The sequence below is a fragment of the Enterobacter sp. Acro-832 genome, from assembly GCF_011752745.1.
GTDB lineage: Bacteria > Pseudomonadota > Gammaproteobacteria > Enterobacterales > Enterobacteriaceae > Enterobacter > Enterobacter quasiroggenkampii.
In genome coordinates this window covers 230,687-288,357 of sequence record NZ_VWWX01000002.1, presented here as the reverse complement: position 1 = coordinate 288,357, position 57,671 = coordinate 230,687, and the positions used below count along the sequence as shown (strand labels likewise).

Sequence of the window (57,671 nt, the reverse complement as noted above, 5' to 3'; positions counted from 1 at the left end):
CTGCCGTGTGCTACTCCCTGAACACCTTTCTGGCGCTTCAGGAGAAACCCGAGTGCCGGGTGATCCTCTGCGGCGGTGAGTTTCACGCCAGCAACGCGATCTTTAAGCCGCTCAACCTGCAGGACACGCTCAGCAATCTCTGCCCGGATATCGCGTTTTATTCCGCCGCCGGCGTTAATGTGCGCCAGGGCGCGACCTGCTTTAATCTGGAAGAGCTGCCGGTAAAGCACTGGGCGTTAAGCGCCGCGCAGTACCATGTGCTGGTGGTCGATCACAGCAAGTTTGGTAAGGTACGTTCGGCAAGAATGGGCGAGCTGGCGCAGTTCGATGCCATCGTCAGCGATTGCCGCCCGGACGACGAGATTGTGGCCCACGCGAAGGCACAGCAGGTGAAGTTGATGTATTGAGGTTATGCCGGGTCGGCCTACAACGGCTCGAACGTAGGCCGGGTAAGCGCAGCGCCACCCGGCAAAAAACTTAGCTAAACCAGCTGCCAAACCACCCGTGGAATTTCATCATCACGAAATCCCACATCCGGCTGAAGAAGCCGCCCTCTTCCACCGCTTCCATCACAATCAGCGGACGCTGTTCAATCGATTTACCGTTAAGCTGGAAATCAATCGTCCCGACCACCTGGCCCTTTTTCAGCGGAGCCGTAAGCTGCGGGTCAGTCAGGGTGTAGCTAGCCTTCAGGTTTTTCAGCTGGCCGCGCGGAATGGTCACCGAGCCCGCCTCACCCGCGCCCAGGTTCACTTCGCTCTTGTCACCAAACCAGACGCGCTGGCTGACGAACGTGGCATCCGGTTTAATCGGCGTCACGGTTTCATAGAAGCGGAAGCCCCAGGTCAGCAGTTTTTCGGATTCATTAAAGCGAATGCGGTCGGTTTTGGTGCCCAGCACCACCGAAATCAGGCGCATGTCGCCCTGGGTCGCGGAAGCCACCAGGTTGTAGCCAGCGCCCGCCGTGGTGCCGGTTTTCATCCCGTCCACATTGACGTTGCTGCTCCACAGCAGGCGGTTGCGGTTCGGCTGGCGGATTTTGTTGAAGGTAAACTCTTTCTCTTTGTGGATCGCGTATTCATCCGGCACGTCGTGGATCAGCGCTTTCCCCAGCAGCGCCATGTCGCGCGCGGTGCTGAACTGGCCCGGCGCATCCAGACCGTGAACGGTTTTAAAGGTTGTATTGGTCAGGCCCAGCTTTTGCGCGTAGCCATTCATCAGGCCGATAAATGAATCCTGGCTGCCGGCAACGTAGTCGGCCAGCGCGATGCACGCATCATTTCCCGACTGAATAATCACCCCTTTATTCAGATCGGAAACAGAAACCTGATCGCCAGGCTTCAGGAACATCACGGAAGAACCCCGCAGCGCCGGGTTGCCGGTCGCCCACGCGTCCTTCCCGATGGTCACCATATCGTCCAGTTTGATCTTGCCCGCTTTCAGCGCCTGGCCCACCACATAGCTGGTCATGATTTTGGTCAGGCTTGCCGGATCGAGTTTCTCATCCGCATTCCCTTCCGCCAGCACTTTACCGCTGGCGTAGTCCATCAGGATCCAGGCGCGCGCATCCACTGGCGGCGCTTCGGGCGCAGCCTGTTCAGCTGCGTAGAGCGTTGGTGCAAACAGGAAAAGAAGCGCAGAGCCTGCCGCCAGGCTGCGCAGAGAAGTCATTTTACGCGTCATAAATGCCACCCGAGTGTCCATTCAAAAATTACGTCACATCACCGTGTCGCAAGAAGCGATGAGTAATAGCGCACTAAAACCGTTAAAGAAACCCAACGAGGGTAAAGTTATTAAAGTTTATGCAATAACATTCAGATACGCTTTGATTAAGACGATTTTTTTGTCTTCTGTTGCGTAATTGTTAGGTTTATCTCACCATGGCGAAAGGCTGACTCGGATTCACATCTCATCGGGAGTAAATATGATTACGCTGTGGGGCAGAAATAATTCGACCAACGTTAAGAAAGTGCTCTGGACGCTGGAAGAGCTGGATTTACCGTTCAATCAAATCATGGCTGGCATGGCGTTCGGCGTGAACAAAGAGGCCGACTATCTGGCCATGAACCCGAACGGCCTGGTGCCGCTGCTGCGCGATGATGAAACAGACGCGATGCTTTGGGAGTCCAACACCATTGTCCGTTACCTCGCCGCCCAGTACGGTCAGGGACGCCTGTGGGTTGAAAACCCGGCCCGGCGCGCCCAGGGCGAAAAGTGGATGGACTGGGCAAACCAGACGCTGTCCCCAACCCACCGCGTGATCCTGATGGGGCTTATCCGCACGCCGGAAGCCGAACGCGATTATCCTGCGATTCACGCCGCGCAGGATGCCTGCGAAAATCTGTTTGCGATGATGGATGACGAGCTGGCGAAGCACGCCTGGTTCTCCGGCGAGGCGTTCGGCACAGGCGATATCGCCGTGGCGCCCTTCGTCTGGAACCTGACCAACATGGGTCTGAAGTGGACGCCGCGCCCTCACCTTGAGCGCTGGCTTAAACAGCTGAGCGATCGCCCGGCTTACCGTAACGTCGTGATGATCCCGGTCACCTGATTACGCGCCGGACGGGCTGACTTTCAACAGCTGCCCGTCCGTCTCGTCGGTCAGGACATACAGATACCCATCCGGCCCCACCCGCACGTCGCGAATACGCTGGTCCCGGTCGCCCAGAATGCGCCCGTCCTCCGTCACCTTGTTTCCCTCCACGCTCAGCACGATAACGTCCTTCTCCTTCAGCGCGCCGATAAACAGCTTGTTTTTCCACTGCGGGAAGACGTCGCTGTTGTAAAACGCCATGCCGCTCACCGCGGGTGAGACTTTCCAGACGAACAGCGGCTTCTCGGTGCCCTCAACGTGCTCGCCTTTGGCTTCCGGGATTTTCAGGCCGCTGTAGTTAATGCCGTGCGTGGCCAGCGGCCAGCCGTAGTTCTTACCTTTCTCCGGAATGTTGATCTCATCCCCGCCGCGCGGGCCATGCTCGTTCAGCCACAGCGTGTCGCTCCAGGGGTTCATCGCCATCCCCTGCGGGTTGCGAATGCCGTAAGACCAGATTTCGGGTCGCGCACCGGGGGTATTCACGAAGGGGTTATCCGACGGGACTTTCCCGTCTTCGGTGAGGCGCACCACTTTGCCCTGCAATTTATCCAGATCCTGCGCCGTCGGACGCTGATTGTTCTCGCCGAGTCCAATAAAGAGAGAGCCTTTGCCGTCGAATACCAGCCGCCCGCCAAAATGGTTACCGGTTGAAAGTTTCGGCATCTGACGGAACGCCACCTGGAATCCTTCGATGCGGGAATAGTCGTCGCTCAGACGGCCATAGCCCACCGCCGTTCCGGCTTTGCCGTCATGCCCGGCCTCGGCGTAGCTCAGCCAGACGCGGCGCGACTTCTCAAAATCTGGCGCCAATACCACATCCAGCAATCCTCCCTGACCGTTTGCCCAGACCTTCGGTACGCCGACAATCGGATCGGAGAGCCCTTTTCCGGCCTGCCAGCGTTTGAGCTGACCGCCCTTCAGGGTCACCAGCAGCCCGTCATTATCCGGCAGGAACGCCAGGGACCAGGGGTGATCGAGTCTGTTTTGCAGCACCTCGACCTTCACTGCCTCTGGCGCAGCAAGAAGTGAAAACGAAATAAATAAAGCAGGCAGGGAAAGCAGCGAGGATCGAGGCATAACGCGCTCCTTTATCGGCATATGGCATAAAGATTAGCCATTGCGTCCGGGCGCGTTACCACTTTTACAAAAGCTTAAGCAGAAGGGGGAGTTGCCTCCCCCGGGATCAGTGCTGTTCGAGCTGTTTGTGCTCGTTCAGACACATGATGCATAGAGAGAGCGTTGTCAGGCAGTTTTCAAGCTTCTCCGCGTTTACGGCGATAAAGTTCGGGCAGTCGTGGCGTCCGTTCATCAGACACACCCCTGCGATGGAGAGCACTTCGGTGGCGCGGCGCAGCGCGATTTCTTCGCTTTCGCCGCCGTTCGCCTTCAAGGTCGGTGCTTTTTCACGCATGAAATTACACAGTTCAAACAGGTTATCACGCAGATGTTCGCTTTCGCTGACTGACATATACCCTTTTGCCTTCCTCAACTGCAGGTACGCGGCCAGGTCGATTCGGGCGTTGATCAGCTTGTTCAGCAGATCGCGTTTTAGTCTGTCAACGGTCATGCTCTTTCCTCCTCTGTCAGCCATGGTGCATAGTCAGGATAAGTACATTTTTTGTACAGTTTAATGCCTGGGATCAATTTTTATTAACTGATTAACATTATTTACAATGTTACAACCTCGGCCCGACGCATCCGCCTTGCAAAGAGTGTATAAATCCCCCGCGATACGCTGTAAAATCCCGCCCTGATAACTCCATAATTGATGAATTTTTAACCTATGAGCAATGTTACGCACCAGCCGAAAATCGGCTTCGTCTCCCTGGGCTGCCCGAAAAACCTGGTGGATTCAGAACGCATCCTGACCGAACTGCGCACCGAGGGCTATGACGTGGTGCCAAGCTACGACAACGCCGATATGGTGATTGTTAACACCTGCGGGTTTATCGACAGCGCGGTCCAGGAGTCACTGGAAGCCATCGGTGAAGCGCTGACCGAAAACGGCAAAGTGATCGTGACCGGCTGTCTGGGCGCGAAAGAAGACCAGATCCGCGAAGTGCACCCGAAGGTGCTTGAGATCACCGGCCCGCACAGCTACGAGCAGGTGCTGCAACATGTTCATCACTACGTGCCAAAACCCAAACACAACCCGTTCCTGAGCCTGGTGCCAGAACAGGGCGTGAAGCTGACGCCGCGCCACTACGCATACCTGAAGATTTCCGAAGGCTGTAACCATCGCTGTACCTTCTGCATCATCCCGTCCATGCGTGGCGATCTGGTGAGCCGTCCAATCGGCGAAGTGCTGGCAGAAGCTAAGCGCTTGGCTGACGCGGGCGTGAAGGAGCTGCTGGTCATCTCCCAGGACACTTCAGCTTATGGCGTGGACGTTAAGCACCGCTCCGGTTTCCACAACGGCGAGCCGGTGAAAACCAGCATGGTCGGCCTGTGCGAGCAGCTGTCTAAACTCGGTATCTGGACGCGTCTGCACTACGTTTACCCATACCCGCACGTTGACGACGTCATCCCGCTGATGGCGGAAGGCAAGATTCTGCCTTACCTGGACATCCCGCTGCAGCACGCGAGCCCGCGTATCCTGAAGCTGATGAAGCGCCCTGGCTCCGTTGACCGCCAGCTGGCACGCATCAAGCAGTGGCGTGAGATCTGCCCGGACCTGACCCTGCGCTCCACCTTTATCGTCGGCTTCCCGGGTGAAACCGAAGAAGACTTCCAGATGCTGCTCGACTTCCTGAAAGAAGCGCGTCTGGACCGCGTAGGCTGCTTCAAGTACAGCCCGGTGGAAGGCGCAACCGCCAACGAGCTGGCGGACCAGGTGCCGGAAGAGGTGAAAGAGGAGCGCTGGAACCGCTTCATGCAGCTGCAGCAGCAGATCTCTGCCGAGCGTCTGCAGGAGAAAGTGGGCCGCGAAATCATGGTTATCATCGACGAAGTGGACGAAGAAGGCGCGATTGGCCGCAGCATGGCGGACGCCCCTGAAATCGACGGTGCGGTGTACCTGAATGGCGAAACCAACGTTAAGCCAGGTGATATTATTCGCGTGAAGGTTGAAAACGCCGACGAGTATGACCTGTGGGGTAGCCGGGTTTAATCGCCCCACTCCGCTTTTGTAGGCCGGGTAAGGCGTAGCCGCCACCCGGCACATTTCACTGCACTACCCCTTTATCCTCGGATCCAGCGCGTCGCGCAGCCCATCACCTAACAGGTTAAACGCCAGCACGGTCAGGAAAATCGCCAGGCTCGGGAAAATCGCCACGTGCGGCGCAATCACCATATCGGCCCTCGCCTCGTTCAGCATCGCGCCCCACTCCGGCGTCGGAGGCTGTGCTCCTAACCCCAGAAACGACAGGCTGGCCGCCGAGATAATCGACACGCCGATACGCATGGTGAAATAGACCACGATGGACGACACCGTCCCCGGCAGAATATGGCTGAAGAGGATGGTCGCATCGCTGGCCCCCATACTGCGGGCCGACTCGATAAAGGTCTGCTGTTTCAACACCAGCGTGTTGCCGCGCACCAGGCGTGCAAAGGCCGGAATCGAAAACACCGCCACCGCAATGATGACATTCGCCATGCCGCTGCCCATGATCGCCACCACGGCAATCGCCAGCAGAATGCCGGGGAAGGCAAACAGCACGTCGCAGATGCGCATGATGATGCGGTCCCACCAGCCTTCGTAATACCCGGCAACCAGCCCCAGCACAATCCCGATGGCCGCGCCGATCAGCACCGCGAACACCCCGGCGGCGAGCGAGATCTGCGCCCCTACCAGTACCCGGCTAAAGATATCCCGCCCGAGGGAATCCACGCCGAACCAGTGGAGCATCGAGGGCCCGTCGTTCAGGCGGTCGTAGTCAAAATAATTTTCCGCATCAAACGGCGCCACCCACGGCGCCACGATCGCCACCACAATCAGCAGCAGCACGAACAGCCCCGCCGTCATCGCGACCGGCTGACGGCGGAAACGCCGCCAGAATTCAGACCACGGGGTGCGGATGTGATCCGGTTTTAGCCCCGGCATGGCGTTTAAAACGGCCTGACGTCGCCAGTTCAACAATCGCATCTTACTTATACCTGATGGCCGGGTTAATGGCGGCGTAGAGCACGTCCACCACTAAGTTGATAAGAATAAACTCCAGCGAGAAAAGCAGCACTTCCGCCTGGATCACCGGGTAGTCGCGCATCTCGACGGAATCGACCAGCAGACGTCCCAGCCCCGGCCAGTTGAAGACCTTTTCCACCACGATAGAGCCGCCCAGCAGGAAGCCAAACTGAAGCCCCATCATCGTCACGACCGGGATCATCGCATTGCGGAACCCGTGCTTGAGGATGACCCACTTCTCGCTGACCCCTTTCGCCCGCGCGGTGCGAATATAATCTTCGCTCAGCACGTCAACGAACGAGGCGCGGGTAAAGCGGGCCATCACCGCCGACACGGCAGCCCCCAGCGTCATCGAGGGCAGAATGTAATGCTTCCAGGTATCGGCCCCGACGGTGGGCAGCCAGCCCAGCTCAACGGAGAAGATCTGCATCAGCAGCATCCCCAGCGCGAACGCCGGGAAGGAGATGCCGGTCACCGCCAGCGCCATGCCGAGCTTGTCCGGCCAGCGGTTACGCCAGACGGACGCCACAATCCCGGCGCCAAGTCCGAACACCACGGCCCAGCTCATGCTGGCTATCGTTAACCAGAACGTGGGCATAAAGCGGGTGGCGATCTCCTCCGACACCGGACGACGCGACACCATCGAGATACCAAAGTCACCCTGCAGAACGTTGCCAATATAGTGCAGAAACTGCATATACAGAGGCTGGTCAAGACCCAGCTGTTTACGCACCAGCTCAATGACCGTGGCATCCGCTTCGGGCCCGGCAACCAGACGCGCCGGATCCCCCGGCAGCATATGGACAAACAAAAACACCAGCACTGCCACAATCAACAGCGTCGGGATAAGCCCCAGCAGGCGTTTACAAACATAGTTCAGCATGGGCGTTATTTTAAATCCGCATCGTCAAAGCTAAAGCCCGTATCCGGCATGATGTAGAACCCGGTCAACGCTTTGTTATGGGCTGACACCAGTTTCTCCACCACCAGCGGCACCCACGGCGACTCTTTCCAGATGATGTCCTGCGCGTCCTTGTAGAGGCGTGCTTTCTCCTCCGGTTTGGTGGTTTTCAGCGCATCGGCAAGGTCTTTGTCCACCTGCGGGTTGCTGTAGAACGCGGTATTGAACAGGGTTGGCGGCCAGTTCTGCGAGGCAAACAGCGGCGAGAGCGCCCAGTCGGCTTCACCGGTCGAGGCCGACCAGCCGGTGTAGAACATCCGCACGCCGCTCTCTTTCTGCCCTTTCCCCTCAACCTCGGCCGCACGCTGCCCGGCATCCATCGCGGTCACCTGCGCCTTGATACCCACCTGCGCCAGCTGCTGCTGGGTGAACTGCAGCACCTTCTGGGCGGTACTGTGATTATGCGACGACCACAGCGTGGTGCTAAAGCCGTTCGGATAGCCCGCCTCTTTCAGCAGCTCGCGCGCTTTAGCCGGATCGTACGGCCACGGCTGATAGCTTTGCGCATACGCGATAGCCGGCGGCAGCACGCCGGTGGCCGGGGTGGCATAGCCCGCAAAAGCGACCTTCACCAGCGCCTGACGGTTAATGGCATAGTTAATGGCTTCGCGCACCTTCGGGTTATCGAACGGCTTTTGCGTGACGTTCATGCTGATGTAGCGCTGCATGATCGACGGGCTGGCGACCAGCTCCAGCTTGCTGTTTTTCTCCAGAATGGCGGCCTGCTCATACGGCACAGGGAAGGCAAACTGCGCCTCGCCGGTTTGCAGCATCGCCGCACGGGTGTTGTTATCCACTACCGGACGCCAGGTGATGGTGTCCAGCTTCGGCAGCCCTTTTTGCCAGTATCCCGCGTATTTTTTCACCTTCACAAAATCGGTCTGATTCCAGGTGACCAGCTCGTACGGACCGGTACCGACCGGGTGGAAGCCAATCTCCTTGCCGTATTTCTTCAGCGCGGCAGGGGATATCATCGCCGTCGCCGGATGCGCCAGAATATTGATAAACGCGGAGAACGGCTCTTTCAGGGTAATTTTTACCGTCGCCGGGTCGACCACCTCAGTTTTGGCGATGTTTTTATAGAGGTTATAACGCTTGAGGCTGTTTTCAGGATTGCTGGCGCGATCGAGGTTAACCTTCACCGCGTCTGCATTAAAGTCGGTACCGTCCTGGAACTTCACCCCGGTTTTGAGCTTAATGGTGTACACCAGCCCGTCATCCGAAACGGTGTACCCCTCCGCCAGCACGTTTTTAAGCTTCATCTCTTTATCCAGGCCAAACAGGCCCTGGTAGAACGATTTCGCCACCGCCTGGGAGAGCGTGTCGTTAGCGTCATACGGATCCAGCGTGGTGAAGTTAGAGCCGACAGCGACCACCACATCTTTGGCAGCGAACGCGGGGGCAGCGGCCAGGGCTGCCGTCACGCTCGCGGCTAACAACCATCTACGCGCTACAAATGTAACCATTGTGTTCTCCTGCCTGTTGAAAGTTATAACCGCGAAAAAGCATTGTCCTGACGCGGGGGAGCCACGAAATGACCCGGCCCGACCTCACGCAACGCCACGCGCTCTACGGCCTCGCCGCGTTTACGAATATTGCTCGGCATTTCATCCTGCAGCAGCACGCGCTGGCCGTGACGATGCGCCGGGTCGGCGACCGGGACCGCCGCGATGAGCTTGCGGGTATACGGATGCTGTGGGTTCTCGAACACCGCTCTTCGCGGACCGATTTCCACAATTTGCCCCATAAACATCACCGCCACGCGATGGCTGATGCGCTCAACCACCGCCATGTCGTGCGAGATAAACAGGAAGGCGATCCCCATATCCCGCTGTAAATCCAGCAGCAAATTGATGATTTGCGCCCGGATAGAGACATCCAGCGCCGAGACGGATTCATCCGCAATCACCACTTTCGGGTTCAGCGCCAGCGCGCGGGCGATGCAGATACGCTGCCGCTGCCCGCCGGAAAACTCGTGCGGATAACGCCAGGCGTGTTCCGGCTTCAGGCCAACGCGCTCCAGCAGCCAGGCGACGCGACGCTGCGCCGCCTCGCCGTCGAGCAGGTTATGCACCCGCAGCGGCTCCATGATCGAATACCCCACCGTATGGCGCGGATCGAGGGAGGCATACGGATCCTGGAAAATAAACTGAATATCCCGCCGCACCGCCTGCAGCCTGCTGTCCGGAAGGGTATCAATGCGCTCGCCGTTAAAGGTAATGCTGCCCTCCTGAGAGGCCACCAGACGGAGCAACGCGCGCCCGGTCGTGGATTTACCGCAGCCGGACTCCCCCACCAGCGCCAGCGTTTCGCCCGGCCAGAGATCGAAGCTGACGTTTTCCACCGCGTGCACTTCGCGCTTCACCCGGTTCAGTACACCGCTGCGCAGCGGAAACCGGGTGACCAGATTGCGCACTTCCAGAATGGGCTTGCCCGGCACCACGGTGTCCTGCTCGCGTTCCTCCTCCTGCGGCTCAGACGCCGCCAGGGAAATCAGCGGAAAACGACGCGGCAGATCGCTGCCGTTCATCGCCCCAAGACGCGGAACCGCCGCCAGCAGCGCTTTGGTGTAGGGATGCACGGGCGCGTGAAAAATCTGCTCAACCGTGCCGGTTTCTACCGCGCTGCCCTTGTGCATCACCAGTACCCGATCGGCGATATCGGCGACCACACCCATATCGTGGGTGATAAAGATCACCCCCATCTCCATCTCCTGCTGCAGCACGTTGATGAGCTGCAGGATCTGCGCCTGAATCGTCACGTCCAGCGCCGTCGTCGGCTCATCGGCAATCAGCACCGCGGGACGGCACGAGAGCGCCATGGCGATCATCACCCGCTGGCGCATGCCGCCGGAAAGCTGATGCGGGTAGCGGCCGAGAATGGCCTGCGCCTCCGGAATGCGTACCAGCTCCAGCATGCGTCTGGCTTCCCTGAGCGCCTCATCGCCGCTCAGCCTCTGATGCAGGCGAATGGACTCGGCAATTTGTTCCCCGACCGGGAACACCGGGTTCAGGGAGGTCATTGGCTCCTGGAAGATCATCGCAATATCCGCCCCGCGCACGCCCTGCATCTGCGCGCCGCTCAGCTCATTTAAATCAATGACCTGGCGGTTACGGCGGCGCAGCAGCATTTTCTCGCTGCTGATTTGACCGCCCGTCTGTTCCAGCAGGCGCATCAGCGCCAGCGCGGTGACCGATTTCCCGGAGCCGGACTCGCCAACAATCGCCAGCGTCTCGCCGCGCCTGAGCGTGAACGATAAATTCTGTACTGCGGGGATGAACTGCCGCTCTTCCTGAAACGCAATATTCAGCTGATGGACAGCCAGCACTTCGCGGTTGTCCAGCTCTTCACTGTGCGGCACGCGCTGCCCCCTTATTCACGATAGATCCCCGTGCTCGGCTCATCGCCGGCATAGCCCCAGGCGCGGTACATGCCTTCGCTGTTGAACGGCAGGGCCACGTTGCCCTCACGATCCACCGCAATGAGTCCGCCGATGCCGCCCAGGGCAGGTAATTTCTCCATCACCACACGCTCGCAGGCCTCGCTCAGGCTTAAACCGCCGTAATCCATCAGCGCGGTAATGTCATAGGCCGCGAGAGCGCGGATAAACACTTCTCCGGTGCCGGTACACGACACCGCCGCCGTCGCGTTATTGGCATAGCAACCCGCGCCAGGCAGCGGGCTATCACCCACGCGTCCGGGCAGCTTGTTGGTCATCCCGCCCGTGGAAGTTGCCGCCGCGAGGTTGCCGGCTTTATCCAGCGCCACCGCGCCCACCGTGCCCATTTTGCTGCGCTCATCCAGCGGCGCAGTATGGTCAAGCTGCGTCATGCCCGCCGAACGGGCGTCCAGCAGTTGCTGATAGCGGGCTTCCGTGGAAAACAGGTCAGGCGATACCGGCTCCATTCCGTGTTCGAAGGCAAACCTCTCCGCCCCCGCGCCCGTCAGCAGCACGTGCGGGCTCTCTTCCATCACCAGACGCGCGGCCAGCACCGGGTTACGCAGGTGGCTGACGCCTGCCACGGCCCCCGCTTTCAGGGTGATACCGTCCATGACGCAGGCATCCAGCTCGTGCGTTTCATCCCGGGTAAAGACCGAACCGATCCCCGCATTAAATAACGGGCACTCTTCCAGCAGACGCACCGCCTCGGTGACCACATCCAGCGCGCTCTCGCCTGCTTCCAGCATTTTCTGGCCCGTTTCGACAATGGCGTACAGCGCGTCGATGTAGCGTTTTTCCTGCTCAGAAGTGAGCTGTGCACGGGTGATTGCCCCGGCCCCGCCATGAATTGCGATTACCGCCTTAACCATTCACATCACCCGTTAGCCTGTTTTGCGGCTTTTTCTATAAATATCATTATCGTCGACGAAACTTCAGATGATTTTTGAATATAGAAAGACGTAACAGTGATGTAAAGCGTGCACCCTTCGGTCATACAGTTAGCCGCACTTTTCTGCCATAATGGACGCTTTCGTTGTTACTCCGCAGGAGCCCACCATGGATTTTACCGCCGGACTGATGCCGCTTGAGACGGCACTCACGCAGATGCTTGACCGAGTTTCCCCGCTGCATGACGTTGAGACGCTGCCCCTCGTGCGCTGTTTTGGCCGTATTGCCGCACGCGATATCGTCTCTCCGCTTAACGTGCCGGGGTTTGATAACTCCGCGATGGACGGTTACGCGGTACGCCTGGCGGATCTCCAGACGGGTAACGCCCTGCCGGTGGCGGGTAAAGCCTTTGCGGGTCAGCCGTTTAGCGGCGAATGGCCTGCAGGCACCTGCGTGCGCATCATGACCGGCGCACCGGTTCCGCCAGGCTGCGACGCCTTGGTGATGCAGGAAGAGACCGAACAGACCGACGACGGCGTGCGTTTTACCGCGAGCGTCAAAGCGGGCCAGAACATCCGTCGCACGGGGGAAGACATTACCCTCGGCGCGACGGTCTTTGCCGCCGGGCAAAAGCTGACGGTGGCGGAGCTGCCGGTGCTGGCGTCGCTCGGCATCGCGGACATCGACGTGATCCGTAAAGTGCGCGTCGCCGTTTTCTCCACCGGCGACGAGCTGCAGCTTCCGGGCCAGCCGCTGCAGGACGGCCAGATTTACGACACCAACCGTCTGGCGGTACACCTGATGCTGGAGCAGCTGGGCTGCGAGGTGATTAACCTCGGCATCATTCCTGACGATCCGGAAAAACTGCGCGCGGCGTTTATCGAGGCGGATAAATCCGCCGACGTGGTCATCAGCTCCGGCGGCGTCTCCGTTGGCGAAGCGGATTACACCAAAACCCTTCTTGAAGAGCTGGGTGAAATCGCCTTCTGGAAGCTGGCGATCAAGCCGGGCAAGCCGTTCGCGTTTGGCAAGCTTTCACACAGCTGGTTCTGCGGCCTGCCGGGTAACCCGGTCTCGGCGGCACTCACCTTCTACCAGCTGGCGATCCCGCTGCTGGCGAAGCTTTCCGGCAACAAGGCCAGCCCGCTGCCGGAACGCGTGCGCGTGCGTGCCGCCACGCGGCTGAAAAAATCACCGGGCCGTCTCGATTTCCAGCGCGGCATTCTGACCCGCGGTGCGGACGGCGAGCTCGAAGTGAGCACCACCGGACATCAGGGCTCGCACATTTTCAGTTCCTTCAGTCTGGGCAACTGCTTCATCGTGCTGGAGCGCGAGCGCGGCAACGTGGAAGCCGGCGAATGGGTTGAGGTCGAGCGCTTTAACCACCTGTTCGGAGGCTGACATGACGGTGGAGCTGAGCGACCAAGAGATGATGCGCTACAACCGCCAGATTGTGCTACGCGGGTTTGACTTCGAGGGTCAGGAAGCGCTCAAGGCGGCCAGCGTGCTGGTCGTCGGGCTGGGCGGGCTGGGCTGCGCCGCCGCGCAGTACCTTGCCGCGGCGGGCGTGGGAAGCATGACGCTGCTGGATTTCGATACCGTATCGGTCTCCAACCTGCAGCGCCAGACACTGCACAGCGACGCGACGGTAGGTCAGCCGAAAGTGGAATCCGCCAGGGCTGCGCTGGCGCGCATCAATCCCCACGTTCAGTTCACGCTGATTGACGCAATGCTGGATGACGACGCGCTCTCCGCGCAGATTGCCCGGCACGACCTGGTGCTGGACTGCACCGATAATGTCACCGTCCGCAACCAGCTCAACGCGGGCTGTTTTGCTCACAAAACCCCGCTGGTCTCCGGCGCGGCGATCCGCATGGAGGGGCAAATCAGCGTCTTCACGTACGCCGAGGGTGAACCCTGCTACCGCTGCCTGAGCCGTCTGTTTGGCGAGAATGCGCTGACCTGCGTTGAGGCGGGCGTGATGGCGCCGCTCGTCGGCGTGATTGGTTCATTGCAGGCAATGGAAGCGATCAAGGTGCTGGCGCATCACGGCACGCCCGTAGCGGGTAAAATCGTGATGTACGACGCGATGACCTGCCAGTTCCGCGAGATGAAGCTGATGCGTAACCCGGGGTGTGAGGTGTGTAGCCAGTAAAAAAGTCGGGTGGCGGCTTCGCCTTACCCGACCTACAACGGCGCGAACGCAGGCCGGGTAAGCGCCAGCGCCATCCGGCAACCGCGATACGAACGTAGGCCGGGTAAGCGTTAGCGCCACCCGGCAACAGCAATGCGAACGTAGGCCGGGTAAGTGCCAGCGCCACCCGGCAACCGCGTCAGATGGACGTCCGTCCAAACGCCCCCAACCAGTCCTGCTCAAACTTTACGATCGCCGCATCCACAGCCGGAGAAGTAATAAACTGCTGCGCCACGTCCAGCGGCAGCGTGATGGACTCGCACCCAGCCAGCAGGCAGTCCAGCGCCTGACGCGGGGTTTTAAAGCTCGCGGCCAGCACTTTTGACTGCGGGGCATGCAGCGTCAGCAGCTGCTGTAATTCCACCACGGTCTGGATCCCGTCCCCGCCCTGCGCGTCCACGCGGTTAACGTAAGGCGCCACATACTCCGCCCCCGCCAGCGCGGACAGCATCCCCTGCGCGGCACCGTATACCGCCGTACCCAGCGTCGGGATCCCTTCCGCTTTCAGCATCTTGATCGCCGCCAGCCCTTCTGCAGTCACCGGCACTTTCACCACCAGATCGTTAATGATAGCGCGCAGCTTACGCGCGTCTTCCACCATCCCTTCGGCGGTGGTCGCCATCACCTGCGCGAACAGACGGCCTTTACCGCCCAGCGCGTCGTGCAGCGCGGGCAGCAGTTCGTCGAGCGGCGTTTTACCGGCCGCAACGATGCTTGGGTTGGTGGTCACGCCCGCCAGCGGGAAGATACGCGCCAGCTTTTTGACTGCCGCAACGTCAGATGTGTCGAGATAAAGTTCCATGATGTCACCCTCAAAATTAGCCTGCACTTACCCTATCACGACAAAACCTGCTCAAGAGTTGACCTGCATCAAGATAACTTTCATTCGAAAGTAATTTAATCTTCGTATGCAAGATGAGAGGCGAAAACATGATCTTCAATATTCAGCGTTACTCTACCCACGATGGCCCCGGTATCCGTACCGTGGTGTTCCTGAAAGGCTGCTCGCTGGGCTGTCGCTGGTGCCAGAACCCGGAAAGCCGCTCCCGCACGCGGGACGTGCTGTTTGATGCGCGTCTGTGCCTGGACGGCTGCGACCTGTGTCAGCAGGCGGCACCGGGCTGTATCGAACGTGCGCTGAACGGGATGGTCATTCATCGTGAGAAATTAAGTGAAGAGACGCTTAATGCCCTCACCGACTGCTGCCCGACGCAGGCGCTGACCGTCTGCGGTGAAGAACGGCAGGTCGAGGAGATCATGGCGATCGTACTGCGCGACAAACCCTTCTACGACCGCAGCGGCGGCGGGATCACCCTCTCCGGCGGCGAGCCGTTTATGAACCCCGAACTGGCGCAGGCCCTGTTTCAAGCCAGCCATGACCAGGGGATCCACACCGCCGTCGAAACCTGCCTTCACGTGCCGTGGCATTATATCGAGCCGTCATTACCGTACGTCGATCTGTTCCTCGCCGACCTGAAGCACGTCGACGGTCACGTGTTTAAACAGTGGACGGACGGTTCGGCTAAGCGCATCCTGGACAACCTGAAACGCCTGGCCGCCGCCGGGAAAAAGATCACCATCCGTGTGCCGCTGATCCAGGGCTTTAACGCGGATGAAGCCTCCATCACCGCCATCACTAACTTCGCTGCCGATGAGCTCGGCGTCGACGATATTCATTTTCTGCCGTATCACACGCTGGGCATGAACAAATACACCCTGCTCGGCCAACCCTACTCTGCCCCTGACAAACCGCTGGATAACCCTGCCCTGCTGGACTTCGCGCAGCAGTACGCCTGCCAGAAAGGGTTAACCGCGACCTTACGAGGATAAACTTATGACAACCCTGAATCTCAATACCCTCAGCGAGCGCATTAAGGCGCACAAAACGGCGCTGGTGCATATCGTTAAGCCGCCGGTCTGTACCGAGCGCGCCCAGCATTACACCGAAATGTACCAGCAGCACATGGACAAGCCGATCCCGGTCCGTCGCGCCCTGGCGCTGGCGCATCACCTGGCCGAGCGTACCATCTGGATCAAACACGACGAGCTGATTATTGGTAACCAGGCCAGTGAAGTGCGCGCCGCACCGATCTTCCCGGAATACACCGTCTCCTGGATTGAGAAAGAGATTGACGACCTGGCGGATCGCCCGGGCGCGGGCTTTGCGGTGAGCGAAGAGAACAAGCGCGTGCTGCATGAGATCTGCCCTTGGTGGCGCGGCCAGACGGTGCAGGACCGCTGCTATGGCATGTTCACCGACGAGCAGAAAGGCCTGCTGGAAACCGGCATCATCAAAGCCGAAGGCAACATGACCTCCGGCGACGCGCACCTGGCGGTGAACTTCCCGCTGGTGCTGGAAAAAGGTCTCGACGGCCTGCGCGCCAAAGTGGCCGAGCGCCGCTCGCGCATCAACCTGACGGTGCTGGAAGACCTGCACGGCGATCAGTTCCTGAAGGCAATTGATATCGTGCTGGAAGCGGTGAGCCTGCACATCAAACGCTTCGCCGATCTGGCGCGCGAGATGGCCTCCACCGAAACCCGCGAAAGCCGCCGCGACGAGCTGCTGGCGATGGCAGAAAACTGCGACGTGATTGCTCACGAGCCGCCAAAAACCTTCTGGCAGGCGCTGCAGCTGTGCTACTTCATTCAGCTGATCCTGCAGATTGAGTCCAACGGCCACTCCGTCTCCTTCGCGCGTATGGACCAGTATCTCTATCCGTACTACCGCCGCGACGTGGAGCTGAACCAGAGCCTGGATCGCGAACACGCCATTGAGCTGCTGCATAGCTGCTGGCTGAAGCTGCTGGAAGTGAACAAGATCCGCTCCGGCTCGCACTCCAAAGCCTCCGCCGGCAGCCCGCTGTACCAGAACGTCACCATCGGCGGCCAGAAGCTGGTCAACGGTGAGCCGATGGACGCGGTGAACCCGCTCTCCTACGCGATTCTGGAATCCTGCGGCCGTCTGCGCTCCACCCAGCCGAACCTGAGCGTGCGTTACCACGCGGGCATGAGCAACGACTTCCTCGACGCCTGCGTGCAGGTGATCCGCTGCGGCTTCGGGATGCCCGCCTTCAACAACGATGAAATCGTCATTCCGGAATTCATCAAGCTCGGCGTTGAGCGCGACGACGCCTACGACTACGCGGCGATTGGCTGTATCGAAACCGCGGTGGGCGGCAAGTGGGGCTATCGCTGCACCGGCATGAGCTTCATCAACTTCGCCCGCGTGATGCTGGCCGCGCTGGAAGGCGGCCGCGACGCCACCAGCGGCAAGGTGTTCCTGCCGCAGGAGAAAGCGCTCTCTGCCGGTAACTTCGACAATTTCGACGAGGTGATGGCGGCCTGGGATAGCCAGATCCGCTACTACACCCGCAAATCCATCGAAATTGAGTACGTGGTGGACACCATGCTGGAAGAGAACGTCCACGATATTCTCTGCTCGGCGCTGGTGGACGACTGCATCGAGCGCGCGAAAAGCATCAAGCAGGGCGGCGCGAAGTATGACTGGGTCTCCGGCCTGCAGGTGGGGATCGCTAACCTCGGCAACAGCCTGGCGGCGGTGAAGAAGCTGGTGTTCGAACAGAGCGTCATCGGCCAACAGCAGCTGGCGGCGGCGCTGGCGGATGACTTCGACGGGCTGACCCACGAGCAGCTGCGTCAGCGTCTGATCAATGGCGCGCCTAAGTACGGTAACGACGACGACAGCGTTGATATGCTGCTGACCCGCGCCTATCAGACCTATATTGAAGAGCTGAAGCAGTACCACAACCCACGCCACGGCCGCGGCCCGATTGGCGGTAACTACTACGCGGGCACCTCTTCCATCTCCGCGAACGTGCCGTTTGGCGCGGCGACGATGGCGACGCCGGACGGACGTAAGGCGCACACGCCGCTGGCGGAAGGGGCCAGCCCAGCTTCCGGTACCGACCACCTGGGTCCAACGGCGGTCATCGGTTCCGTGGGTAAACTGCCTACCGAGGCGATTCTCGGCGGCGTGCTGCTGAACCAGAAGCTTAACCCGTCAACGCTGGAAAACGACAGCGATCGCCAGAAGCTGATGGTGCTGCTGCGCACCTTCTTCGAGGTGCATAAGGGCTGGCATATTCAGTACAACATTGTCTCCCGCGACACGCTGCTGGAGGCGAAGAAACACCCTGACCAGTATCGTGACCTGGTGGTGCGCGTCGCAGGCTACTCGGCGTTCTTCACCGCCCTGTCGCCGGATGCGCAGGACGATATTATCGCCCGTACTGAACATACGCTGTAAGAAAAACGCCCGGTGGCGCTGTGCTTACCGGGCCTACAGAGTCTCCCCGTAGGCCGGGTAAGGCGAAGCCGCCACCCGGCTTTCTGACTTTCATTCGAAATTAAATTTGTGCTCCCCGTCACCTTGTTATTAGAATGTTTCAAAACGCAGTGACCCAGGAGCACAGTATGACCGTTAAAGTTATCGTCACCGATATGGACGGAACTTTTCTTGATGATGCCAAGCAGTACGATCGTGACCGCTTCCAGGCACAGTTTGAACAGCTTAAAGCCCGCGACATTGAATTCGTTGTCGCCAGCGGCAACCAGTATTACCAGCTCATCTCCTTCTTTCCGGAGCTCAAAGATCGGATCTCCTTCGTGGCGGAAAACGGCGCGCTGGTGTTCGATCGCGGGGAGCAGATTTTTCACGGCGAGCTGACCCGCCATGAATCGCAGATCGTGATTGGCGAACTGCTGAAAGATAAAGGGCTGAACTTCGTGGCCTGCGGGCTGGAGAGCGCGTACGTCAGCGATAAAGCCCCGGACGCGTTCGTGGCGCTGATGTCAAAGCACTACCACCGCTTAAAGCGCATCAGCGATTACCGTGAAATTGACGACGTACTGTTTAAGTTCTCCCTGAACCTGCCGGACAGCGATATCCCCAATCTGGTGGATAAGCTGCACGTCTCGCTGGACGGCATCATGAAGCCAGTCACCAGCGGCTTTGGTTTTGTGGATTTGATTATCCCCGGCCTGCACAAAGCTAACGGCATCAGCCGTCTGCTGAAGCGCTGGAAAATCTCCCCGCAGGCGTGCGTGGCCATTGGCGACAGCGGCAACGATGCCGAGATGCTGAAGCTGGTGAAATATTCCTTTGCGATGGGCAACGCGGCGGAAAGCATCAAAGAAATCAGCCGCTACAGCACTGACGACAACAACCATCAGGGCGCGCTGAACGTCATTCAGGCCGTGCTCGACAACCATTCCCCGTTCGACGCCTGATCCTTTCCTCGCCGGAGCCTGGCTCCGGCCTCTCACTCTTTTTCCGTCCTGTGGCGCACGTCAAGTTTTTAAACTTGCATTAACTTATTTTTAACTTAAAGTATCACTTGTAGACATTTTTACTTTCGAATGAAAGATGCGAGGCAGTTATGACCTTTACCAGTGAAACCTTGCCGGCGGATCACAAAGCGGCAATCCGTCAGTTGAAACGTGAGTTACGCGCGCAGATCGGTGACGTGCAGGCGGTGTTCAACAAGCTCAGCGACAGCATTGCCACCCGCGTGGCGGAAATTAACGCGCTTAAAAATAAAGGTGAATCCGTCTGGCCGGTGATCCCGTTTGCCGATGTGAAAAACGGCACGATTACCGAGGCGCAGCGCGACGCCGTTAAACGCCGCGGCTGCGCGGTGATTAAAGGTCACTTCCCGCGCGAGCAAGCGCTGGCGTGGGATCAGTCGATGCTCGACTACCTCGATCTGAACAAGTTTGACGAGGTGTACAAAGGGCCAGGCGATAACTTCTTCGGCACCCTGACCGCCTCCCGTCCGGAGATTTACCCCATCTACTGGTCGCAGGCGCAAATGCAGGCGCGCCAGAGCGAAGAGATGGCGCAGGTGCAGTCGTTCCTTAACCGTTTATGGACGTTCGAGAGCAACGGCAAGCAGTGGTTCGACCCGGACGTGAGCGTGATTTACCCGGATCGTATCCGCCGTCGTCCGCCGGGAACCACCTCGAAAGGGCTGGGCGCGCATACCGACTCCGGCGCGCTGGAGCGCTGGCTGCTGCCGGCCTATCAGCAGGTCTTTGCCCGCGTGTTTGACGGCAATGTCGACAAGTACGATCCGTGGAACGCCGCGCACCGTACCGAAGTGGAAGAGTATACCGTCGATAACACCACCAAATGCTCGGTGTTCCGCACCTTCCAGGGCTGGACCGCGCTGTCGGATATGATCCCCGGACAGGGCTTGCTGCACGTCGTGCCGATCCCGGAAGCAATGGCGTATATTCTGCTGCGTCCGCTGCTGGACGACGTGCCGGAAGACGAGCTGTGCGGCGTGGCGCCTGGGCGCGTGCTGCCGGTTTCCGAGAAGTGGCACCCGCTGCTTATCGAGGCGCTGACCAGCATTCCGGCGCTGGACGCGGGTGATTCGGTGTGGTGGCACTGCGATGTGATCCACTCCGTCGCGCCGGTGGACAATCAGCAGGGCTGGGGCAACGTGATGTATATCCCCGCCGCACCGATGTGCGAGAAAAACCTCGCCTATGCTAAGAAGGTCAAGGAAGCGCTGGAGACCGGCGCATCGCCGGGGGATTTCCCACGCGAAGATTATGAAAAGAGCTGGCAGGACCGCTTTACCGTGAACGATCTCAACATCCACGGCAAGCGCGCGCTGGGCATGGTCTAACTGTCATACAGCCCTTCCCGCTCAACGGCGGTGCGTCGTTTTCCCTGACGTATCCGCCGTACCGATTCTCGTACGGTCAGCGTGCCGTTAAGCAGTAACGTCCCCACCGGCGCGTCCGGGCGCATCAGCCGCTGCTGGAGCATGTGTACCGCTTCCGTTCCCAGCTCGTCGCGGGGAACATGCACGGCCGTCAGCGGCACATCCTGGATCGCCGCCAGGTTAAACCCGTCAATGCTCATCACCGAGACGTCCTGCGGCACGCGCAGGCCGTGGTTTTGTAATGCGCTGATGGTCCCCGCCGCCATAAAATCGCCGCCGACCAGGAACGCGGTTGGCAAATCCTTGCCCTGCATTTCGCTGAGCCAACTGCTGACCAACTGTTCCGTTTCGCGCGCGCTGAAGCTCGGCACCACCAGCAGATCGCGCCTGTCGTTGAACGCCAGGTTGTGAGACTGCCACGCGTCGCGGATCCCTGACAGGCGCAGCTCCATGGTGTAGCGACGCAGGCACAGCACGTTCATCACCTCACGGTGTCCCATCTCGAACAGGTATTCCGCCGCCCGCTCGCCAATGGCGCGGTGATCCGGCGCAACGGCAGGCAGACGCATGTGCCGGTCGCGGCAGTTAATCAGCATGCAGGGCTTACCCACGTCCACCGCCAGATCGTGGATATGCGGGTCGTCAATACCGAGAAGAATGGCGGCCTGGGTGTCCGACTCGTTCATCCGCGCCAGAAACAGCTGGGCGTCGCTGTCGTTCTCTTCCAGCGCGCAGTAGCGCAGGCGCACATCGTGGGATGCCAGGCCTTTACTCACGCTCTGGATCACGCGGTAGTAAAAGATGTCGGACCGCTCGTCGAAGGCGCGCTGAGGAGCAAAAACCACCAGGCTATTGAGCAGCAACCGTCCCGCCGCCATACCCTCCATCACGCCCAGCTCCCGCGCGCACGCCAGCACCTTTGCGCGCGCTTTTTCACTGGTATTCGCTTTCCCCGCCAGCACGCGTGACACGGTGCTGATCGAGAGCTGCGTGCGGGCAGCGATTTCGGTGATTTTTAGCCTTTTGTCCATTTTGTGATCTGGCTCCATTTGCGAAATGAAAAAATTTTCATAGCGTGTTTATCAGGCAATAACTGACATCAATACCATCTTGCCAGAGTGTTTACGTCAGTTATGAGAAATTTTGCACAAAATAGACTATTGCCCGCTCATTTTCTCCCTTAAGGTGAACCTGTCACACAACTTCCATACTAGTTGTATACCAACTTAAGCAGTTTAAACGGATAGAAATCAAAGGCATAAAAATCTGTGTGACACCTGAACCTCCGTCCCCTTACCGTCCGTCTTGTGGAGAGTAAAATGAGTCAGGACATCAATAACACCGTTGCGACAAGCAAAACCCGTCGCGTCATCAAGAACCTGCGCTGGTACGTGCTGGTGCTGTTCTTACTTGGCGTCACCGTTAACTACATCACCCGAAACTCGCTCGGGATCCTCGCCCCGGAACTGAAAGAGAGCCTTGGGATCACCACCGAGCAATACTCCTGGATCGTCGGTGCGTTCCAGATTGCCTACACCATTTTCCAGCCCCTGTGCGGCTGGCTGATTGACGTGATCGGCCTGAAGATTGGCTTCATGGTCTGCGCCGGGATCTGGGCGCTAATGTGTATTTTCCATGCGGGCGCCGGAAGCTGGCTGCACCTGGCGATCCTACGCTTCTTTATGGGAGCTTCCGAAGCCGCCGCTACCCCGGCGAACGCCAAAACCATCGGCGAGTGGTTCCCGAAATCAGAGCGTCCCGTTGCTGCCGGCTGGGCGGGCGTGGGCTTCTCTATCGGCGCGATGCTGGCTCCGCCTATCATTTACTTCGCTCACGCCTCGTTCGGCTGGCAGGGGGCGTTCATGTTTACCGGCGTGCTGGCGCTGCTGTGGGTGATCCTGTGGTGGGCGTTCTACCACAACCCGGAGCAGCACCCGAACCTGAGCAAGGACGAGCTGGCGTTTATCAAGCAGGATAACGAACCGCCTGCCGTCAAACTGCCCTTCCTGACCGCGCTGAAAACCGTCTCGAAGAACAAACGCTTCTACGGTATCGCCATCCCGGCCTTTATGGCGGAACCGGCCTGGGCGGTGCTGAGCTTCTGGGTGCCGCTGTACCTTGCCAAAGAGCACGGCATGGACCTGAAGCAGATTGCGATGTTTGCCTGGCTGCCGTTCCTCGCCGCTGACCTCGGCAGCGTGGCGAGCGGTTACCTGACGCGTCTGTACACCCGCCTGTTCGGCTGCTCCCGCGTGAACTCGGTCGTCGCCAGCTCCGTGACCGGCGCGTTCCTGATGATCTCGCTGGCCATCGTGGCCATTACCCGCGACCCGTATATCACCATCGTGCTGATCTCCATCGGCGGCTTCGGGCACCAGATCATCTCCTGCATGCTCAGCGCCCTGGTCGTTGAGTCGTTCGACAAAGGCCAGATGGCGACCGTCAACGGCATGCGCGGCTCGGCGGCGTGGATCGCCAGCTTCCTGTTCTCGCTGTTAATCGGTGTGACCGCCGACAAAATCGGCTTTAACCCGCTCTTTATCGCCATGGGCTTCTTTGACCTGATTGGCGCTCTCTTCCTGGTAGCATTTATTGCTGAACGTCGCGCCAAGCGCGCCTGATAGTGGATGTATTGCATATGAAAACCCTGAAAAACTGGACCCTTGATACGCAGTCGGCAAACCATCTTGAACTGCTGGTCGATAACCAGCACCGCCTGTGCCTGTATGTGCTGGAAGAGAACCTGTTCCGCGTGCTGATCAAACGCAAAGGCGAGCTGGCGCTGGACCGCACCTGGAGCATCGCCCCGGAACAAGACGTGCCGTGGGAAGGTCGCCGTCGTGACGATGTCAGCGGCTTCACCTGCCCGACCTGGACGCTGACGCAGCAGGACGACACGTTAACCGTGGCAACCGAACAGCTGCGCGTCACCGTGCACCAGCCGCTGTGGCTGGAGTGGCACTACCGCAATGACGCGGGCGAGTGGCAGCCGCTGGTCAACGACCGCCCCACCAGCGCCTACCTGCTGAACGCCCACGGCGACGGCGTGGCGCACTACCTGAGCCGCCGCAAGGACGAGCGTTTCTACGGCCTGGGTGAGAAAGCGGGCGATCTGCAGCGCAACGGTAAACGCTACGAGATGCGCAACCTCGACGCCATGGGCTACAACGCCGCCAGCACCGACCCGCTGTACAAGCACATTCCGTTCACCCTTACCCGCCGCGATGACGTGAGCTACGGCCTGTTCTACGACAACCTGAGCAGCTGCTGGCTGGATCTGGGTAACGAAATCGACAACTACCACACCGCCTATCGCCGCTGGCAGGCGGAAGCGGGCGATATCGACTACTACATCTTTACCGGCAGGCGCGTGCTGGACGTCACCAAAGCCTTCGTGCGCCTCACAGGTAAGACGCTGTTCGGACCGAAATGGAGCCTGGGCTACAGCGGCTCGACCATGCACTACACCGACGCGCCGGACGCGCAGAATCAGCTGATGAACTTCATCCGCCTGTGCGAAGAACACGCCATTCCGTGCGATTCGTTCCAGCTCTCGTCCGGCTATACCTCCATCAACGGCAAGCGCTACGTCTTCAACTGGAACTATGACAAGGTGCCGCAGCCGAAGGTGATGAGCCAGGCGTTCCACGACGCGGGATTGAAGTTGGCCGCAAACATCAAGCCGTGCCTGCTGCAGGATCATCCGCGCTACAGCGAAGTGGCGGAGAGCGGCCTGTTTATTCGCGATTCAGAAACCGATGCACCCGAACGCTCCAGCTTCTGGGATGACGAAGGCTCGCACCTCGACTTTACCAACCCGCAGACGGTGCAGTGGTGGCAGAACGGCGTCACCACGCAGCTGCTGGAGATGGGCATCGACTCCACCTGGAACGACAACAACGAATATGAAGTGTGGGACGGAGAAGCCCGCTGTCACGGCTTCGGCAAGGAGATCGCCATCAAGCATATTCGCCCGGTCATGCCGCTGCTGATGATGCGCGCCTCGCTGGAAGCGCAGCAGCGCTTTGCGCCGGAAAAACGCCCGTATCTCATCTCCCGCTCCGGCTGCGCCGGGATGCAGCGCTACGTTCAGACCTGGAGCGGTGACAACCGCACCAACTGGGACACGCTGCGCTATAACATCCGCATGGGGCTGGGCATGAGCCTGTCCGGGCTGTTCAACGTCGGCCATGACGTGGGCGGTTTCTCCGGCGACAAGCCGGACGCCGAGCTGTTCGTGCGCTGGGTGCAGAACGGCGTGATGCACCCGCGCTTTACCATTCATTCGTGGAACGATGACCACACGGTGAACGAGCCGTGGATGTATCCGGGCGTCACGCCTGCCATTCGCGGCGCGATTGAGCTGCGCTACCGCCTGCTGCCGTATCTCTATACTCTGCTCTGGCAGGCGCACGCCGACGACGAGCCGATGCTGCGCCCGACCTTCCTCGACCACGAGCACGATGCACAGACCTTCGAAGAGTGCGACGACTTCCTGCTGGGCCGCGACCTGCTGGTCGCCAGCGTCGTCGAAGCCGGGCAGCGCGAGCGCCGGGTCTGGCTGCCGGATAACGAAACGGGCTGGTATGATTTTTACACCCACGCGTGGTATGCGGGCGGGCAATCCATCATCCTCGATGCGCCGCTGGAAAAACTGCCGCTGCTGGTGCGCGCCGGAGCCGGTCTGCCGCTGAGCGAGCGCATCACGCATGTGAGTGCCGAAAAAGATACGGCCCGCGAGCTGAAGCTGTTCCCGGTGAAAGGCGTCGGCACAACCTCGGGGTTGCTGTTTGAAGACGACGGCGAAAGCTGGGGCTATCAGAACGGCAATGCGCTGTGGGTGGAATGGGAAATGGTGTGCGACGGCGCAACCATTAACCTGAGAGTGAACGCGCGCGGGGATTATCGTCCGGCGTGGAAGGCGCTAAAGGTGTCATTACCGGCGGGGGAAAAACGTACGCTGCGGGTGAACGGGGTTGAAAGGAGTGAGTGGGTGCTCTGAAGACTGCCGGGTGGCGGCTTCGCCTTACCCGGCCTACAAAGTCACCCGTAGGCCCGGTAAGCGAAGCGCCACCGGGCTTTTTTTTAGCCGTCGATACCTTTGCTGCGCAGGTAATCTTCGTAGTTACCGGTGAAGTCCACCACGCGCTCTGGCGTAATTTCGATCACGCGGGTCGCCAGCGAGCTGACGAACTCACGGTCGTGAGAGACGAAGATCAGGGTGCCCTGATACATCTCAAGCGCCATGTTCAGGGATTCGATCGATTCCATGTCCAGGTGGTTAGTCGGTTCGTCCATCACCAGGATGTTTGGTTTTTCCATCATCAGCTTGCCGAACAGCATGCGTCCCTTCTCACCACCGGAGAGCACTTTAGCAGGCTTTTTGATGTCGTCCTGGCTGAACAGCAGACGACCCAGAATGCTGCGCACCGCCTGCTCGTCGTCGCCTTCCTGCTTCCACTGGCTCATCCAGTCAAAGACGGTCAGGTCATTTTCGAACTCGTACTCATGGTCCTGCGCGTAGTAACCAATTTGCGCGTTTTCGGACCATTTCACGGTGCCGTTGTCCGGCTGCAGTTCGCCGACCAGGGTTTTCAGCATGGTAGATTTACCCACGCCGTTGGCGCCCAGAATGGCAATCTTCTCGCCCACTTCCAGCAGCAGGTTGAAGTTTTTAAACAGCGGGCCTTCATCGAAGCCTTTGGTAAGGGCTTCCACTTCCAGCGCGTTACGGAACAGCTTCTTGTCCTGCTCGAAGCGGATGAACGGGTTCTGACGGCTGGAGGCTTTGACCTCTTCCAGCTTGATTTTATCAATCTGACGCGCACGCGAGGTTGCCTGACGCGATTTAGAGGCGTTAGCGCTGAAGCGGCTGACGAAGGACTGCAGGTCGGCAATCTGCGCTTTTTTCTTGGCGTTGTCCGCCAGCAGACGCTCGCGCGCCTGGGTGGCCGCCGTCATGTACTCGTCGTAGTTGCCCGGATAGACGCGCAGCTCGCCGTAGTCCAGATCCGCCATGTGCGTACAGACCATGTTCAGGAAGTGACGGTCGTGCGAAATGATGATCATGGTGCTGTCGCGATCGTTAAGCGTCTGCTCCAGCCAGCGGATGGTGTCGATGTCCAGGTTGTTCGTCGGTTCGTCGAGCAGCAGGATGTCCGGGTTAGAGAACAGCGCCTGAGCCAGCAGTACACGCAGCTTCCAGCCTGGCGCGACTTCGCTCATCGGGCCGTAATGCTGTTCAACCGGAATGCCGACGCCCAGCAGCAGCTCGCCCGCGCGCGCTTCCGCAGAGTAACCGTCCATCTCGCCGTACTGCGTTTCCAGCTCGGCCACTTTATAGCCGTCTTCTTCGCTCATCTCGGCCAGCGCATAGATGCGATCGCGCTCCTGCTTCACTTCCCACAGCTCCGCGTGCCCCATGATCACGGTGTCGAGCACGGTGAACTCTTCGAAGGCGAACTGATCCTGACGCAGCTTACCGATGCGCTCGTTCGGATCGAGCGACACGTTGCCGAGGGTCGGCTCCAGATCGCCGCCGAGGATCTTCATAAAGGTGGATTTACCGCTACCGTTGGCACCAATCAGGCCGTAACGGTTGCCGCCGCCAAATTTGACGGAAATGTTTTCGAACAGCGGCTTACTGCCAAACTGCATAGTGACGTTGCTGGTAACTAACACGGGGAGATTCCTGCGAAAAGTGTGATAAACACGGCATTATGCCACAATTCCGAATTGAGATCCCGCGTTGCAACCATCCACTAAACTTTAACAAAATCGAAAAAAATGTGATTTCGTACACATCTGAATTCCCAGTGAGCGGGAATGCACATATAATGCGCTCCCATCACAGATTCAGACTTATCAACTCATCGCCAGAATGGCTTAGATACCTCGCACAACATGAACATGAAATTAACAGCGCTTTTTGCGGCGGCGTTAGCCGTAGTAGGTTTTTGTAAGACCGCGTCTGCGGTGACGTATCCCCTGCCGACCGACGGAAGCCGTCTGGTGGGTCAAAACCAGGTGGTGACGGTTCCTGAAGGTAACTCTCAGCCGCTGGAGTATTTCGCGGCGCAGTACCAGCTGGGTCTGTCTAACATGCTGGAAGCGAACCCGGGCGTTGACCCGTACCTGCCGAAAGCAGGTACCGTGCTGAATATCCCTCAGCAGCTGATCCTGCCGGATACCGTTCATGAAGGTATCGTAATTAACAGCGCCGAAATGCGTCTGTATTACTACCCGAAAGGCACCAATACCGTCATCGTGCTGCCAATCGGTATCGGCCAGCTGGGTAAAGACACCCCGCTGAACTGGACCACCAAAGTTGAACGTAAGAAAGCGGGCCCAACCTGGACGCCAACGGCTAAAATGCACGCGGAATACATCGCTGCGGGCGAACCGCTGCCAGCCGTTGTGCCAGCAGGCCCGGATAACCCGATGGGTCTGTATGCCTTGTACATTGGCCGTCTGTATGCGATTCACGGCACCAACGCCAACTTCGGTATCGGCCTGCGCGTGAGCCACGGCTGCGTGCGTCTGCGTAACGACGACATCAAGTTCCTGTTCGAAAACGTGCCGGTCGGTACGCGCGTGCAGTTCATCAACGAACCGGTGAAAGCAACGTCTGAGCCAGACGGCAGCCGCTACATCGAAGTGCACAACCCGCTGTCCACCAGCGAAGACCAGATCAACAACAACGAAGTCGTTCCTGTTACGCTGAACAGCGCGGTACAGGCGGTAACGTCTCAGCCAGACGTTGAAACGGCGATTGTTGACCAGGCCGTTCAGAACCGTTCCGGTATGCCGGTGCGTCTGAACTAATCACGTCACGCGCATTAAAAAAGCGGGCTTAGAGGCCCGCTTTTTTTTACCCGTTATTCACGATCACAATCCCGCCGTGGTCGTACCGATAGTGACAGTGGGCATACTCCAGCGGCGTGCCATCTTCCAGGTAAATGACCTGCTCCACCTCCAGTACCGGATCGGTTTCCTCGCAGACCAGATGCTCTCTGTCCAGCGCGCTGGGCTTAAGCGCCCGCACCACCCGATACGAGCCCATAATTTTCAGCCCCAGGGTCTCCTGAACGTACTGAAACACTGAACCTTCGAGATGGTTTTTCGTCAGGCCCGGCACCAGATTCATCGGCATCACCGTGGAATCCAGCGACATCGGTTCGCCGTTCAGTAAACGCAGGCGAATGAAGTCGTAGATCGGCGCATCGGCGTTAATCATCAGCGACGCCTGCTCTTTTTCATTCGGGAAGCGCAGTTCGAAATGCACCACCTGGCTCGTAACCGTACCCAGATGCGCCCAGGTTTTGGTCGCGCCAAAGTAGTCGCTGCCGGAGAGATCCCACTGCGAAAGCTGGAGGAAATTTTTGCGGATGAACGTCCCCTGCCCCTGGCGGGTATAGACCAGCCCTTCGACGATCAGCTGGCGCATCGCCTGCTGGATGGTCATCCGGCTGGTGCTGAACTCCGCCGCCAGCGCAAACTGGTCCGGCAGCGGTTCATGGGCGGCGTACTGCTGGCTGATAATGCGTTTCTTGATTTCCCGCGCTATGGTGATGTACTTCGCCGCCATCGTCCTTCCTTTCTGTTAGTTTTCTATCCCGCTGTTTTTCAAGGCCACTCGCTCGGCAATTTTGAGGAAAGGCAGGTAGAAGAATACACCAAATACGATGATTGCCAACTGCACCACTACCGCCCGCCAGTCCCCCGCCGTGGCCAGCCAGGCGCTGAGAATCGGCGGCGTGGTCCACGGGATCATCACCACGCAGCGCGACATGAATCCCAGCGTGGTACAGAGCCAGGCGAAGTAAATGCCTATCGCGGGCAACAGCACAAACGGGATCATCAGCGGCAGGTTAAACACGATCGGCAGGCCAAAAATCACCGGCTCGTTGATATTAAACAGGCCCGGCGCTAGCGAGAGACGCGCCACCTGCTTCGCCGACTGTTGTCGGGAGAAGATAAAGATGGCGATCAGCAGCGAGATGGTGCTGCCCGTCCCGCCCACCATGCCAAAGGTCGGCACGAAGATGTTATTGATGATGTGCGGAATGGGCTGGCCGTTGGCGAAGGCCAGCATGTTCTCGTTGGTATTGATCAGCAGGAACGGCTCCAGTACCACGCTGTTGACCACTGACTGATGAATGCCGAGCGTGAACAGGAAGTTGCCGAAGCTGTAGATGAAAATCGTCCCCGGCAGGCTGGTGTTGATCAGCCGCAGCGGCTGCTGGATGAAGGTCGTAATGAGATGGATCAGGTCCGTATGCAGCACGTTTGCCAGCACCGCCGCGAGCACCGCGAACAGGGAAAGCGTGAGAATGGTTGGGATCAGCGCGGTAAAGGATTTGCTCACCGCCGGGGGCACGTTTTCCCCGAGCGAAATGTGCAGCGCCTTCAGCCGAGAAATAGCGATAAACACTTCCGTTGAAAGTAGCCCAATCAGCACCCCGGCGAAAATCCCTGTGGAGCCGATATTGGCGAAGGTCAACACCTGCGTCACGCTGACCGCAGCGTCGCTGCCGACGGGCGTAATCTGTAAGCGCATCGGCATCATAATGATAAAACTGCTGACGGCGATAACCACTGCCGAGACCGGATTGTCGAAATCTTTGTTGCGCGCCAGCGACCAGGCAATCATCGGGGCCAGCAGCAGCGCGGCGATGTTCAGCGTGCCGTTGATAATCGCCTCGCCCCACACCTGAAAATGCGCCAGCGTATCGCCCTTAAACATCCACGGAAACACCACGTTGTTCACCAGCACCGCCAGACCGGCGAGGATGAAAATGGGCATTACCGTGGCGAAGGCGTCGCGCAGGGAGCGCAGGTGCACCTGGTTTGCCAGGCGCGCCGAGAACTCGACAAACTTATCGACAAAGGACTGCATGTGCGGTGTGATTTTTGTTTCAGACATAGCGGCGTGTTCCCATCAATCAGTCACAAAAACGGCCCGGCAGCGTACGGCTTACATCTCGCGTCCGTTGGTATGGATAACCTGTTTTAACCACGCGTAGCTCTTCTTCGGCACACGCTTCAGGTCTTTCAGGTCGTGGTTTTCCCGGTTGACATAGACCACGCCGTAGCGCTTACGCATGTCGCCCTGGGAGCTGAGAATGTCGATCAATCCCCAGCCGAGGTAGCCAATGACCTCAGCCCCGTCCTCGAACATCGCCGCTTTCATCGCCTCGATGTGCGCCCGGTGATAGTCGATGCGGTAGGTGTCCTCAATCGGGTTCACCCCGTCCCAGGATTCAATTACCCCAATGCCGTTTTCAATCGGGAACACCGGCAGGCGCCAGTCGTTGTAATAGCGGGTAATGATGGTGCGAAAACCGAGCGGGTCGATCTGCCAGTTCCACTCGGTGGCTTTCAGGTAGGGGTTATTTTTCTCGCCGTGCAGCAGGTAATAGTTGACCGGCGTGCCTTCCGGAATGGCATCGCTGTCCAGCGTTTTGCTGGCGTAGTAGCTGAAGGCCATATAGTCGTTTTGGGTGCGCGCCAGCAGCGCGAGATCGTCTGCGCGGTAGATATCGCCAAAGCCCTCCTGCTCCACCACCGCCATCACCGCCGGGCTGTAGCCCTGCCCGGCGAAGACGCGCAGCAGGTTCTGGTTGAGGAATTCGTCATATTGCTGGGCGCAGAAGATATCGCGCGGTTTGCAGGTGGCCGGGTAGATCAGCTGGTGCGCCAGCATGCCGCCCATCAGCTGGCCCGGTTTCGTCTGGTGCAGGTATTCGGTCAGCGCCATGTGCGCCACCATCGTATGGTGCTGGAGCAGGTACAGCTCGCGCAGGGTTTTCTCGCCTTTCATATAGCCGGAAATGCGGAAAGCTTCCGGCATATGGAAAATATTCTGCTCATTGAAGGTCAGCCAGTACTTCACGCGGTCGCCAAAGCAGTCGATCATCTTTTTGCCGTAGCGGATAAAGGCGTCCATCACGCGGCGATCGATAAAGCCGTTGTACTCCTGCGCCAGCGCGAGCGGCATGTCGAAATGGTACAGGCAGATCATCGGCTCGATGCCGCGGGCGATCAGATCGTCTATAAAGCGGTCATAAAATGCGATGCCTTCGTCGTTGAACGGGCCGTCGCCCTGCGGGCAGACGCGGCTCCAGGAGATCTGGAAGCGGTAGCAGTTCATGCCCAGATCCTGCATCAGGTCGAAATCTTCCCGGTAGCGGTGGTAGGAGTCGGTCGCCACTTTCCAGTCGGAGACGTTCTCCCCGGCTTCACGAATGTCATACACCGACATCCCCTTCCCGCCTTCGTTCCATGCCCCTTCCGTCTGCATGCTCGATACCGAGTTGCCCCATAAAAAGTTGGCTGGCAGCTGATTGTTCATGTTCTCTCCCTATATGACTAGTCATTTAAAAATTCATGACTAGTCATATAGGCGAAGATGTAAAAACGATCAAAGAGGAGGATCGTTTTTTGTGAGCAATGCGGGAAAAAAAGCCCCGGTAAGCGATGCGCGACCGGGGCAAGAAAGGTTACTGCTGCGCGAGCTGGTTGCGGCGATATTCACCCTGCCGCTCCAGCATCCAGCCAGGATATTCCCGCGGCAGCGCGCTCACCGCATCAAGCTGCTGAAGCTCCTCTTCGCTGAGACGGATCCCGGTGGCGGCAATGTTGTCGTCCAATTGTTCAACGCGTTTCGCGCCAATGATGACGCTGGTCACCGCTTTCTGGTGCAGCAGCCACGCCAGCGCGATTTGCGCGACGGAGACACCCTTGCTTTCGGCGATCGTGCGCATCACGTCCACGCAGTCGAAGGCGCGATCTTTGTTCACCGGCGGGAAATCAAACTCCAGACGACGACCACCGGCTTCGCTCTGCCCGTCGCGGCCATATTTTCCGCTCAGCAGGCCGCCTGCCAGTGGGCTCCAGACCATCAGCCCGACGCCTTCGCTCTGCATCATCGGCACCAGCTCGCGCTCAAGATCGCGTCCGGCGATGGTGTAATACGCCTGGAGGGATGCGAAACGCGCCAGCCCGAGACGCTCGGAAATGCCCAGCGCTTTGGCAATCTGCCACGCCGCCCAGTTCGAGACGCCGATATAGCGCACGTGGCCGTGCTGCACCAGGTTATCCAGCGCATACAGCGTCTCTTCAATCGGCGTGGCCGGGTCGAAGCCGTGCAGCTGATAAAGATCGATATGATCGAGCTGCAGGCGACGCAGGCTCTCCTTCACGCTGCTGATGATGTGATAGCGCGAGCTGCCGCGCGAGTTCACCCCTGCTGTTCCGGTTTCGCCGAACACTTTGGTCGCGACGACCACGTTCTCGCGGGGGATTTTCAGGTTTTTCAGCGCCTGGCCGGTGATCTCCTCCGAACGCCCTTCCGAGTAAACGTCCGCGGTATCGATAAAGTTGATCCCGGCATCCAGCGCGCGGCCCACCAGCTGTTCTGCTTCGCTTTGCTGGAGCTGACCAATCTTGCCCCACATGCCGCCTTCACCGCCGAAGGTCATGGTGCCGAGGCACAGTTCAGAAACGAACAGACCGGTGTTGCCCAGTTTTTGATAACGCATAAGATAATCCTCGCATGTCGTTTAAGGGGTACCCGATAGTTATACCCGCCCCTCAGCCATCGCGAATGTGGCGTTCCTGTCCGTTTCTTGCCCAATCCTCTGAAAATTTATCCGCGCGGGGCGTCGCCAAAGACGCTGTAGTCCGGTAATTGCACCTGCTGATACGGCTCCCAGCCGCCGCCGAGCGCCTTGTAGAGCGCCACCAGATCGAGTGCGCTTTGCACCTGCGCCTGCGCGCGCTGCTGCTCGGCCTGGGCCAGCTGTCGCTGGGCATCCAGCACGTCAATGAAGCTGGCGATCCCCTGGCGGTAGCTGTCGCTGGCTAAATCAAAGGCGTTTTGCAAAGCGTCGATCGTTTTTGCGAGACCCGCTTCACGCTGCTGGTCGGTGCGATAACTCACCAGGGCGTTTTCGACATCGCCAAGCGCGGTGAGCACCGTCTGACGATAGTCCAGCACCGCCGCCCCCTGCTGCGCGCGCGCCACCTTCACGCTGGAGACCAGCCGACCGCCCTGGAAGATGGGGATGGAGACCTGCGGGCCAAAGCTGTAGAAGTGGCTGCTCCAGTCGGTCAGCCAGTTGGTTTCACTGTTGCGCAGGCCAAACTGCCCGGAGAGGGTAAAGCTCGGGAACAGCTCCGCCACCGACACGCCAATCTGCGCCGTGGCGGCATGAAGATTCGCCTCCGCTTCACGCACGTCCGGACGACGGCGCGCCAGCGTCGACGGAATGCCGGTCTGCACGATATCCGGCAGCGCGGGCATCGGCTGCACGCTTTGTAATTCCGCATCCAGCGCCCCCGGCGGCTTGCCCAGGAGGATCGCCAGGCCATTCATCGCCTGACGCGCCTGCGCCTGGTACTGCGGCAGCTGCGCCTCCAGGTTACCCAGCTGTGCACGCGCATTCTCCACGTCCATCTGCGGCGACAGCCCGCCGCGCTGGCGGCTCTCGGTCAGATCCAGCGTCTGCTGCGCGCTTTTAATCTGGGTGTTCAGCGTGTCGATAACGCTTTGCGCCCCGCGCAGCTGGAGCCACGCGCGCGCCACTTCCGCCTCCAGCGACACCAGCGCGTCGTTACGCTGCTCGATAGCCGCTTTCTGCTGCGCTTCGGCGGCTTCCACCTGACGACGCACCTTACCCCACAGGTCAATTTCCCACTGGGCGTCGAAGCTGCCCTGGTAGAGGTTGATCGGCTGCGTCAGCGGTCCCAGCGCGCCCTTGAGAGCGGGATCGATGCTATCCACCTGGTCATACACGCCGTGGGATTTCAGCTCCCCTTCTAGCCCGAGCTGCTGGCGCGTCGCCTGCAGATTGCCGTTCACCGACGGGTAAAACGCACCGCCCGCCTGGTTAATCTGCTCGCGCGCGCCGGCGATGCGCAGCACCGTCTGCTGCAGCGTCAGGTTCCCGGCAATGGCGCGTTCCACCAGGCTGTCGAGCTGTGGCGAGCCGAAGGTCTTCCACCAGCGCGGGTTGGTCGCGGCGGAGGTCGTCTGCGATTTTACCGCGCTGTCGCCCTTATCGTTCCAGTGCGTGACGGCAGGTGGCGCGGGCGGCTGATAGTCCGGCCCGACGGCGCAACCTGCCAGCAGCATCATTATCATCAGGGGGTGTAAACGTCTGTGTATCATCAATGTGCTCCTGCACTCCCCTCGCTCTTAACCGGCGAGAGCAACAAACAAAACGGAATCAGTAACAAGGCCACGGCGCTCAGGATGGTGAAGACGTCAATGTAGGCCAAAAAGCGCGACTGCTCGATCATGGTCTGGTACAGGCGTCCGGTGGCGATGCCGGTGGGGTCTCCCACCTGGGTCGTGAAGTTCTGGATCGCCTGGGCGCTTTCGCGTATCGCCTGCTGGAACTGCTCGTTAAATGGCGAGGCGTGGTACGCCAGATGCGCACTGTGCGCCTGGGACCGTTCAGTGATGGCCGCCGTCGACAGCGAGATCCCGACCGAGCCCGCGACGTTACGGAACATGGTGAACAGCGCTGCCGCATCGGCATTCAGCCGTCTTGGAATCGAAATAAAGGCAATGGTGGTCAGGGGCACAAACAGGAACCCCAGCCCCAGCGACTGGGCGCTGCGGAACAGCACCAGCGTCTCGAAGTCGATATCCGGGGTCAGCGTGCGCGACCAGAAGAACGACACCGCCAGGCAGGTAAAGCCAAAGGCGATAATCCAGCGCGTCTGCACCACCGGCATCAGCTTCAGCACCAGCGGAATGGTCAGCACAATCAGCACCGCCCCGGGCGACAGCACCAGCCCGGACCAGGTGGCGGTATAGCCCAGGTCCTGCTGCGCCAGCTGCGGGATCACCACGGAACTGCCGTACAAAATCATCGCCATCCCCGCCATCAGCAGGCTGGAGATGGCAAAGTTGCGGTCCTTCATGCAGTGCAGATCCACCACCGGTTTTCTGGCATACACCAGCCAGTAAATGGCACCGATAATGCCGATAAGCGTTAACACCGCGAAGGTACGAATAAAGTTCGAGTAGAACCAGTCCTCATCTTCCCCCCGGTCAAGCATCACCTGCAGGCAGCCCAGCCCCAGGGCGATCAGGCCGATCCCCGTCCAGTCGATAGTCAGCTTCTCTTTTGACTTGCTCTCCCACGGCGGATCTTCCAGCAACTGGTAGATCGCCAACACCGTGACAATCCCCACCGGGATGTTGATAAAGAACACCCAGCGCCAGGAGTAATTGTCGGTGATCCAGCCCCCCAGCGTCGGGCCGAGGACCGGTGCAACAATAATCGCGATGGACGAGAGCCCAAAGGCTTTGCCCCTGTCCTCCGGCTTGAAGTAGTCGAGCAGTACCGACTGCTGCGTGGGCTGTAGCCCGCCGCCAAAAAAGCCCTGCATCACGCGGAACAGGATGATCTGCCACAGCTCGGTGGCGATGCCGCAGAGGAACGAGCAGACGGTGAACATGACGATGCAGATCAGGAAGAACTGCTTGCGGCCGAAGACGCGGCTCAGAAACGCCGAGATGGGCAGCACGATGCCGTTCGCGACCAGGTAGCTGGTTAACACCCAGGTGGATTCGTCATAGCTGGACGAGAGCGAACCCGCCACGTGGGGCAGCGCCACGTTGACGATGGTGGTGTCGAGGATCTCCATAAACACCGCCAGGGTGACAACAATCGCCACCGCCCACGGATTGCTGGCGGGCTTCCAGCTGTCGTGGCTGTGATCCGTCATTCCACCGTCACCTTCGGCGCAACCGACAGCCCCAGCGGCAGCGGTTTGTTCGGATCGAGCCCCTTATCAATCACGATTTTGACCGGCACGCGCTGCACAATTTTGACAAAGTTACCGGTGGCATTTTCTGCCGGGAAGGCGGAGAAGCGCGAGCCGCTGCCCTGCTGGATACTGTCAACGTGGCCCTCAAGCGCCATATCCGGCCACGCGTCGACGGACACGGTGACCTTATCGCCGGGCTTCATGCGCTCAAGCTGGGACTCTTTGAAGTTCGCCACCACCCACACGTTCGGCGAAACCAGGGAGAACAGCGCCGTACCCGCCTGCACCAGCGTGCCGGGCTGCACGTTGCGTTTGGTGACAAACCCGTCGAACGGGGCGCGGACTTCGGTGTAAGAGAGGTTCAGATTGGCCGTTTCCAGCTGCGCTTTCGCCTGATCGACCTGACGCTCGCGCGCTTCAACGTTGGTTTCCTGCTGGCGGATTTGCAGCTGGACCTGCTCTGCCACCTCCAGCTGCGCCTGGGCGCTGGCCAGCCCCGCCTGCGCGCTGCGCAGCTGAGCGTTCGCGGAATCAATGCTTTGCTGGGTGGTTGCCCGCGGGTCGACACCGCGCTGGCGACGGTATTCCGCCTGCGCGTTCGCCAGATCGGCCTGCGCTTTCAGCACCTGCGCTTTGGCTTCGTCACGCTGGGCGGGATACTGCACTTTTGAGAGCGCCAGCTGCGCCTGAGCCTGATGCAGCTGCGCGATGGCCAGCCCAAGCTGGGCCTGAGCCTGATCGCGCTGCGCGGTGGTATCACGCGGATCGATGACCACCAACAGATCGCCCTTTTTCACGCGCTGGTTATCGCGCACCCGCAGCTCGGTGACGTAGCCTGCCGTTTTCGGGGCAATCGTCACCACGTCGCCGTCGGTAAAGGCGTCGTCAGTCGTCTCTTCGTTACGGGTTAAAAACCACCAGACCAGCGCCACGACAACCATCACCACCACGACAATGCCGAGGATAATTAACGGTTTTTTGCCCGGGCGCTTACGCTCATTATTATTTTTGTCCTGCTCGTCAGCAGGCTTATTTTGATCTTCAGCCATAGTTCAGCAACGGTCCTGTCAGTGAGCGGCATCACACTATGCCGTTCACTAAAGCTAGGACGTTGCTATACGTTTGCCAGGAAAAACTGACAAATTGCGCACTATATGAGAAGGAATATTCCGAAACCGATCGCCGCGGCCCAAACCAGCATCGGTATCGACCAGAGATGGAAGCGCCACCAGATACGACGGTCGTTGGCCATGCGCAGGGCAATCAGGTTGGCCAGCGAGCCGGGCAACAGCCCAAACCCGCCGATATTCACCGCCCAGGCCAGCAGCGTGTCCGGCGGAACATAGTTGAGTAGCAGAATGGTGGACGGCACGTTGCTGATAAACTGCGACAGGCCAATCGCCGTCAGCCACAGTCCCGACTGAGACAGCGTGCTGACGCTGTGCAGCACGTTCTGCAGCACCGGAAGCTGGATGAGAAGATGCACATCAATAAACATCACCATAAAGACCAGCAGCAGCGTCCAGTCCACGCTGACCAGCACGCGCCGCGCCAGGACGACAAAGCCCGCGGCGACAAGCAACACGCCCGCCACTTCATACTTCAGTTCCAGCGCGAACAGAAAGACGATATATAACCCGAGACAGCTCCAGACCAGACGCGGCTGCCACTGCGGGCCCGTGGTGTCGCTGTGGTATTGCAGTTTTTTATCCGGAAACGCAAACCAGCAGACCGCCAGCAGCGACAGCATCATCACCAGCGCCAGCGGCGCCATCTGCCAGGTAAAGGCGGCGAACGACAGACCGGAACGTCCCCAGAGGAGGATATTTTGCGGGTTGCCGATAGGCGTTAACAGAGAACCGGCGTTAACGGCGAGCGCTTCAAAGATGATCAGCCGGCTGACCGGGATCTCGCAAAGCTTACGCAGCGTGAGCGTGAGGGGCACGATGATAAACAGCGCCACGTCGTTGGTCAGAAACGTCGACAGCACCGCGGCGGAAAACACCATAAACAGGGACAGCCTGCGCTCGATGGCAAAACGGCGCACCATTTTACGGCCCAGCACGTCAAAATAGCCGCTCAGCTCAACCCCTTTGGTGAGCATCATCAGGCCGCTCAGGGTAATGATGGTGCGCCAGTCAATAGCGGCGGGCCAGGCCTGCGGCGCAAACGGCACAAAGAGGCTTAACCCTGCGCCAATGAGTAATAAGAGATGGAAGAAACGATCGCGTGCCAGGGCCTGCAGTCCAGGGATTTTCATTCAGCGGAGGGACCATATTTAAGCGTAAACTCACGAAACTTCACCAGCGTCTCTTCGCTAACGTGGTGTTCCATTCCTTCCGCATCCCGGCGGGCAATCTCCGGGCTGACGCCCAGCACCAGCAAAAAATTCTCGACAAGCTGATGGCGCTCGCGGCTCTCCTGCGCGAGTTTCTCCCCTTCTGGCGTCAGAAAGACCCCGCGCCAGGGGATCATTTCGATTAGGCCCACGGAGGCGAGACGTTTTAACATTTTTGCGACAGTTGGCTGTGATACCCCCAGCCTGGCGGCCATATCGACCTGACGCGCTTCCCCGACCTCACGAATCAGATCGGAAATGAGTTCAACATAATCATCAATCAATTCACGCCGGTGCGCTTCACGGACCTGGCGAAAACCTTCGACATGCTCTTCAACATTCACCAGTTGCGTCGTTTTTTTAATGGTTGGCTTACCTGCGCGACGGTTCATTGTACTTCCTCAGTGGGGTGACGCTTCCAGCGCCCGGTATCGAGAGCGCACATTGTAAACCATCCCTCCACAAGCACAAAAAATTAACGAAATAGCCATAGCTATACAATATAGCCTGTGCTATATCTGTATGTAATGCAGTCACCCTTCACGGATCGAAGGGATCAAAAATCAGGAGGTCTTATGAACGAATTCAAGAGGTGCATGACCGTGTTTACCCACTCACCCTTTAAAGTGCGCTTAATGCTGCTGAACATGCTGTGCGATATGTTTAACGGCAAACCGCATCAGGATGACAAACCTTCCCACTAAGCGGCGTCGCGGTACGCCGCTTCATTTTCCCGTCACATTTTCGCTGTAAACTGGCTTCCAGCCGCCCTATTCCCGATCTTTTTTACGGATTTGCAATCCCCTTCGCAAAACATCTGCTTAGCAACTGTTGATATTATTTAGCGCTCGCACTATCTTCTTGCAGCCCTGCACAATTTGCGGCTCGCTGAAGCGGACCCTCATTCCCTCTCCACGCACTGTCAGGCAGGTTATGACCCTTGACGCCAGGGTGAGCACATGGCGTTTTCATCCATGATAGTGACCTATGAATTTAACCCTGATAGATACCGTTGTGACCCGCAGCCGGGCCTTAAGCCCGTGGACGGGGTTTTACTTTTTGCAGTCATTACTGATTAACTTTGCGCTCGGTTATCCCTTTAGTCTGCTCTACGCGGTGGCCTTCACCTGCATTCTGCATGTGCTGTGGCGAGCCGCGCCGCGCGCGCAAAAAGCATTAATCGGCATCTGTTCGCTGGTTGCGGCACTCTATTTTCCGTTTGGTCAGGCGTACGGCTCGCCAAACTTTAATACCCTGCTGGCGTTGCACTCGACCAATATGGAAGAGTCGACGGAGATCCTGACGATCTTCCCGTGGTACAGCTACGTGGTCGGGCTCTTTATCTTCGCGCTGGGCGTTATCGCCATTCGCCGTCAGCCGGGCGAGAAAAAATCCTGGGGTAAGATCGACATACTCTGTCTGGTATTCAGCGTTGCCGTGGCATTTGTCGCCCCTATCCAGAATATTCCCTGGGACGGTAAGCTAAGACTTATTAACATCGGCTATCCGGTTTTCCGCTTCGTGAAAGACGTCGTTGTAAATAATAAAGAGGTTCTCGACGAACAGGCCCGCATGGCTGAGCTTTCCAATATGAAAGACACCTGGAACGTGCTGGCCGTTAAGCCGAAATATCACACCTATGTGGTGGTGATTGGCGAAAGCGCGCGTCGCGATGCAATGGGCGCGTTTGGCGGCCACTGGGATAACACCCCGTTCGCGAGTTCGGTCAAAGGCACCCTGTTTACCGATTATGTCGCGGCCAGCGGCTCAACGCAGAAATCGCTCGGCCTGACCCTTAACCGGGTGGTGGATGGCAAACCGCAGTATCAGGATAATTTCGTCACCCTGGCAAACCGCGCAGGTTTTCAGACGTGGTGGTTCTCGAATCAGGGGCAAATTGGCGAATACGATACGGCCATCGCCAGCATCGCCAAACGGGCTGACGAAGTGCAATTCCTGAAAAACGGCGATTTTGAAGCCGACAAAAATACCAAAGACGAAGCGCTGCTGAAAATGACGGCGCAGGTCTTCGCTACCCCGCGCACCCAGCCTCAGCTGATCGTCCTGCACCTGATGGGATCGCACCCGCAGGCCTGCGATCGAACCGGCGGGAAGTACGCGGAGTTCGTGCAGTCCAAAGAGACCTCCTGCTATCTCTACACCATGACGCAAACCGACGACCTGCTGAGCAAGCTCTACGATCAGCTGCGCAATACGGGCGACAGCTTCTCCCTGGTCTATTTCTCGGATCACGGGCTGGCGTTTAAAGAGCGCGGGAAAGAGGTGCAGTATCTGGCGCACGATGACAAGTTCCAGCAGAACTTCCAGGTGCCGTTTATGGTGCTGTCGAGTGACGATAAAACGCATCGCGTTATTAAAGCGCGTCGTTCAGCGAATGATTTCCTGCAGTTTTTCTCGCAGTGGACGGGGATTACCGCCGGGCAGATAAAAAATGCTTACCCGTTTGTCTCTAACAAGAAAGCTCCCCAAGTGTACGTTACCAACTTCAAGTTACAGAAAGTTGACTACAACCATCTGGGTACGGATATTTTTGATATTAAGAGTAAGTAGCGGTCTGATGCCCTCACCCTGGTCCTCTCCTACAGGGCTGAGGCCTGCACGGACGACTCCCTCTCACTTGAGGGAGAGGGATGGGATGGGATGAGGGGGAACATACGGCTCTGGTGGTCATTCCGTTCACTTTATGTTCCTTGCTACTCTGTAACGACATCACCGGTGAACGTGCCAGGGTGGCTCAGTCGCCACCACCCTGGCGACCCGGGCTCCCGGCGGTAAATCGCCGCTTCGCGGTACCCTCAGCTTATTCCTTCAGGCTATCGGGTCGGGCATGAGCCTGCATCCCTGCAGGCCACGCCCTCTCGGCGCATCCCTGCGCCTCGCCCCGGCCTTACGGAAACGCTTCGGCGATTTACAGCCGGACCATAGCATCGCTGAAGGTTAATCATTTCACTTCAAAACCTGAATCGCTTCTGGTTTAAAGTTACCAGGGACCTTTCCCCACAGCGGGAGGGAACAAAATAAAAAAAAATCCGCCACAGTGGGCGGATTTTTTATTTAATCACCGAAGTGATTAGAAGCGGTAACCTACGCCCGCGATCCAAGTGCCAACGTCAACGTTGCGGATACGGCTCTGCTCATAGGAGAAGTCCAGAGCAACGTCCTGGATTGGGTTGAACTGCAGGCCTGCGCCATAGGAGAAGCCGTAGTCGCTGTTGCTTGCAGTGCGGTTCAGACCTTCGTTTTCGGTCTGCTGGAATTTACCGTAGCCAACACCTACAACACCGTAGATGCTTGCCCAGTCGTTCAGACGGTAAGCTGGGCCCGCGGTGATACCGTAGTACTGGCCTTTGTTGTATGCGCCGTTTTCAGAACGATCTTTCTCGGTGTAGGTGAAAGAACCGATCACGCCCAGTGGGTTGTTATCCTGCTCGTAACGATACTTCAGGTTGAAACCGTTAGCTTTGTTCATCACGCCCTGATAGTCGCTCTGAGCGTAACCACCAGTAACAGTAGAAGTAGCAGCTACAGCGGTACCTGCGGAAACAGCCAGTACAGCGGCCAGTGCTGAAAGACATGCAATTTTTTTCATAACCACCTCAAATGTGATCCAAGTAAGTCCGTAAGTTTTAAATATATCAAAAAAATTTGCGAAACTCTTTGTGATTCGTGATGTCTAATGAAACCTTTCCTGTAACAGAACGTTTCCAGCATCAGCTATCTCTTTCAAATCACATGCAATTTTCACTACTAAATGCGCATAGTGCGCGTCTGCGCAGTTACATTCATCCAGATTATTCCTAATCTGACAGGCGATAAATCCACCAGCGCTTAACCATTTTACGGATTTCAACTGCTTTTTTTTCAACAGTACCTCAACCGTAGCCGCATATTTCCTTTACACTGCAACCTTTACCTCATTTGACATAAGCTGACAGGAGAAAGGATGCCTGGGTTATCCCGCACGTCGTCGGTCTGGTTGCCGGTAGCCGTCATACTCATTGCCATGTTGTCCATTCAAAGCGGCGCCTCGCTGGCAAAATCGCTTTTTCCGCTGGTTGGCGCGCCCGGGGTGACCGCCCTGCGTATTGTGCTGGGCACGGCAATACTGGTGGTCATTTTTAAACCGTGGCGTCTGCGCTTCAAAAAGGAGCAGCGTTTACCGCTGCTGTTTTATGGACTCTCCCTGGGGGCAATGAACTACCTGTTCTACCTCTCCATCCAGACGATACCGCTGGGTATTGCCGTCGCGCTGGAGTTTACCGGCCCGCTGGCGGTGGCGCTGTTCTCCTCCCGACGTCCGGTCGATTTTATCTGGGTCGTGTTAGCCGTACTGGGCTTATGGTTCCTGCTGCCGCTGGGCCAGAGCGTTTCTGAGATTGACCTGACGGGCGCAGCGCTGGCGCTGGGCGCAGGTGCCTGCTGGGCTGTCTATATCCTCACCGGCCAGCGCGCAGGGGAAGAGCACGGTCCGGCGACCGTCGCGTTGGGTTCCCTGATTGCGGCCATCGTGTTTGTGCCCATCGGCATGGCGCAGGCGACAGAGTCTATCTGGCAATGGTCCGTCATGCCCATCGGTCTGGCGGTCGCGATTCTCTCTACCGCACTCCCCTATTCTCTGGAGATGATTGCGCTGACGCGTCTGCCGACACGCATATTTGGCACCCTGATGAGCATGGAGCCTGCACTTGCCGCGATTTCCGGGATGGTGTTTCTCGGCGAAACCCTGACATTGACCCAGACGCTGGCGCTCTGCTCGATTATCGCGGCATCAATGGGCTCGACGCTTACCATGCGCCCGGAGCCAAAAGTTGAGAAAGTGGATATCAACTAAGGCCATATATTCTGCATGGCTTCCACGCCATGCAGAATAAAGGCCAGAAACACAGGCGTTATAATTTCTTACACACTCACTCCTGCCAGCAAAATATTCCTCTGCGTTAACTTCCCCATTCAGCAATTAAGATTGATCTGTATCAATTTATAAATTATCTAATACTTTCAATAAATTAAATTCTCAACCTCCTTCTCGCTATTAAACCGATAGGCACAGCCAAACCGCAGAGAAAAAATCCGGTGCTATACTTAGTTCCGTAATTACCTGGGACATAAACATCAAGAGGATATGAGATTATGAGTACCGCTAAACTGGTGAAAACGAAAGCGTCTAATCTGCTTTATACCCGTAACGATGTATCGGACAGCGACAAAAAAGCGACCATTGAGTTGCTGAATCGCCAGGTGATCCAGTTCATCGATCTTTCGCTGATCACCAAACAGGCCCACTGGAATATGCGCGGTGCAAACTTTATTGCCGTTCATGAAATGCTGGATGGCTTCCGCACAGCACTGGTTACCCACCTCGATACGATGGCTGAACGTGCCGTTCAGTTAGGCGGCGTGGCGCTGGGCACCACACAGGTGATCAACAGCAAAACCCCGCTGAAAAGCTATCCGCTGGATATCCATACCGTTCAGGATCACCTGAAAGAGCTGGCGGACCGCTATGCGATTGTGGCGAACGATGTGCGCAAAGCGATTAGCGAAGCGAAAGACGAAGATACCGCAGACATCTTCACCGCCGCGTCCCGCGATCTGGATCAGTTCCTGTGGTTCATCGAATCTAACATCGAATAATTCATACGAATTTTCTATCAAACCCTCGCCCTTCGGTGAGGGTTTTGCACATCTATGGTGCACGTTTTTTGCCTGAGAATGTGCAAAAGTGAAGAAATTGTAATAATCACCTCACACAACCGTTAACGGAAGATTGTTTTTTCGTCAGAATTTACGCTAAATATCTCCCCGTCAGTTGAGCCAAACGAAGCGCACCAAAACAGTGCTCCACTTTGGTGCAATAAGACCTCATTGCCCCATTTATTGTGCAATGCATGACATCATCCCCTTTGCAAAACAATAGCTTGTAAAGTTGGCACGATTTTTTCATTGTGCCACCTGTTCTCGCAGGGGATCGCCCCGTGGATATAAAAGGAAATGCTATGAAGTCTGTATTAAAAGTTTCACTGGCTGCACTTACCCTGGCTTTTGCGGTGTCCTCTCAGGCTGCCGACAAACTGGTTGTGGCGACCGACACGGCGTTCGTTCCGTTTGAATTCAAACAGGGTGACAAATACGTTGGTTTCGATGTGGATCTGTGGGCCGCCGTCGCAAAAGAACTCAAACTGGATTACACCCTGAAGCCGATGGACTTCAGCGGCATCATCCCGGCACTGCAAACCAAGAACGTTGATCTGGCGCTGGCGGGTATCACCATTACCGACGAACGTAAAAAAGCGATCGACTTCTCTGATGGCTACTACAAAAGCGGCCTGCTGGTGATGGTCAAAGCCGATAATAACGACGTAAAAAGCGTGAAAGATCTCGACGGCAAAGTGGTGGCAGTGAAGAGCGGCACCGGTTCGGTTGATTACGCGAAAGCCAATATCAAAACCAAAGACCTGCGTCAGTTCCCGAACATCGACAACGCGTACATGGAACTCGGCACCAACCGTGCTGACGCTGTTCTGCACGACACGCCGAACATCCTGTACTTCATCAAAACAGCCGGTAACGGCAAGTTCAAAGCCGTTGGTGAGTCTCTGGAAGCCCAGCAGTACGGTATCGCGTTCCCGAAAGGCAGCGACGACCTGCGCACGAAAGTTAACGGCGCGCTGAAAACGCTGAAAGAGAACGGCACCTATAACGAAATCTACAAAAAATGGTTCGGTACCGAGCCTAAATAATTTCACCTGAATTCAGGTTTGTAACGCCCGGTGGCGCTACCGCTTACCGGGCCTACGTTTTTCGTTTTTCACCACGGTATACAGGAATACATCATGCAGTTTGACTGGAGCGCCATCTGGCCTGCCATTCCACTCTTGCTTGAAGGCGCTAAAATGACCCTGTGGATTTCGGTCCTGGGTCTGGTTGGCGGGTTGATTATCGGTCTTGTCGCCGGTTTCGCCCGTACCTACGGTGGCTGGATTGCAAACCACATCGCACTGGTTTTCATCGAAGTGATCCGCGGCACCCCCATTGTCGTGCAGGTCATGTTCATTTACTTCGCCCTGCCTATGGCGTTCACTGACCTGCGCATCGACCCGTTCAGCGCAGCCGTCGTCACCATTATGATCAACTCAGGCGCCTACATTGCGGAAATCACCCGCGGTGCGGTGCTGTCGATTCATAAAGGTTTCAGTGAAGCCGGTCTGGCATTAGGCCTTTCACGTCGCGAAACGATCCGCCACGTTATTCTGCCGCTGGCGCTACGTCGCATGCTGCCACCGCTGGGTAACCAGTGGATCATCAGCATTAAAGATACGTCGCTGTTCATTGTTATCGGCGTGGCCGAACTGACCCGTCAGGGGCAGGAGATCATTGCTGGCAACTTCCGCGCGCTGGAAATCTGGAGTGCGGTGGCCGTGGTCTACCTGATCATTACTCTGGTTCTGAGCTTCGTTCTGCGTCGTCTTGAAAGAAGGATGAAAATCCTGTGATTGAATTTAAAAACGTTTCCAAGCACTTTGGCCCAACCCAGGTGCTGCACAATATCGATCTGAACATCCAGCAGGGTGAAGTGGTGGTCATTATCGGGCCATCCGGCTCCGGTAAGTCGACCCTGCTGCGCTGCATCAACAAGCTGGAAGAGATCACCAGCGGCGATCTGATCGTCGACGGTCTGAAGGTGAATGACCCGAAAGTGGATGACCGTCTGATTCGTCAGGAAGCGGGCATGGTGTTCCAGCAGTTCTACCTGTTCCCGCACCTGACGGCGCTGGAGAACGTGATGTTTGGCCCCCTGCGCGTGCGCGGCGCCAACAAAGCGGCGGCAGAAGCGCTGGCCAAAGATCTGCTGGCGAAAGTCGGCCTGGCTGAACGCGCGCACCACTACCCTTCCGAGCTGTCCGGTGGTCAACAGCAGCGCGTGGCAATTGCCCGCGCGCTGGCGGTCAAACCGAAACTGATGCTGTTTGATGAGCCTACGTCCGCACTCGACCCGGAGCTGCGCCACGAGGTGCTGAAGGTCATGCAGGATCTGGCGGAAGAAGGGATGACGATGGTTATCGTGACCCACGAAATCGGCTTCGCTGAGAAAGTGGCGTCCCGCCTGATCTTTATTGATAAAGGCCGTATCGCGGAAGACGGTAACCCGCAGGAATTGATTGCGAACCCGCCGAGCCCGCGTCTGCAGGAGTTCCTGCAGCACGTCTCCTGATCCCTCGCTTGACGCTAAAGCCGGGCTTGCCCGGCTTTTTTACGCCAGATTGTTCCCAAAAATCCCCCTCCGCGTCCCGACTTCTATACTTATCATTTTGTTCGACATTTTCACCGGAGGACGCCGTGCCGTGGATCCTGTTGCTGTTGATTAGCCTGTTTAGTGCGCCATCGTTCGCCGTCGCGATCCCCGGCGTGACCACCGGAACAACCGCCAGTCAGCAAAGTACGCCCCCTCCTGAACCCGATGTCGAACAGAAAAAAGCCGCCTACAGCGCCCTCGCCGACGTCCTTGAGAACGACACCTCCCGGCAGGAACTCATCAGCCAGCTGCGGAAAGTGGCCGCCACGCCGCCGCAGGAGCCGGTGCCTGTCATCACCCCTCCTCAGGTGGAGGAACAAAAAACGGTGCTGGAAAATGTCACCGACGTGAGCCGACACTATGGGGAAGCGCTCTCCTCGCGCTTTGCTCAGCTCTACCGCAACCTGATTGGCTCACCGCATAAGCCGTTTAACCCACAAACGTTTACCGCCGCCGCCACGCAGTTCCTGATGCTGGCCGGTGCAGTCTTCCTTTTTTACTGGCTGGTGCGCCTGTGCGCGTGGCCGCTGTACCGCAAAATGGGGCAATGGGGACGCAGAAAGAATCAGCAGAAAAGCAGCTGGCTGCACCTGCCGTTGATGATAGCCTCAGCGTTTATCATTGATTTACTGCTGCTGGCGCTGACGCTGTTCTTAGGCCAGATGCTGGCCGACAGGCTGAACGCGGGCAACAAAACCATCGCCTTCCAGCAGTCGCTTTTCCTGAATGCCTTTGCCCTGATTGAGTTCTTCAAGGCGCTGCTGCGGCTACTCTTTTGTCCCCACGTGCCGGCGCTGCGTCCTTTCGCCATCCGGGATGAAACGGCGAAGTACTGGGCGCTGCGCCTGAGCGTGCTCAGCGGGCTGATTGGCTACGGCCTGCTGGTGGCCGTGCCGATCATCTCCAACCAGGTGAACGTCCAGTTTGGCGCGCTGGCAAACGTCATTATCATGATCTGCATTACCGTCTGGTCGCTGTATCTGATCTTCCACAATAAAAAAACCATTACCCAAAGCCTGCTGAATCTGGCCGATCGCTCCCTCTCGTTCTTCAGCCTGTTTATTCGCGCTTTCGCCCTGGTGTGGCACTGGCTGGCAAGCGCCTACTTCATCGTATTGTGCTTCTTCTCGCTGTTCGACCCGGGCAATAGCCTGAAATTCATGATGGGGGCGACGTTCAAAAGCCTGGCCATTATCGGCATCGCGGCGTTTGTGTCGGGGCTGCTGTCGCGCTGGATTTCGAAAACCATCACCCTGTCGCCGCAGGTACAGCGTAATTACCCGGAACTGCAAAAACGGGTAAACGGCTGGATGTCGGTATCGCTGAAGGTGGCGCGCATCCTCACCGTCTGCGTGGCGATTATGCTGCTCCTGAATGCGTGGAGCCTGTTTGATTTCTGGAACTGGCTGCACAACGGTGCGGGTGAGAAAACGGTCGACATCCTGATTCGCATCGCGTTGATTTTGTTCTTCTCTGCCGTCGGCTGGACGCTGCTGGCGAGCCTTATCGAGAACCGTCTGGTGTCGGATATTCATGGCCGTCCCCTGCCCAGCGCGCGGGCAAGAACGCTGTTAACCCTGTTCCGCAACGCGCTGGCGGTCATTATCAGTACCATCACCATCATGATTGTGCTGTCGGAAATCGGAGTGAATATCGCCCCGCTGCTGGCCGGTGCCGGTGCTCTGGGGCTGGCGATCTCCTTCGGGTCGCAAACGCTGGTGAAGGATATTATTACCGGCATCTTTATCCAGTTTGAGAACGGGATGAACACGGGCGATCTGGTGACTATTGGGCCGTTAACCGGCACCGTTGAGAGGATGTCGATTCGCTCGGTGGGCGTGCGCCAGGACACCGGGGCGTACCACATCATTCCCTGGTCCTCGATAACTACCTTCGCCAACTTTGTGCGCGGCATTGGTTCCGTGGTAGCGAACTACGATGTGGATCGTCATGAGGACGCCGATAAAGCGAAGCAGGCGCTGCGCGATGCGGTAGAAGAGCTGATGCAGATGGAGGATATTCGCGGACTGGTGATTGGCGAGCCGTCATTTGCCGGCATTGTCGGGCTGACGAACACGGCCTTTACCCTGCGCGTGTCGTTCACCACCCAGCCGCTGAAGCAGTGGACGGTGCGCTTTGCGCTCGACAGCATGGTGAAAAAACACTTCGATCTGGCGAACGTGCGGATGCCGGTCCAGACCTATCAGGTACTGCCGCCGCCCGCAGCGCCGCTCCCACCGCAGGAGCCAACGCTGTAGCCTCGTTGCCGGGTGGCGGCTTCGCCTTACCCGGCCTACGACGGCGCGCTATTTGCGACGTTTGTTATTGTCCATAAACGTCCAGGCAATAAAGCGGCTTTGCTTCTGGCCCTGCGCCATCTCTTTTTTCACCACTTTTACGGCACCCGCTTCGGTGAGCGCGCGGTAGAGTGGCGGCAGGTTATCTCCGCGGGAAACCAGCGTCGTGAACCACTTCACCTGACGACCAAACTGTTTGCTTTCCGCAATCATGCGCAGGATAAACGCCACTTCGCCGCCTTCACACCATAATTCCTGCTGCTGACCGCCGAAGTTCAGCGCGGCATCTTCCGCCTGACCCAGGTTGCGGCGCTTGCGCTCGCTGCCCGCACGGGCCGCGGCCGCCGAATCATGGAACGGCGGGTTGCACATCGTGGCGTCATAGCTTTCATTTTTGTGAATGATACCGTTGAAGATCGACGCCGCCTCTTTCTGACGACGCAGACGAATGGCGCGGCTTAACCCAGGGTTCGCGCTGATAATCGCCTGGGCGCTGGCAAAGGCCTCGGCACCGATTTCGCTTCCGGTAAAGCGCCAGTGGTATTCATGCGCGCCGATCAGCGGGTAAATCAGATTCGCCCCGGTGCCAATATCCAGAATGGTGGCCTGCTCTGGAACAACGCCCTCATTACTTTCGGCAAGAAGATCGGCAAGGTGATGCACGTAATCCGCGCGGCCCGGCACAGGTGGACAGAGAAAGCCTTCGGGAATATCCCAGTTCGCCACACCGTAATAGTGTGCAAGCAGCGCTTTGTTCAACATTTTAACCGCCTGGGGGTCAGCAAAGTTGACCGAAGGTTCACCCGCGGGGGTCTGGACAATGTAGTCCTGCAGCGGCGGGCAGCTCAGGCATAACGCATTCATGTCGTAGCGGCTGCGGTGGCGATTTCGTGGGTGCAATCCCGGCTTTTGGGAAGTCATGGCGTTCTCCTTTAAACAGCGGCGTAAGATACCCTTTGCTGGCCCAACGGTAAATCTTTCTCTGCATCGATTAAAAATTCGACATAAATCAAACACCTTTATGTCTATGATCTGTCAGCGAAATGTCAAATGATGTTGTTCAAAAAATAAGCAGATCATCATCAAATATTTGCGCTAAGTCACACTCCTCCGGCTTCTAAACTTAAGGGGAATCACCTGTTGTTTCCTCATGAGGATGTGATTATGAAAAAGTATCTGACCCTTGCTGTTATCGCTGCCGCCCTGGCGACCGCGTCATTCTCTGCGATGGCCGTTCAGTCGCTGACCCCGAGTACCGACACCAGCCAGCTTCGGCCTGCGGGCACCGTCTCGGTAAGCCGTGCCAGCAACCTTGACGATCTCCAGTCTAAACTTGCCGAAAAAGCCCGTCAGGAAGGTGCAAAAGGCTTCGTGGTAAATTCCGCTGGCGGCGATAACCATATGTACGGCACAGCGACCATTTATAAATAATCTGCTTTTTTCCCCAGACTGCATCTGTCCACCGGATGCAGTTCTCTTCCCCCTCGCCTTGATTGTTCGTTTTTTAACCCCATATTAAAAGCAGGGCTGAAACCAATATCAGGAGGGCATAATGGCTTCCGGCTGGGCAAATGATGATGCCGTTAACGACCAGATCAACAGTACAATTGAAGATGCGGTAGCGCGTGCTCGCGGTGAAATTCCGCGCGGCGAAAGCTTAACTGAATGCGAAGAGTGTGGAGACCCTATTCCCGAGGCGCGCCGAAAAGCCATCCCCGGCGTAAGGCTTTGCATCATCTGCCAGCAGCATAAAGATTCGAAAAATTCATCGCATTCGGGATATAATCGCAGAGGTTCGAAAGACAGCCAGTTACGTTGACTTTCCTTTACCTAAGTTAACCGCACAGGCCCTTACCTTTACGCTCACGATTTTTAGCGAACCGCGTAGCAAAATGTGCCCTTCATCTTTCTTCTGTAAAGCGCATCAACAAGAAGTGTAAATCGCCAAGTTGAATTTATTAATATTCAATAAGTTATTTGTCATTCAATTTTTTTGAGCAATCACGTCAATTCTCTTCGATTTTATCCCTCGCAAAAAACCGTGATACTTATCACATCGACGGAACATCGTCCCCTTAACAGAAACACCTGCGAGAGATTAATTATGAAAACCATCAAATATGCTGTAGCTGCTGTTGCCCTGTCCGCTCTGTCCTTCGGCGCTTTCGCCGTAGAGCCAGTCTCTTCAACTCAGGCACAGAACATGAATAAAGTCGGTGTGGTAAGTGCTGATGGCGCGACCACACTGGACGGTCTGGAAGCCAAACTGGCTGAGAAAGCGGCTGCTGCCGGTGCAAGCGGATACACCATTACCTCCGCTAACGGCAATAACAAGCTGAGCGGTACCGCGGTTATCTACAAATAATCGCCTGAACGAATGCTGTCCCCTCGCCAAACCCTCTGGTGAGCTGCTCCAACCCTCATTGACCCTGTTGTTTGTTACCCTTGCTTGCCCGTCCGCCACTGGACGGGCTTTTTTTTTAGTTAAAACGACTGCGCCACGCGCGCCAGACCATCCTCTATCGAGTCCACCTCGCCCGTCGCCAGCAGACAGCAGGCCATCTGCTGCGTAATGGCGTGCGGAACAGGGACCTGGCCCGCCAGACACTGGGTGATCCAGTGGGCGGTGGTGTGCGGATCTTTGGCTTCGGGCAACGCCACATCACGATTATCCGTCCCGCGCTCCAGAATGACGCGCGCGCCGGCAGAATCAATGTGCACAATCTGCGGGCAGCGCTGCGGGTTGGCATACACCTCCCCTTCGGTGCCGTGCATCAGTAAAGCGCGCCCGCCAACCTCTTCAAAGAACTTGCCGACTCGCGTCACGTACTCCGGATGAGAGACGCTGGAAAGCCGCAGCGCGGCATCTTCGCCAAACGGCGTTGCCAGTTTGGCCAGCGTGTGGGCGCTGTTACGCACCCCCATACGCCAGCGCATATCCAGCTGCTTTTCCAGCGGCGGGCAGAACGCACCAACCGGAATATAGACCGGCTGATGCCCGTCAAGCTTCGCCTGCGCCTGACCCGCATGAAGGGTCGGCTTGATGTCCAGCAGCTCAAAGATGGTTTGCGTCAATACGCGCGCGGGATCTTCACTTACGCCGTGTACGACAACCGGGAATCCAAGCTTGTGCAGTAAAATCGCCAGCAGCGGCGTCAGGTTTGCCTGTTTACGCGCCCCGTTATAGCTGGGGATGACAATCGGCATCGGCTTTGCGACTGGCGGCGTTAAGCGCATCGTTTGCGCCTGCATCGCCTCGTAAAAACCGCGCATCTCCGCTTCACCTTCCCCTTTAATACGCAGCGCGATCAGGATGCCGCCCATCTCCAGATCTGGCACATCGCCATTCAGCATGTGCGTATAAAGTGCCTTAGCCGTTTCGTAATCCAGGTCGCGCGCATGATTTTTGCCCCGCCCTACCTCTTTGATAATTTTGCGATAATCCACGTCTTTTCTCCTGACTACGTCATCTTGTGAACACTATAGTCCTGAAGAAGCGCTGGCCGATAGTTTTTTATGAAGACAATCAACCCGCTGATTTTTTAGCAGTTAACGAAAGACAAGCTTTATTTCAATTATTTGTGATTTCTATAGAAGATTCTAAAGCATATCTTTTTTGATTAAATAGTCGCCGAACACTATTGAGGGTCACGGTGAAAACGTCCAGGCAACGTTTTTACCCGAAACACACCAGGATTGACTATGAACAAGGTTGCTTTAGGTTTATTTATCGCTGCAACGATAGGGTGTTCTGCATCCGCCTTTGCGGCAACAAACGGTGAAGGGCAGATTAACTTTACCGGCGAAATTATTGATTCTGCCTGTCAGGTAGTAAATGGATTAAGCGATCCACTCAACGTCCAGTTAGGCAAAGTTTCTAAAACGGTATTCACCGGTGCAGGCTCCACCAGCACACCAACAAAATTTGATATTCAGTTAAAAGATTGTCCGGAGACGGTCACCTCTGCAGCAATTAATTTTGGCGGTACGCCAGATGCGAATAACAGCACCACGCTGGCGTTAACGGCAGATGCGAATGCCGCAACCGGCGTCGCCATTCAATTGCTTGACTCATCTGAACAACCCGTCAGCTTATATACGCCTTCCCGCGCGTATCCACTCAACGCAGGAAGTACGGTTAACGATCTGGAATTTGCAGCGCGATATATTCAGACGCAGGCTGCCGTTACGGCTGGCCCTGCTAACTCCGTATCGACCTTCACCGTTATTTATAACTGATATTTTCAATCTGAAGATATTAGCTTTGTGTCAAAGCTAATATCTTTTCTTTATGTTGAGAAATATTTATGCGCCATGGTTATTTACTGAGCACTCTGTTACTGGTAGCCGCGACCGCTCATGCGGGAGTCATTATTAATGGCACCCGCCTGGTCTACCGGGGAGATAAAAAGGAGTCATCTCTTGGTATTTCAAATCCAGATACAACGGATTATCTGGTGCAGTCCTGGGTTGATACCGACAGTAAAAATCATGCCGCTGCGCCATTCCTGATTACACCGCCCCTGTTTCGTCTTGATGCGAAAGAGGATAACGTACTGCGCGTCGTTCGCACCGGCGGGAATTTACCGGAAGATCGCGAATCGCTGTACTGGTTAAATATTAAAGCGATTCCCTCATCGAAGCACGTTGAGGGGGTGAATACGCTGCAAATTGCGATTAATACGCGCATCAAATTACTCTACCGTCCATCGTCCGTTAAGGGCAAGCCGGAAGAGATGGCGGATAAGCTGGAATGGCATCGTGAAGGTAACGATCTGGTCGTTAATAATCCGACCCCCTTCTATATGAATTTCCAGAGCGTGGCGTTGAATGGTCATAAAATCACGAAAGCCACCTGGGCCGTGCCTGAAACCGGAACGCACATTACCCTGCCAGCCAATACGGGTGGCGATACTGTGACGTATTCCATTATTACGGATTACGGCAGCATCAGCAAAACCTGGACAAAATCCGTTCATTAATTTCATATCTGATAACGCATTAAAATAATCATGTACAGCCATAAAAAGCCGTTCACCTGCCAATTATTCACGCTGCTGACCCTGCTATGTGGTCTGGCAGCCGTGTGTTTTGCGCAGTTCGCGTGGGCTGATGATTATTTTAACCCGGCACTGCTGGATATTGACAACCCTCAGCAGACCAAAACGGATCTCTCCGTATATGAAAAAGGGCCTGGCCAGGCGCCGGGGAAATACCAGGTCGCGATCTATATTGATAATAATAAAATCGACACCCGTGACGTGACGTTTACATTGCAGCAGGATGGCCGGGGCAACAGTTCGCTTCAGCCTTGTTTTAGCCTCGAAGAGTTAAAAAGTCTGGGCATTAAAACCCAAAAATACCCGCAGTTAATGGCAAAGGGCTCGTGTGCCGACTTAAGCGCCATCCCTTCGGCATCGGCCTCGTTCCACGTTCGGAATCAACAGCTGCTCCTGAGCATACCGCAAACGGCACTGGGCCAGGTGCCACGCGGCTATATCGATCCCAAAGAGTTTGATGAAGGGATCACCGCAGGATTATTAAACTACAGCGCCAACGCCAGCCAGAGCCACGCTCGCCAGCAGGGCGAAGAGGATAACAGCAGCCAGTACGTCAATTTGCGCCCGGGCTTTAATGTCGGGGCCTGGCGCGTACGCAACTATTCCACCTGGAATCGCAGCACGACGGGCAAGGAAGAACAACAGAAGTTCTCCTCCGTCTATACCTATGCCCAGCGCGATATCGTGTCGATGAAAAGCGATCTCACCGTCGGTCAGAGCTCTTCGCCTGCCGATGTGTTCGACAGCGTGCCCTATACCGGGGTGCAGATTAATTCCGACAGCGACATGCTGCCGGACAGCGAAAAAGGCTATGCGCCGATTATTCGCGGAACGGCCCACAGTAACGCACTGGTGATGGTTCGCCAGAACGGCTATGTCATTTACCAGAACACCGTCGCCCCCGGCGCGTTTGAAATTAACGATCTCTACCCTACCGGCAGCAGCGGCGATCTGCAGGTGACCGTAAAAGAGACCGACGGTAGCGAAAGCCACTTTGTGGTGCCCTACGCGTCGGTGCCGGTATTGCAGCGTGAAAAAAACCTGCGCTACAGCGTAACCGCAGGCCGCTACCGCTCGTATGACAGCGACGTCGAGAAAACGCCGTTTGCCCAGGGGAGCGTAATTTACGGCTTACCTTACGGATTCACCGCCTACGGCGGCGTGCAGCAGAGCAGCCATTATCAGTCTCAGGCGGTGGGCGTCGGTAAAAACATGGGAGATTTAGGCGCCTTCTCGCTCGATGTCACCCGCGCAAAAGCGCTGCTGAAAAAACAGCAGTCCAGCAAAGGGCAGTCTGCGCGCCTCCGCTACAGCAAAGATTTTGCGGGATCGGGGACGAATTTTTCCGTGGCGGGCTATCGCTACAACAGCAAAGGGTTCTACACGCTGGAAGACACCATGGAATCCTATACCCGCTCGAATGACTGGTCGGCACCGCAGCAGCGCCGCGAGCGTGAAGAAGCCACCATCGACCAAACCCTGCCCGAAGGCTGGGGCTCAATGACGCTGAGCCTGGTCAAAGAGACCTACTGGAGCCAGAGCCAGGACATGACCTCAATGAGCGTCAGCTACAACAACAGCTGGCACGGCGTGAGCTACAGCCTGAGCTACAGCATGAACAAGAATACCGACGACAGCGATGAAAACGGGAATTCCGTCTCCAACGACAACCAGTTTTCACTGAGCGTCTCCGTGCCGCTCGATCGCTGGATGCATAACACCTGGGCAACCTACAACCTGAACAATACCAAAGACGGCACGACGCAGAACATTGGCCTTAACGGCACGGCGCTGGCCGAAGATAACCTGAACTGGAACATCCAGGAGGGGCTTAGCCGCAACGGTAGCGGAAACTCGACCAGCATGAACGCTGACTACAAAGGCACCTACGGCGAGCTCAGCGGCGGCGTGAGTCAGGACAACTATCAGCAGAGCGTAAACGTCGGCGTGCAGGGCGGCGTTATCGCCCACGCCAACGGCATAACGCTGAGCCAGCCGCTCGGCGAAACGATTGCACTGGTCAAAGCGCCGGGCACCCACGGTACGCACATTGCCAACCAGACCGGCGTTGAAACCGACTTCCGCGGCTATACCGTGGTGCCGTTCGTCACGGCCTACCGCCATAACACGATTGCCCTGGACACCGAAACGCTGCCGGACGACGCCGACGTTACCCACGCCGCCCAGGTTGTTACCCCGACCCGCGGTGCGGTGGTGCGCGCCAGCTTTAACACCCGCGTGGGGAACCGGGTATTGATGGTGCTCACGCAAAACGGGAAACCACTGCCCTTTGGCGCAACGGTGACCACCGACGATAAGGACAGCGAATTTATCGTGGGCAGCGGCGGCCAGACCTACCTCTCCGGCATGCCACAGCACGGCACGCTCTCGGTTTCGTGGGGTGAAGGTGCCGGCGAACATTGCGTCGCTGAATACGCCCTCACGGATGAGAAAGACAAAAACAGCATCATTAACGCTGCCGCGCAGTGTCATTGATTCATCGTGAAGGCTTGACTATGCAGATAATTAAACAGTGTTTTTTGTTACTGGTTCTTGGAACGGCGGCATTGTTTATGCCGCATGCAAAGGCATCATGCGATACGCCCGATCTGCCAAAACTGATTGACGTCGCCTCTATATCTGTCCCTTCCTCGCTGCCCGTTGGCGCAACCATTGAGGGGACGGAACAAAGCGTCCATATTTCAGGAGCCTGCTACGGCACAAATAACTTTGGGCTACCCATCATCGCTTGCTATTACGGCACGGGCTCTGAAATTCCGGGACTTGCAGGTGTATATGATTCTGGCGTGCAGGGTATTGGCGTCGCGCTGATGAATGATAAAGGTCAGCGCATTACCGGCGCTGGCGGTATTTATTGTAACTCGACCAGCACGCCGCTGGGGTATATCACTGACGATGCAAGCCAGGCCTTTGATTTTAACGTGACGCTTGAGTTGGTTAAAACCAGCGATAACATCCA

At 57.4% G+C, this 57,671-nt stretch carries 50 protein-coding genes (2 of these 50 running past the window's edge); 27 read left to right on the top strand and 23 right to left on the bottom strand.

The features are described 5' to 3' along the window. Positions 1 to 407, top strand: the 3' portion of a protein-coding gene (deoR, locus tag F3J31_RS07810; RefSeq protein ID WP_008503427.1) for a DNA-binding transcriptional repressor DeoR. Its footprint begins 352 nt before the window's first position; only the last 407 of its 759 coding nucleotides appear in the window; its start codon lies beyond the left edge, outside the window; the stop codon is at positions 405 to 407. Positions 408 to 477: 70 nt separating this feature from the next. Here the strand turns inward: deoR and dacC are convergent, their stop codons facing one another. Continuing rightward, positions 478 to 1,683 carry a serine-type D-Ala-D-Ala carboxypeptidase gene (gene dacC / locus F3J31_RS07805; protein ID WP_008501207.1) on the bottom strand — a complete coding sequence of 402 codons (1,206 nt, stop codon included), beginning with the start codon at positions 1,681 to 1,683 and terminating at the stop codon, positions 478 to 480. A 241-nt stretch (positions 1,684 to 1,924) separates the two neighbouring features. Between dacC and F3J31_RS07800 the strand changes: the two genes are divergently transcribed. Further along, positions 1,925 to 2,551, top strand: a complete 627-nt coding sequence (locus F3J31_RS07800; RefSeq protein ID WP_167212337.1) for a glutathione S-transferase family protein — start codon at positions 1,925 to 1,927, stop codon at positions 2,549 to 2,551. Here F3J31_RS07800 and F3J31_RS07795 read toward each other — a convergent pair whose 3' ends face one another. Continuing rightward, the gene (locus F3J31_RS07795) at positions 2,552 to 3,670 is read right to left on the bottom strand and encodes a PQQ-dependent sugar dehydrogenase (protein ID WP_167212334.1); all 1,119 of its coding nucleotides are present in this window, start codon (positions 3,668 to 3,670) and stop codon (positions 2,552 to 2,554) included. A gap of 106 nt (positions 3,671 to 3,776) precedes the next feature. Continuing rightward, positions 3,777 to 4,160: a biofilm formation regulator BssR gene (gene bssR / locus F3J31_RS07790; RefSeq protein WP_008501204.1), complete on the bottom strand. Its 384-nt coding sequence runs from the start codon at positions 4,158 to 4,160 to the stop codon at positions 3,777 to 3,779. A 216-nt stretch (positions 4,161 to 4,376) separates the two neighbouring features. On the opposite strand from bssR, the gene rimO reads away from it, so the two are divergent. Further along, on the top strand, positions 4,377 to 5,702 hold the full coding sequence (gene rimO, locus F3J31_RS07785) for a 30S ribosomal protein S12 methylthiotransferase RimO (RefSeq protein ID WP_008501203.1): 1,326 nt from the start codon (positions 4,377 to 4,379) through the stop codon (positions 5,700 to 5,702). 63 nt (positions 5,703 to 5,765) lie between these two features. Here rimO and gsiD read toward each other — a convergent pair whose 3' ends face one another. The 5 genes from gsiD to iaaA are packed head-to-tail and all read right to left on the bottom strand — an operon-like array spanning position 5,766 to position 11,988. Further along, a complete protein-coding gene (gene gsiD, locus F3J31_RS07780) occupies positions 5,766 to 6,677 on the bottom strand; it encodes a glutathione ABC transporter permease GsiD (protein ID WP_021240948.1) in 912 nt (303 codons plus the stop codon). Between the two features lies 1 nt (position 6,678). Then, positions 6,679 to 7,599, bottom strand: a complete 921-nt coding sequence (gsiC, locus tag F3J31_RS07775) for a glutathione ABC transporter permease GsiC (protein WP_008501201.1) — start codon at positions 7,597 to 7,599, stop codon at positions 6,679 to 6,681. A gap of 5 nt (positions 7,600 to 7,604) precedes the next feature. Beyond that, positions 7,605 to 9,143, bottom strand: a complete 1,539-nt coding sequence (gene gsiB, locus F3J31_RS07770; protein ID WP_023292928.1) for a glutathione ABC transporter substrate-binding protein GsiB — start codon at positions 9,141 to 9,143, stop codon at positions 7,605 to 7,607. A 23-nt stretch (positions 9,144 to 9,166) separates the two neighbouring features. After that, complete coding sequence (gsiA, locus tag F3J31_RS07765) at positions 9,167 to 11,038, bottom strand: glutathione ABC transporter ATP-binding protein GsiA (RefSeq protein ID WP_167212331.1); 1,872 nt, start codon at positions 11,036 to 11,038, stop codon at positions 9,167 to 9,169. A gap of 11 nt (positions 11,039 to 11,049) precedes the next feature. Then, the gene (gene iaaA, locus F3J31_RS07760) at positions 11,050 to 11,988 is read right to left on the bottom strand and encodes a beta-aspartyl-peptidase (RefSeq protein WP_048027619.1); all 939 of its coding nucleotides are present in this window, start codon (positions 11,986 to 11,988) and stop codon (positions 11,050 to 11,052) included. A gap of 187 nt (positions 11,989 to 12,175) precedes the next feature. Here iaaA and moeA point away from each other — a divergent pair, with 187 nt between their 5' ends. Beyond that, positions 12,176 to 13,408 (top strand): molybdopterin molybdotransferase MoeA, encoded by a 1,233-nt coding sequence (gene moeA / locus F3J31_RS07755; RefSeq protein WP_167212328.1) that lies wholly within the window; start codon positions 12,176 to 12,178, stop codon positions 13,406 to 13,408. Between the two features lies 1 nt (position 13,409). Then, the gene (gene moeB / locus F3J31_RS07750; protein ID WP_167212325.1) at positions 13,410 to 14,162 is read left to right on the top strand and encodes a molybdopterin-synthase adenylyltransferase MoeB; all 753 of its coding nucleotides are present in this window, start codon (positions 13,410 to 13,412) and stop codon (positions 14,160 to 14,162) included. Positions 14,163 to 14,340: 178 nt separating this feature from the next. On the opposite strand, the gene fsa is transcribed toward moeB, so the two are convergent. Next, the gene (gene fsa / locus F3J31_RS07745; RefSeq protein ID WP_069719556.1) at positions 14,341 to 15,003 is read right to left on the bottom strand and encodes a fructose-6-phosphate aldolase; all 663 of its coding nucleotides are present in this window, start codon (positions 15,001 to 15,003) and stop codon (positions 14,341 to 14,343) included. Between the two features lie 128 nt (positions 15,004 to 15,131). On the opposite strand from fsa, the gene F3J31_RS07740 reads away from it, so the two are divergent. From F3J31_RS07740 to F3J31_RS07725, 4 genes are all read left to right on the top strand, one after another. Further along, positions 15,132 to 16,031, top strand: a complete 900-nt coding sequence (locus tag F3J31_RS07740) for a glycyl-radical enzyme activating protein (RefSeq protein WP_167212322.1) — start codon at positions 15,132 to 15,134, stop codon at positions 16,029 to 16,031. Positions 16,032 to 16,035: 4 nt separating this feature from the next. Beyond that, positions 16,036 to 18,468 carry a formate C-acetyltransferase/glycerol dehydratase family glycyl radical enzyme gene (locus F3J31_RS07735; protein ID WP_167212319.1) on the top strand — a complete coding sequence of 811 codons (2,433 nt, stop codon included), beginning with the start codon at positions 16,036 to 16,038 and terminating at the stop codon, positions 18,466 to 18,468. A 167-nt stretch (positions 18,469 to 18,635) separates the two neighbouring features. Further along, positions 18,636 to 19,451, top strand: coding sequence for a Cof-type HAD-IIB family hydrolase (locus tag F3J31_RS07730; RefSeq protein WP_069719559.1), 816 nt, complete (start codon positions 18,636 to 18,638; stop codon positions 19,449 to 19,451). Between the two features lie 149 nt (positions 19,452 to 19,600). Then, on the top strand, positions 19,601 to 20,857 hold the full coding sequence (locus tag F3J31_RS07725) for a DUF1479 domain-containing protein (RefSeq protein ID WP_167212316.1): 1,257 nt from the start codon (positions 19,601 to 19,603) through the stop codon (positions 20,855 to 20,857). On the opposite strand, the gene F3J31_RS07720 is transcribed toward F3J31_RS07725, so the two are convergent. Next, complete coding sequence (locus F3J31_RS07720; protein WP_167212313.1) at positions 20,854 to 21,927, bottom strand: LacI family DNA-binding transcriptional regulator; 1,074 nt, start codon at positions 21,925 to 21,927, stop codon at positions 20,854 to 20,856. The genes F3J31_RS07725 and F3J31_RS07720 overlap by 4 nt on opposite strands. 288 nt (positions 21,928 to 22,215) lie before the next feature. Between F3J31_RS07720 and F3J31_RS07715 the strand changes: the two genes are divergently transcribed. Further along, positions 22,216 to 23,517, top strand: coding sequence for an MFS transporter (locus tag F3J31_RS07715; protein WP_045909413.1), 1,302 nt, complete (start codon positions 22,216 to 22,218; stop codon positions 23,515 to 23,517). Between the two features lie 17 nt (positions 23,518 to 23,534). Next, a complete protein-coding gene (locus tag F3J31_RS07710; RefSeq protein ID WP_167212310.1) occupies positions 23,535 to 25,898 on the top strand; it encodes a glycoside hydrolase family 31 protein in 2,364 nt (787 codons plus the stop codon). Between the two features lie 83 nt (positions 25,899 to 25,981). On the opposite strand, the gene F3J31_RS07705 is transcribed toward F3J31_RS07710, so the two are convergent. After that, positions 25,982 to 27,577, bottom strand: coding sequence for an ABC-F family ATPase (locus F3J31_RS07705; protein ID WP_032656351.1), 1,596 nt, complete (start codon positions 27,575 to 27,577; stop codon positions 25,982 to 25,984). Between the two features lie 222 nt (positions 27,578 to 27,799). Between F3J31_RS07705 and ldtB the strand changes: the two genes are divergently transcribed. After that, complete coding sequence (gene ldtB, locus F3J31_RS07700; protein ID WP_032649383.1) at positions 27,800 to 28,720, top strand: L,D-transpeptidase; 921 nt, start codon at positions 27,800 to 27,802, stop codon at positions 28,718 to 28,720. A gap of 46 nt (positions 28,721 to 28,766) precedes the next feature. Here ldtB and F3J31_RS07695 read toward each other — a convergent pair whose 3' ends face one another. The 9 genes from F3J31_RS07695 to mntR all read right to left on the bottom strand — a co-directional run bounded on the left by F3J31_RS07695 (position 28,767) and on the right by mntR (position 39,412). After that, positions 28,767 to 29,483, bottom strand: a complete 717-nt coding sequence (locus F3J31_RS07695) for a GntR family transcriptional regulator (protein ID WP_045909415.1) — start codon at positions 29,481 to 29,483, stop codon at positions 28,767 to 28,769. 15 nt (positions 29,484 to 29,498) lie between these two features. Beyond that, positions 29,499 to 30,821 carry a PTS transporter subunit EIIC gene (locus tag F3J31_RS07690; RefSeq protein ID WP_045909416.1) on the bottom strand — a complete coding sequence of 441 codons (1,323 nt, stop codon included), beginning with the start codon at positions 30,819 to 30,821 and terminating at the stop codon, positions 29,499 to 29,501. Positions 30,822 to 30,872: 51 nt separating this feature from the next. Beyond that, positions 30,873 to 32,249: a glycoside hydrolase family 1 protein gene (locus F3J31_RS07685; protein ID WP_167212307.1), complete on the bottom strand. Its 1,377-nt coding sequence runs from the start codon at positions 32,247 to 32,249 to the stop codon at positions 30,873 to 30,875. Positions 32,250 to 32,397: 148 nt separating this feature from the next. Further along, on the bottom strand, positions 32,398 to 33,438 hold the full coding sequence (locus tag F3J31_RS07680; RefSeq protein WP_045909418.1) for an aldo/keto reductase: 1,041 nt from the start codon (positions 33,436 to 33,438) through the stop codon (positions 32,398 to 32,400). Between the two features lie 107 nt (positions 33,439 to 33,545). After that, positions 33,546 to 35,069, bottom strand: a complete 1,524-nt coding sequence (locus tag F3J31_RS07675; RefSeq protein ID WP_167212304.1) for an efflux transporter outer membrane subunit — start codon at positions 35,067 to 35,069, stop codon at positions 33,546 to 33,548. Then, entirely contained in the window at positions 35,069 to 36,640 is a 1,572-nt protein-coding gene (locus F3J31_RS07670; protein ID WP_048027030.1) for a DHA2 family efflux MFS transporter permease subunit, read from the bottom strand. The genes F3J31_RS07675 and F3J31_RS07670 overlap by 1 nt, the downstream gene beginning before the upstream one ends. Continuing rightward, positions 36,637 to 37,731 carry an HlyD family secretion protein gene (locus F3J31_RS07665; RefSeq protein WP_048222160.1) on the bottom strand — a complete coding sequence of 365 codons (1,095 nt, stop codon included), beginning with the start codon at positions 37,729 to 37,731 and terminating at the stop codon, positions 36,637 to 36,639. The genes F3J31_RS07670 and F3J31_RS07665 overlap by 4 nt, the downstream gene beginning before the upstream one ends. 101 nt (positions 37,732 to 37,832) lie before the next feature. Then, the gene (locus tag F3J31_RS07660; RefSeq protein ID WP_167212301.1) at positions 37,833 to 38,942 is read right to left on the bottom strand and encodes an anion transporter; all 1,110 of its coding nucleotides are present in this window, start codon (positions 38,940 to 38,942) and stop codon (positions 37,833 to 37,835) included. Beyond that, positions 38,939 to 39,412, bottom strand: a complete 474-nt coding sequence (gene mntR, locus F3J31_RS07655) for a manganese-binding transcriptional regulator MntR (protein ID WP_008501176.1) — start codon at positions 39,410 to 39,412, stop codon at positions 38,939 to 38,941. Before mntR ends, F3J31_RS07660 begins: the two co-directional genes overlap by 4 nt. A 183-nt stretch (positions 39,413 to 39,595) precedes the next feature. Between mntR and mntS the strand changes: the two genes are divergently transcribed. Together mntS and F3J31_RS07645 are read left to right on the top strand one after the other, a co-directional pair. Then, complete coding sequence (gene mntS / locus F3J31_RS07650) at positions 39,596 to 39,724, top strand: manganase accumulation protein MntS (protein ID WP_008501175.1); 129 nt, start codon at positions 39,596 to 39,598, stop codon at positions 39,722 to 39,724. 283 nt (positions 39,725 to 40,007) lie between these two features. Then, positions 40,008 to 41,591, top strand: coding sequence for a phosphoethanolamine transferase (locus tag F3J31_RS07645; protein ID WP_063621229.1), 1,584 nt, complete (start codon positions 40,008 to 40,010; stop codon positions 41,589 to 41,591). Between the two features lie 520 nt (positions 41,592 to 42,111). Here F3J31_RS07645 and ompX read toward each other — a convergent pair. Then, entirely contained in the window at positions 42,112 to 42,630 is a 519-nt protein-coding gene (gene ompX, locus F3J31_RS07640; protein WP_008501173.1) for an outer membrane protein OmpX, read from the bottom strand. A 354-nt stretch (positions 42,631 to 42,984) separates the two neighbouring features. On the opposite strand from ompX, the gene rhtA reads away from it, so the two are divergent. The 6 genes from rhtA (at position 42,985) to ybiO (ending at position 49,592) form a co-directional block, all read left to right on the top strand. Further along, complete coding sequence (gene rhtA, locus F3J31_RS07635; RefSeq protein WP_008501172.1) at positions 42,985 to 43,872, top strand: threonine/homoserine exporter RhtA; 888 nt, start codon at positions 42,985 to 42,987, stop codon at positions 43,870 to 43,872. Positions 43,873 to 44,171: 299 nt separating this feature from the next. Then, on the top strand, positions 44,172 to 44,675 hold the full coding sequence (gene dps, locus F3J31_RS07630) for a DNA starvation/stationary phase protection protein Dps (protein WP_008501171.1): 504 nt from the start codon (positions 44,172 to 44,174) through the stop codon (positions 44,673 to 44,675). Positions 44,676 to 45,037: 362 nt separating this feature from the next. Beyond that, a complete protein-coding gene (gene glnH / locus F3J31_RS07625) occupies positions 45,038 to 45,781 on the top strand; it encodes a glutamine ABC transporter substrate-binding protein GlnH (RefSeq protein ID WP_023310880.1) in 744 nt (247 codons plus the stop codon). A 93-nt stretch (positions 45,782 to 45,874) separates the two neighbouring features. Beyond that, a complete protein-coding gene (glnP, locus tag F3J31_RS07620) occupies positions 45,875 to 46,534 on the top strand; it encodes a glutamine ABC transporter permease GlnP (protein ID WP_003858462.1) in 660 nt (219 codons plus the stop codon). Then, a complete protein-coding gene (gene glnQ / locus F3J31_RS07615) occupies positions 46,531 to 47,253 on the top strand; it encodes a glutamine ABC transporter ATP-binding protein GlnQ (protein WP_023292945.1) in 723 nt (240 codons plus the stop codon). Before glnP ends, glnQ begins: the two co-directional genes overlap by 4 nt. A 125-nt stretch (positions 47,254 to 47,378) precedes the next feature. Beyond that, positions 47,379 to 49,592, top strand: a complete 2,214-nt coding sequence (gene ybiO, locus F3J31_RS07610) for a mechanosensitive channel protein (RefSeq protein WP_048027019.1) — start codon at positions 47,379 to 47,381, stop codon at positions 49,590 to 49,592. A 48-nt stretch (positions 49,593 to 49,640) separates the two neighbouring features. Here the strand turns inward: ybiO and rlmF are convergent, their stop codons facing one another. Further along, the gene (gene rlmF / locus F3J31_RS07605) at positions 49,641 to 50,552 is read right to left on the bottom strand and encodes a 23S rRNA (adenine(1618)-N(6))-methyltransferase RlmF (RefSeq protein WP_167212298.1); all 912 of its coding nucleotides are present in this window, start codon (positions 50,550 to 50,552) and stop codon (positions 49,641 to 49,643) included. Between the two features lie 243 nt (positions 50,553 to 50,795). On the opposite strand from rlmF, the gene mcbA reads away from it, so the two are divergent. The 3 genes from mcbA to ybiJ all read left to right on the top strand — a co-directional run bounded on the left by mcbA (position 50,796) and on the right by ybiJ (position 51,996). Next, positions 50,796 to 51,062, top strand: a complete 267-nt coding sequence (mcbA, locus tag F3J31_RS07600) for a DUF1471 family periplasmic protein McbA (RefSeq protein WP_045909506.1) — start codon at positions 50,796 to 50,798, stop codon at positions 51,060 to 51,062. Between the two features lie 121 nt (positions 51,063 to 51,183). Further along, positions 51,184 to 51,450 carry a DksA/TraR family C4-type zinc finger protein gene (locus tag F3J31_RS07595; protein ID WP_167212296.1) on the top strand — a complete coding sequence of 89 codons (267 nt, stop codon included), beginning with the start codon at positions 51,184 to 51,186 and terminating at the stop codon, positions 51,448 to 51,450. A gap of 285 nt (positions 51,451 to 51,735) precedes the next feature. After that, positions 51,736 to 51,996, top strand: coding sequence for a DUF1471 family protein YbiJ (gene ybiJ / locus F3J31_RS07590; protein ID WP_023310874.1), 261 nt, complete (start codon positions 51,736 to 51,738; stop codon positions 51,994 to 51,996). Between the two features lie 119 nt (positions 51,997 to 52,115). On the opposite strand, the gene ybiB is transcribed toward ybiJ, so the two are convergent. Next, positions 52,116 to 53,078, bottom strand: a complete 963-nt coding sequence (ybiB, locus tag F3J31_RS07585) for a DNA-binding protein YbiB (protein ID WP_167212293.1) — start codon at positions 53,076 to 53,078, stop codon at positions 52,116 to 52,118. A 255-nt stretch (positions 53,079 to 53,333) separates the two neighbouring features. On the opposite strand from ybiB, the gene F3J31_RS07580 reads away from it, so the two are divergent. The 4 genes from F3J31_RS07580 to F3J31_RS07565 form a co-directional block, all read left to right on the top strand. Next, positions 53,334 to 53,870, top strand: a complete 537-nt coding sequence (locus F3J31_RS07580) for a fimbrial protein (RefSeq protein WP_045909503.1) — start codon at positions 53,334 to 53,336, stop codon at positions 53,868 to 53,870. A 68-nt stretch (positions 53,871 to 53,938) separates the two neighbouring features. Beyond that, entirely contained in the window at positions 53,939 to 54,613 is a 675-nt protein-coding gene (locus F3J31_RS07575; RefSeq protein WP_167212290.1) for a molecular chaperone, read from the top strand. Positions 54,614 to 54,643: 30 nt separating this feature from the next. Beyond that, positions 54,644 to 57,187, top strand: coding sequence for a fimbria/pilus outer membrane usher protein (locus F3J31_RS07570; RefSeq protein ID WP_167212287.1), 2,544 nt, complete (start codon positions 54,644 to 54,646; stop codon positions 57,185 to 57,187). Positions 57,188 to 57,207: 20 nt separating this feature from the next. Beyond that, on the top strand, positions 57,208 to 57,671 hold the start of the coding sequence (locus F3J31_RS07565; protein ID WP_167212284.1) for a fimbrial protein. The gene runs 526 nt beyond the window's last position; 464 of the gene's 990 nt are visible here — the first part of the coding sequence; its start codon is at positions 57,208 to 57,210; its stop codon lies beyond the right edge, outside the window.

Excerpts from the sequence above, each read along its gene's own strand:
- dacC (WP_008501207.1), bottom strand. The coding sequence starts at position 1,683 with ATGACGCGTAAAATGACTTCTCTGCGCAGCCTGGCGGCAGGCTCTGCG.
- F3J31_RS07800 (WP_167212337.1), top strand. The coding sequence starts at position 1,925 with ATGATTACGCTGTGGGGCAGAAATAATTCGACCAACGTTAAGAAAGTG.
- F3J31_RS07795 (WP_167212334.1), bottom strand. The coding sequence starts at position 3,670 with ATGCCTCGATCCTCGCTGCTTTCCCTGCCTGCTTTATTTATTTCGTTT.
- bssR (WP_008501204.1), bottom strand. The coding sequence starts at position 4,160 with ATGACCGTTGACAGACTAAAACGCGATCTGCTGAACAAGCTGATCAAC.
- rimO (WP_008501203.1), top strand. The coding sequence starts at position 4,377 with ATGAGCAATGTTACGCACCAGCCGAAAATCGGCTTCGTCTCCCTGGGC.
- gsiD (WP_021240948.1), bottom strand. The coding sequence starts at position 6,677 with ATGCGATTGTTGAACTGGCGACGTCAGGCCGTTTTAAACGCCATGCCG.
- gsiC (WP_008501201.1), bottom strand. The coding sequence starts at position 7,599 with ATGCTGAACTATGTTTGTAAACGCCTGCTGGGGCTTATCCCGACGCTG.
- gsiB (WP_023292928.1), bottom strand. The coding sequence starts at position 9,143 with ATGGTTACATTTGTAGCGCGTAGATGGTTGTTAGCCGCGAGCGTGACG.
- iaaA (WP_048027619.1), bottom strand. The coding sequence starts at position 11,988 with ATGGTTAAGGCGGTAATCGCAATTCATGGCGGGGCCGGGGCAATCACC.
- moeA (WP_167212328.1), top strand. The coding sequence starts at position 12,176 with ATGGATTTTACCGCCGGACTGATGCCGCTTGAGACGGCACTCACGCAG.
- moeB (WP_167212325.1), top strand. The coding sequence starts at position 13,410 with ATGACGGTGGAGCTGAGCGACCAAGAGATGATGCGCTACAACCGCCAG.
- fsa (WP_069719556.1), bottom strand. The coding sequence starts at position 15,003 with ATGGAACTTTATCTCGACACATCTGACGTTGCGGCAGTCAAAAAGCTG.
- F3J31_RS07740 (WP_167212322.1), top strand. The coding sequence starts at position 15,132 with ATGATCTTCAATATTCAGCGTTACTCTACCCACGATGGCCCCGGTATC.
- F3J31_RS07735 (WP_167212319.1), top strand. The coding sequence starts at position 16,036 with ATGACAACCCTGAATCTCAATACCCTCAGCGAGCGCATTAAGGCGCAC.
- F3J31_RS07730 (WP_069719559.1), top strand. The coding sequence starts at position 18,636 with ATGACCGTTAAAGTTATCGTCACCGATATGGACGGAACTTTTCTTGAT.
- F3J31_RS07725 (WP_167212316.1), top strand. The coding sequence starts at position 19,601 with ATGACCTTTACCAGTGAAACCTTGCCGGCGGATCACAAAGCGGCAATC.
- F3J31_RS07720 (WP_167212313.1), bottom strand. The coding sequence starts at position 21,927 with ATGGACAAAAGGCTAAAAATCACCGAAATCGCTGCCCGCACGCAGCTC.
- F3J31_RS07715 (WP_045909413.1), top strand. The coding sequence starts at position 22,216 with ATGAGTCAGGACATCAATAACACCGTTGCGACAAGCAAAACCCGTCGC.
- F3J31_RS07710 (WP_167212310.1), top strand. The coding sequence starts at position 23,535 with ATGAAAACCCTGAAAAACTGGACCCTTGATACGCAGTCGGCAAACCAT.
- ldtB (WP_032649383.1), top strand. The coding sequence starts at position 27,800 with ATGAACATGAAATTAACAGCGCTTTTTGCGGCGGCGTTAGCCGTAGTA.
- F3J31_RS07695 (WP_045909415.1), bottom strand. The coding sequence starts at position 29,483 with ATGGCGGCGAAGTACATCACCATAGCGCGGGAAATCAAGAAACGCATT.
- F3J31_RS07690 (WP_045909416.1), bottom strand. The coding sequence starts at position 30,821 with ATGTCTGAAACAAAAATCACACCGCACATGCAGTCCTTTGTCGATAAG.
- F3J31_RS07685 (WP_167212307.1), bottom strand. The coding sequence starts at position 32,249 with ATGAACAATCAGCTGCCAGCCAACTTTTTATGGGGCAACTCGGTATCG.
- F3J31_RS07680 (WP_045909418.1), bottom strand. The coding sequence starts at position 33,438 with ATGCGTTATCAAAAACTGGGCAACACCGGTCTGTTCGTTTCTGAACTG.
- F3J31_RS07675 (WP_167212304.1), bottom strand. The coding sequence starts at position 35,069 with ATGATACACAGACGTTTACACCCCCTGATGATAATGATGCTGCTGGCA.
- F3J31_RS07670 (WP_048027030.1), bottom strand. The coding sequence starts at position 36,640 with ATGACGGATCACAGCCACGACAGCTGGAAGCCCGCCAGCAATCCGTGG.
- F3J31_RS07665 (WP_048222160.1), bottom strand. The coding sequence starts at position 37,731 with ATGGCTGAAGATCAAAATAAGCCTGCTGACGAGCAGGACAAAAATAAT.
- F3J31_RS07660 (WP_167212301.1), bottom strand. The coding sequence starts at position 38,942 with ATGAAAATCCCTGGACTGCAGGCCCTGGCACGCGATCGTTTCTTCCAT.
- mntR (WP_008501176.1), bottom strand. The coding sequence starts at position 39,412 with ATGAACCGTCGCGCAGGTAAGCCAACCATTAAAAAAACGACGCAACTG.
- mntS (WP_008501175.1), top strand. The coding sequence starts at position 39,596 with ATGAACGAATTCAAGAGGTGCATGACCGTGTTTACCCACTCACCCTTT.
- F3J31_RS07645 (WP_063621229.1), top strand. The coding sequence starts at position 40,008 with ATGAATTTAACCCTGATAGATACCGTTGTGACCCGCAGCCGGGCCTTA.
- ompX (WP_008501173.1), bottom strand. The coding sequence starts at position 42,630 with ATGAAAAAAATTGCATGTCTTTCAGCACTGGCCGCTGTACTGGCTGTT.
- rhtA (WP_008501172.1), top strand. The coding sequence starts at position 42,985 with ATGCCTGGGTTATCCCGCACGTCGTCGGTCTGGTTGCCGGTAGCCGTC.
- dps (WP_008501171.1), top strand. The coding sequence starts at position 44,172 with ATGAGTACCGCTAAACTGGTGAAAACGAAAGCGTCTAATCTGCTTTAT.
- glnH (WP_023310880.1), top strand. The coding sequence starts at position 45,038 with ATGAAGTCTGTATTAAAAGTTTCACTGGCTGCACTTACCCTGGCTTTT.
- glnP (WP_003858462.1), top strand. The coding sequence starts at position 45,875 with ATGCAGTTTGACTGGAGCGCCATCTGGCCTGCCATTCCACTCTTGCTT.
- rlmF (WP_167212298.1), bottom strand. The coding sequence starts at position 50,552 with ATGACTTCCCAAAAGCCGGGATTGCACCCACGAAATCGCCACCGCAGC.
- mcbA (WP_045909506.1), top strand. The coding sequence starts at position 50,796 with ATGAAAAAGTATCTGACCCTTGCTGTTATCGCTGCCGCCCTGGCGACC.
- F3J31_RS07595 (WP_167212296.1), top strand. The coding sequence starts at position 51,184 with ATGGCTTCCGGCTGGGCAAATGATGATGCCGTTAACGACCAGATCAAC.
- ybiJ (WP_023310874.1), top strand. The coding sequence starts at position 51,736 with ATGAAAACCATCAAATATGCTGTAGCTGCTGTTGCCCTGTCCGCTCTG.
- F3J31_RS07580 (WP_045909503.1), top strand. The coding sequence starts at position 53,334 with ATGAACAAGGTTGCTTTAGGTTTATTTATCGCTGCAACGATAGGGTGT.
- F3J31_RS07575 (WP_167212290.1), top strand. The coding sequence starts at position 53,939 with ATGCGCCATGGTTATTTACTGAGCACTCTGTTACTGGTAGCCGCGACC.
- F3J31_RS07570 (WP_167212287.1), top strand. The coding sequence starts at position 54,644 with ATGTACAGCCATAAAAAGCCGTTCACCTGCCAATTATTCACGCTGCTG.